Below are 57671 nucleotides of genomic sequence, written 5' to 3'. Positions count from 1 at the left end.
GTATTGAGAACAATGATTCATTCATGTTTCACGAAGCCTGAAATAAACAAATGTTATGATTAAGACATATTGAGACTTGCGTTTTCAAATTGCAATAGGTTAACGTTTAGCATAGTTAATTAGGAATCATACACATGGACGCTCAGAAATATCTGCCGATAAAAAGGCATACGACATTATTAACTCGACTCCCCGAGACTCGTTTCGCTTCTCAACTCGCTAAATCCAAAGCTAATTGGATTGTGTTTGGTGAGTACCTATCTCCACAATCTTTCGATGACATCGACTTTTTCACTGGCACTTACAACACCATCCTCGATACGTGGAAAGTTGGGCATTATGAAGTGGCTTTGATGTCAGGCAACCTAACACCAGCACATGAAGAAATCCTCCAAGCGCTAAAGTTTGATTATGCTTGCCTTAGCGAGGTCCCAGACTTATCTAAGCCAGGTTTGATCGTGATGGATATGGATTCCACAGCGATTCAAATTGAATGTATCGATGAGATTGCCAAATTGGCTGGAGTGGGAGAGTTAGTCTCTGAAATCACCGAACGAGCAATGCAAGGTGAGCTCGACTTTGAACAGAGCTTACGCCAAAGAGTAGGAGCACTGAAAGGTGCGGATGAGTCGATATTAGAGCAAGTGCGTCAGTCATTGCCATTCATGCCAGATCTGGTCGGGCTGGTGAATACTCTGAATAAGCTTGGCTGGAAAACAGCGATTGCATCAGGCGGTTTTACTTACTTCTCTGACTACCTGAAAGATACCTTGGATCTAGACCATGCTCAGTCGAATACTCTAGAAATCGTTAAGGGTAAATTGACGGGGGAAGTGTTGGGTGACGTGGTTTCGGCGCAAACCAAAGCCGATATCTTGGTAGAGTTGGCTGAAGAGTACGAATTGGAACTGCACAATACCGTAGCTGTGGGCGATGGTGCCAATGACTTGGTGATGATGGGCTCTGCAGGTTTAGGCATTGCCTACCACGCGAAACCAAAAGTAGAGCAGCAAGCTCAAACCGCTGTTCGTTACGCAGGTTTAGGCGGTGTGCTTTGTATCTTGTCGGGTGTGTTAGCTAAGCAGCAAAAAATCAGCTGGCAGGCAAAACCTTAAGGCTTGATTTGGAAGTTGTATTTGCCGGAAGTTATAGTCGAGATCAGATACAAAAAAAGCAGGCGATGAGCCTGCTTTTTCTATTTTCCAATCCAGTAAATGGAGACTAACCTAACGAGTAAGCTCTAATCGAATCAACACTTCATCTGTGATGTCTTCAATCTCACCATAGCCGATAAAAGCGGTGATCTCGTTCTCTAGTTTCTTAGCTTGATGCATGCTGATGCGTGAAAGCTCTTCTAAATCCGATTGGAATAAACTTGTTAGCGGATTAAAGATAGGTGCCGTGGTGACTCGCAATACATACACATCACCCAAGTGCTGCGCCTTCTTGATGAATAAGATGCGCTCTTTTGCTGAGGTGAAATCTTTCACCAACTTGGTATGCACCGATTGGATCTTGTCACCAAACTTTACTGCAGCAATATACACGTCATGGTGTTTAGGCTCTGCGCCTTCGATTCTTTTGAGTGGCTCAGCCAGTAGCGAGCTCGTGTGGCCTTTAAAGATCGGCTCTAGAGAGAACTTTTGGTTGTGTCCAAGTTTAGCTAGCAACGTTAGGTGCTTATTCAATGGGAAGTTCACGCCTATGATCTTACAGCGCAATGTTGAGCTTGGCTTATCAATGAAGATAGGGTTACTGACCATCTTGCTAAGCAATATATTGTGTAACGATTCGAGCAACGAATTGGTTGGCAGTATCTCTTTCTTTTTAATCAGCTTGCTTTGGTTCTGATCGATAAGCCCATTTAGGAAAGCGATAGTACGCATCGTCTTCGCGTTCTCGGCAATAACCAGCTGCACGTTGCGGCCATTCGGGCTCACTCGGATCACATGGTAAGGCACGGTGCTCAACGGCAGGTTCTTGTCATAGAGCTGCAGTTCATTGAAGTTCACCAATACCGGATCATTAATCTTGAGGACCATTGGGTGTTCAAGGTTAATGCTCAGTCCACGCTTCGAGATATCTAAAGTGTGTCCGCTTGCCGCAGCGCCATCTTGTGACGTAAGTTGTAACGGTGATTTAAATTGGTATCTCGGTTCTTTACGGCGAGTCTGAGAATCAAAGTAGATACTTTGAATATTCCCAACCACAGTGCGTGGGTGACGAAAGCGGTTCAGTTCACTGCTTGGAATACGTGGCTTTTCACTTAACAGATAATCAGCCGCACTTTCGTGATCGCCAATTTCTTGCAAGATACCGCAATGCGTCAGTTGCGCTGAGCTTTGAGCCAGAGTATCCGAGTGTTTGGCTAACGCTTGTTGCTCGGTGTCTGAAAGTTCGAAAACTGAGAACTTGAACGCCTTCCAACTTTTACGTTTACCGCCAATGTGCCAAAACAGTTGTCTTTGTTCGCGAGAGGCTTCAGGTAGCATCATTGAATAGAACAAGGTCTTGTTTTGGTGTTCATGGGTAAAAGAGTAGATAACGTTACTGGTTCCCTTCACTCCTGGTTTCGCCAGCAGGTTCATACGTTGCTCGTTGAACAGGGTGCCCAGCGCTTGTTGATTTCGCTCGTCGTGCCAGTATTGCCACAACGGATGGTTGTTATCCGTCAGTAGGGCAAGCTTTAGTTCACTGCCGCTGAAGAACAGCGGAAGGTTACAAGTATGCTTTAGATAGGTGTGTTCGATTCCTCGCGTACGAGTTCGAATGATCCTATCTTGGTTCTCATGGCTGGTTTTCTTACTGATGCTATTTAAAGACTCATCGAGTAAGCGAGCCACAACATTGTTGTCGCTTACCTTGATGGTTCTTAGAAATTTGACCGCGTTGTTCTCATAAGACTCGTCGATACCCAAAACACGAAATTCAACCGCTTGGTTAACATCGTTTTCTTGGGACTTTTCGATAAGCTCTGAGAATTTAACGCTGATGATCTCACCGAGGTTGTATCGAAAGGCGCTTGGCACCTTGAACTTTGCGCCCGACGGAGAAATATCAACCGTTACACCATGTAGGCTTTGCCCTTTCGATGTGGTGATCTCAACCTGTGAGCTAATCTTGAGTCTGTTCTCTTGACGCTTTAAGTCGTAACCCAGATTAATCGCTTCAGCTTCGTACGGGCTATTGGCGCTAGTAATGTCGTGGTTACCTTGAGAAGATGTTTTAACAACGCTCATTGGTTGAGTTCGCGGAGTCATTACTAACTCCCATGCGCCTTCTGTGTAACCTTTAAACTTTTTAGTGCCACGTTGATACGCGTTTAAAGCGATGTCATCGAGCCAGTGTTTACGGCCGTCTAACGTGAACTGACGACATTCATTATCAATGCGCCCACGTAAATCAATGCTCTTTGTACACGGAGCCATGATACGATTCAGTTCCATTTTAACCAGCAGTTTTAGAGACGGAGATTCGCCTTCTGTCATTTGAGAAAGAAGGAATTCGAAATCTTCGGCGTGGTAGGCCGGGATAAGACGTTCTGCTACAGATAGAATTTCAGATTGCTGCATACTTTTCTTGTTAGAATGGACGGTGCATTTATGTTATCGACTAGTTTAAATCGATCTTTAAGTATAAGTGGTATGACTGCAACGTTTATTTTCACCCGTACGGTCAAATAAGTCACAAATTGACAACATCATTGTGTAACTGAGTAAATTATTGAGGTTTTATGGCTAAGGCAAAACGAGCTTATGTGTGTAATGACTGTGGTGCTGACTTTCCACGTTGGCAAGGACAGTGCAATGCATGTGGTGCTTGGAACACGATTACAGAAGTTAGATTAGCTGCTTCACCTCAGGTCGCACGTAATGAACGATTGAGTGGTTATGCGGGTGGTGCAACTGAATCTTCAGTTCAAACGCTGTCAGAAATTGATCTGCAAGAAGTGCCACGTTTTAGCAGTGGTTTTAAAGAGCTCGACCGAGTACTCGGTGGTGGTGTCGTACCGGGCGCTGCGATCCTGATTGGTGGTAACCCGGGTGCAGGTAAATCAACGCTGTTATTACAGACCATGTGTCAGCTTTCTTCTCAATTACCGACTCTCTATGTCACAGGGGAAGAGTCCCTACAGCAGGTCGCTATGCGTGCGTCTCGACTTGGATTGCCAAAAGAGCACCTAAAGATGCTCTCAGAAACGAACGTGGATAAGATCTGTCAGGTTGCCGAAAAAGAACAACCTAAGATCATGGTTATCGACTCGATCCAAGTTATGCACGTTGCGGATGTTCAATCTTCTCCAGGCAGTGTTGCACAGGTTCGTGAATCGGCAACCGCATTAACGCGCTACGCAAAACAGAATAACGTTGCTGTGTTCTTAGTTGGACACGTAACTAAAGACGGTACCTTAGCGGGGCCAAAAGTACTTGAGCACATTATTGACTGTTCCGTTCTATTAGATGGCGGAACCGATAGCCGTTTTAGAACGCTGCGCAGCCATAAAAACCGTTTTGGTGCAGTTAATGAACTGGGTGTGTTTGCGATGACAGGACAAGGGCTAAAAGAAGTCAGCAACCCATCTGCTATCTTCTTGTCTCGTGGTGAAGAGGAAACGTCTGGCAGTTCTGTCATGGTGGTGTGGGAAGGTACGCGTCCACTTCTTGTCGAAATCCAAGCGCTGGTGGATTATTCACAGCTGGCAAATCCGCGTCGTGTCGCTGTCGGCCTAGAGCAAAACAGGCTTTCACTGTTATTAGCGGTGCTGCATAAACACGGCGGCTTACAAATGGCTGACCAAGATGTGTTTGTGAATGTCGTCGGTGGTGTTAAAGTAACCGAAACCAGTGCTGATCTTGCGTTGGTGATGGCTCTACTTTCTAGTTTCAGAGACCGCGCATTGCCAAAAGATGTGGTGGTGTTTGGAGAAGTAGGCCTAGCGGGTGAGATTCGACCTGTACCGAGCGGACAAGAGCGTTTAAATGAAGCATTTAAACACGGCTTTAAGAAAGCGATCGTACCGGCAGCAAACATGCCTAAAGGTGGCATTCCTGGAATGCAGCTCCACGGTGTAAAAAAATTATCGGAAGCAATTAATGCTTTTGATGAGTTGTAATTGAACTCACTTCAGCTACTCTATACAGCAGCAATTCAGCCTAACCTTAACGCCGATTAGGCTTTGGGTTAGCACTATAATTAACAATCATTTAGATTGTTACTACTGAGTGCCTTTTTCTATATGTTAGAAAAAGGCAAAGTTTTTTAGTCCCAAATGCATGCAAAGCTATCAGTCTTCACAGATTGTGATATACTCTGCGCGCATTTTATATCCTATTAACAGAGTAAGACAATGGCAGATTTATCGAAATACAGAAACATTGGTATTTTCGCGCACGTTGATGCGGGTAAAACAACTACCACTGAGCGTATCCTTAAGCTAACTGGTCAAATCCACAAGACTGGTGAAGTACATGATGGCGAATCAACGACTGACTTCATGGAACAGGAAGCTGAGCGCGGTATTACTATCCAATCAGCAGCTGTAAGCTGTTTTTGGAACGATCACCGTCTAAACGTTATCGATACTCCTGGACACGTTGACTTCACAGTTGAAGTATACCGTTCTCTTAAAGTTCTTGATGGCGGTATCGGTGTATTCTGTGGTTCTGGTGGTGTTGAACCTCAATCAGAAACCAACTGGCGCTACGCTAACGAATCAGAAGTATCTCGTCTGATCTTCGTTAACAAACTAGACCGTATGGGTGCAGATTTCTACAACGTTGTTGACCAAGTTAAAAACGTTCTAGGTGCTACTCCTCTAGTTATGGTTCTACCAATTGGTCGTGAAGACGAATTCGTTGGTGTTGTAGACCTACTAAGCCGTAAAGCATACGTTTGGGATGACACTGGTCTTCCTGAAAACTACGAAATCACAGATGTTCCTGCGGACATGGTTGATGACGTTGAGCAATACCGTGAAGAGCTAATCGAAACTGCTGTAGAGCAAGACGATGACCTAATGGAAGCTTACATGGAAGGTGAAGAGCCTTCTATCGAAGACATCAAGCGTTGTATCCGTAAAGGTACTCGTGATATCGCATTCTTCCCTACGTTCTGTGGTTCTGCGTTCAAGAACAAAGGTATGCAACTTATCCTTGATGCTGTAGTAGATTACCTACCAGCACCAACTGAAGTTGATCCTCAACCTCTAATGGATGAGAACGGCGAAGAAACTGGCGAACACGCTATCGTTTCTACAGATGAAACTTTCAAAGCGCTTGCATTCAAAATCATGGATGACCGCTTCGGTGCTCTAACTTTCGTTCGTATTTACTCTGGTAAACTGAACAAAGGTGACACGATTCTTAACTCATTCACTGGCAAGACAGAACGTGTTGGCCGTATGGTTGAGATGCAAGCTGATGACCGTAACGAACTAACTAGCGCACAAGCTGGTGACATCATTGCGATCGTTGGTATGAAGAACGTGCAAACTGGTCACACTCTATGTGATCCTAAGCACCAAGTAACGCTTGAGCCAATGGTATTCCCAACTCCAGTAATCTCAATCGCTGTATCTCCAAAAGATAAAGGCGGTTCTGAGAAAATGGGTATCGCGATCGGTAAAATGGTTGCAGAAGATCCATCTTTCCAAGTTGAGACTGACGAAGAGACTGGCGAAACTATCCTGAAAGGTATGGGTGAGCTTCACCTAGACATCAAGGTAGATATCCTTAAGCGTACATACGGCGTTGACCTAACTGTAGGTGCTCCTCAAGTTGCTTACCGTGAAACTATCACTCAAGCAATTGAAGATAGCTACACACACAAGAAGCAATCTGGTGGTTCTGGTCAATTCGGTAAGATCGATTACCGTATCAAACCAGGCGAAGCAGGTTCTGGCTTCAAGTTCAACTCTGTAGTTGTGGGCGGTAACGTTCCTAAAGAATTCTGGCCTGCAGTTGAGAAAGGCTTCGCATCTATGATGGAAAACGGCGTACTAGCTGGCTTCCCAACTCTAGACGTTGAAGTTGAACTGTTCGATGGTGGCTTCCACGCAGTCGATTCATCTGCTATCGCATTTGAAATCGCAGCGAAAGGTGCATTCCGTCAATCTATGCCTAAAGCTGGCGCGCAACTTCTTGAGCCTATCATGAACGTTGACGTGTTCACTCCAGACGATCACGTTGGTGATGTTATCGGTGACCTTAACCGTCGTCGTGGCATGATCAAAGATCAACAAGCTGGCGTTACTGGTGTTCGTATTAAAGCTGACGTACCTCTTTCTGAGATGTTCGGCTACATCGGTCACCTACGTACTATCACTTCTGGTCGTGGCCAATTCTCTATGGAATTCGCACAATACGCACCATGTCCAACTAACGTTGCTGACGAAGTGATTGCAAAAGTTAAAGCAGAAAAAGAAGCTGGTAAGTAATTAGCCTTTTTCTCAATTAGCTAAAAAAGCCCCGCAAGTGAAAGCTTGCGGGGCTTTTTATTGCTTGTAATATACTGCGAGATGCGAGATGCGAGATGCGAGATGCGAGATGCGAGATGCGAGATGCGAGATGCGAGAAATAGGAGATTGATGTGGCCCCTAAAAAGTAGACACAGGGGTTGTCCCGTATTTAATCAACACGGGACTGATGAAGCAGAGAGACTAACGCTTTAAGTCGATGTAAATCTGCTCTACCTTGGTACGAGCCCAATCTGTTTTACGCAAAAATTTTAAGCTCGATTTAATGCTCGGGTCTTTTTTAAAGCAGTTGATGTTCACCATGTAACTCAACTCTTCCCAGCCGTAATGTTCAACCAATTCAGTCAGTAGCTTCTGTAGAGTGATACCATGAAGTGGGTTGTTTTCTTGTGTCATGAGGATGTTCTCGCCATTTATTTGAGCTAAGTATACCAGTTTCGCTTTATGAATTATCAGACCATTTCAGCTTGTAGTCAGTATCGATAATAGAAAGTTCTTCCCGCCCTCTACTCCCAAACAGCCGAACCTGACTTTGCATCCATGCTTCAAAACGTTTTATCTTATCGCGACGAAAATAACCAGCAGGTGCGCATAAAAAGTAATTGTACCTAGGCTTTAACGCTATGTTTCCGATTCGCACCAATTTCTTTTCTTGTAGATAGCGGTATACCAAGCTGTGCTTAACGAGTGCGACACCTTGAACGGATAGCGCACCTTCTAAAACAAAATGTGAGCCATCAAATTGTAATGATGTGCGGCCAGCTTTAACTCCTGCTACTTGCAACCAGAGTTTCCAATCCATATCTGGCCATCGGTCTTCAATTAGCTCTGCTTTGTGTAGATCGTCGATGTCATAAATACCATGCTTCTCTTGGTAGATAGGGTGACAGACAGGGTAAACCACTTCGTCCATTAACCAACGTGACTCAATGTTTGGATAATTACCATGACCATATCGAACGCAGACATCGACATTAGAATCTTCAAACGTCACCAGCTTGTTGGTCGGTTCTATTAACATCGATAAATCTGGATGACGGTCGCGGAAGCGCCAATTCTAGGTACTAACCAATGTTGTGCAAAAGAGGGCACGGTCGAAATCGACAATTGAGTAGGGTTTGGGTCTTGGTTAATTCGCCTCACACCATCTTGAATATGAGCAAAGCCTTTCTTAGCATGCAGGTACAGTACTTCGCCTTCATGGGTTAATACTACTTTTCTGTGTTGGCGAATAAACAGGTCTGCGCCTAACCATTCTTCAAGTTGGCGAATTTGTTGGCTGACTGCTGCAGCCGTGACAAATAGCTTTTCTGCTGCAAGCTTAAAACTGCCTGTTTCAGCCGCAGTATAAAAATAGTATATCCCTTGGAAAGGTGGGGTGCGCTCTCTCACATTAGTTTTCCTTAACTGAATGCCAGTATCTATCGTTTGTCGATGTTGCTCTATTGGTCGATTATTGACCATAACAAAGCGAAAGATCAACAGGAGAAAGGCTATGAATACGATCACAGCAACCGCAAATACCAACCATTCATTTTTGTCATCATTATCAATTAAGAAATTCTATTCTAAATTAGGCATGTACTTTCAAAATCGTAGAACCAGAAAGCAGCTGTCTGAGCTACCAGAGTATTTGTTGAGAGATGTCGGGATTACACAGGAACAAGTTGATAAGGAACTGAAGAAATCGTTTTGGGAGTGAGTGGGAGTGTTAGGGGAGGGACTGGCTAATCTAAGGTTGAGCGTACTTTGCTGCCAAAAAAAGGAGCCGTAATGGCTCCCTCTCGATTTTGATTACTCTTCCCAAACTACCAATTTATCTTTCGGCCAGTTATGACCGACTTCGTGGTACTTCTGCTCAAGGATATGTCGTTTGATCTTAAGAGTAGGAGTTAACACGCCATTCTCAATACTCCACGGTTCCTTAATCATCAATACACCTTTGATCTTCTCATGTGAGGCGAGTTGTTCGTTCATTTTTTCGATAACACGCTTGGTGGTTTTCTCATAACGGGCTCGATCAAAATTAGGGAAGTCGTGTGGAACGACAAGCAAAATAGGACCAGGTAAGCCTAAACCGATCAAACACATCATTTCTACGCGGCTGTACTCAAAGAGTTTATTTTCGATAGGCACAGGAGCAACGAACTTACCTTTAGCGGTTTTAAAGGTATCTTTTTTACGTCCGCGAATCGTTAGGTAGCCTTCGCTGTCGATATCACCTATATCACCGGTATGCAGCCAACCTTCTGAGTTAAAAGACTCTTGGGTTGCAATGTCATTCTTGTAGTAACCAGAGAATAGGCCTTTGCCTCGAACTAAGATCTCTTCGTCTTCTGCAATCTTAAGTTCGATTCCTGGGCCTGCATTGCCAACCGTACCAATTTTATCGGCTCTGAATGGATAGTTGAGCGTGCTATAGGCGAAAGACTCTGTCATGCCCCATGCCTCGGTAATGTGCAAGCCAACACTCTCATACCATGCCAGTAGAGCGGGTGATACCGGAGCTGAACCACATCCAAGAACACGAGCTTGATCTAATCCTAAACCGTCAGCCAGCTTCTTCTTAATGATGTTGTTGATAAACGGAATCTTAAGTAAGAAGTTCAGTTTCTTCTGCGGCAATTTGTCTTGGATTCGCTGCTGGAACAGCGTCCATAAACGAGGAACTGAAATAAACAGAGTAGGACGATGCATTTTCACATCATCAATAAACGTGTCTAAAGACTCAGGGAAAGCCGTGACCACGCCACCCATGACTGAAGAACCAAAGATGTAAACGCGTTCTGTAATATGAGCAAGTGGTAGGTAAGAAAACAGGCGATCGCCGGGTTGGATACCAATATGGTCGATCAGTCTTTGAACTGACCATGTAAAGGCGCCGTATGTAAGCATTGCCCCTTTTGGTAATCCAGAGGTGCCTGATGTATACACTAATGACATTAGCTTGTCGTCGTGATGTTGAGGACGTTTGGTGGATGGTTCATGCGTATCGATCAGCTGTTCAAATGTGTGTTGGCATTTGGCTGCCGTATCGTATGGTAGAGAGATGCTGATCAAGCTCGGATTGTCATCCAATACCTTTTGGGTAGCAGCAGGATCATCTAGCTTACCTGCAATCACTATTTTACTTTCACTGTGCTCAATACAGTAGTGGATGGTATCTGCACCAGCTGTTGGAAAAATTGGGACGCTGACAAAATCTCCTAACATCATGGCAAGGTCGCAGATGAACCACTCTGCACAGTTTTTCGATACGAGAGCGACTCGATCGCCCGGTTGGGCGCCGAGCCCTTCTAGTGCTGACGCCAGTTTCAGTGCTTTGTCGGCTACTTCTTTATAAGTAAATTCGACAAATTGGCGGTTAATAATCTGTTTCAAATAGACTTCGTTTGGGCGTTCTTCTGCCCATTTTAAAATCATGTCATTGGGTGTAGGGAGAGCTGTTGCTTGTTCTTGGCTAAACTCGTTAGGCTGAATCATTGTCTAACTCCATGTTTTTCGCTAAGTTATTTTTGTTAAAATCATGTTAAATGTACCATGATTTTTTCTTTTAGGGAGTAAAATTAGCGTTTTCTGTTATCTGTGCAGGCACGCCTGTAACTTGCCGGGGTTACACCTGTCCTTTTCTTAAAAATTCTCGAAAAATACGACACATCCTTGTATCCACATTGATAGGCAATTACAGCAATTTTTGACTCGGTATCCGCCTCAATCAACTTTTTAGCTAGTAGAACTCTTTTGTCACAAACAAAGTCTCTAAAGCTTACCCCAAAGTGTAGATGAAACTTTTTCGAAAAGTAGGTTGTTGAACAATGGCACTTCTCGGCGATCTCCGTTTCTCTGATTTCTTTGTTTATGTTATCCATAACATAGTTAACAACCTCAGAAGTAAACAATTTGGTAGGCAGTTGATTGTTGTTATTTATGTCTCTGTCGAGATCGAAGTGGGATTCGAAGATATGCTGTGTTTTACGCTTAAGTTCTTCGAATGTACTGGTCAGATGATTGCTGTTTGTTTCGATAATGAAAAATATATTCTTATGATTTCGAACGATATTAGGTAACTGGTCCGAGCAAATAATGACTATTCGCTTGTTCAAGTTTTCACAAATAGATAATGCCATTGTAAGTAGTTGAAGTTTATCCGGTCTATTCAAGATAAAAAATACCAGTCTGACATCTAAGTTACTGATTATAGATATATCTTGCTTATAATTTTCAATGGGGAAGTAGTGGTTTATTTTATTGATAATAACAGCGTTAAATTCACTGTCTTTATCTGATAATAAAGGTGTGACTACTTTCATATAAATACCAACTCTATTTCATATTCAACTTCGAGTTTAAAAATAGATAAATTAAGATGCGTAATAATTAGATTAGAAGTACCACAAAAAAGTGCAAGTAAATGGCAAGAAAATCCTAACCTAATATATCTCTCACCTCTAGATTTAGTTTACAGGTAAACAAAGCCTGATACGTAAATCAAGGAGAGGTTCTCATGGATAAGTTTTTGAATAATTGTAAAGAATTCATGAAAGATGAAGAAGGGTTGACTGTAATCGAGTATGTAATCGGTGCAGCTTTATTGGTATTAGGTTTAACAACCGTATTTTCTGGTTTAGGGACTACACTGGCAGCTAAACTCAATACAATCGTCAATGGTTTATGATCGAAAAGGAGTGAGACAGCAAAGAGGGCTGACTTCGGTTGCCTACATTATCGCTGCTGCGTTACTTGTCATTGCTATAGGATTGGTTTTTTCTGGGATGGCGACAGCCTTACTTAGCAAAATCCAGAGCATTTTTTCGAGTGTATGAATTGAATATATGATTAATGAGCCTTCAGTTTTTTGGGCGTTGCTAATTGCAGTTTCGGTATACGATGTTGAGAAACATCGTATACCAAACAAAATATTGATACTGTTTTTGTTTGTGTACTTTTTATCAATGTTTGACCGCAATTACACCTTTGATGTTTTTTTAATGTCCTTAGTTGGATTCGTGGTGTTTTTTTGTTTTGGATTACTCTTATATTTTTTAAGAGCTATGTCTGCAGGAGATGTGAAGCTATTAGGTATTGTAGGGATGTATCTTGGGTGGGGACAACTACTTGATGCATCGTACTTTATCTTACTTTCTGCTGGAGTGATCGGGACTTTCTACTTGCTATATAACTTTTCCAACTCGAACAGTCTTAGTATCAAAGGCTATTTTGAAAATAAGCTAATTGTGCTTGGTGGAGTAGCACCAGTATCAAATGAAAGTACTAGTTTGCACGCTAGGTATTCAAATAAGGTGACGATGCCTTTTGCACCCTCTGTTGTCATGGGATTAGCGATGTATAGCTACTTTACTTAAACCTGTTGTTGGTTAGCTTTGTGGAGAGGAATAATATATGGATATTATAGGGCGTACTGCTCCAACAACTTTGAAGCCTCAAATTTCAGCCCCGGCCGTTCCTACATCTATTGATATGTTGGGTGTTCCTGAAGTCGTTATTGAAAACCTCGTACTCAAGCATTTGTCTGCTTACCCTAAGTCGGATGTATTAGAACTCTCTAATTATATGTGTGTTGTCACCCATATTGTGGAAAGTGCTCTGGCCGTTTTAAGGAAGAAGTCGTTAATTGAGGTATTTCAGCCTACCTCAGATCTTTCTCTATCATCAGTATCCCATAGTCATGTCCGTTACTCCCTTTCTGAGAAAGGGCTGGAAGAAGCTGATCTTGCCTTTAAACGTGATGCTTATTTAGGCCCCGCACCTGTTTCACTTACCCAATATAGTGATGTTGTAAAGCAGCAAGACCTGAGAGCAGAGCTAGTGACTCGGCCACATGTCGAAGCAGCACTGGATGATGTATATGGTGTCGATAAAATGATTTCAGTGCTAGGGCCTGCAATCAATTCTGGACGTGCTTTGTTGTTATATGGGCACGCTGGTACTGGTAAAACATTTGTCGCGAGCCGTATTGTGAATGCTTTGCACACCTCTGTATTTATTCCTTATGCAGTCTATGCATTAGGTAACATTATCAAGGTGTTCTCGGCGCAACATCATAAACCGTTGGATAGTAACGGCAGCGATCAAAGCATTTCCCTCAAAGATCAGTACGACAAGCGTTGGCTTAATTGTGAAAGGCCAAATATCCAAGTTGGGGGTGAACTGACAATGGATATGCTTGAAGTTAATCATTCAGAAAATAGTCGAGTTTGGTTAGCACCAGTTCAAATGATGGCAAATAATGGGATTTTTGTCATTGATGATCTTGGTCGTCAGCCCATGCCGGTGGATGCGCTTCTTAACCGTTGGATTGTACCGATGGAGTACTCATTCGACTATTTGTCGCTGCCTAATGGTCAGCAGATAACGATGCCATTTGTATTAACCCTTGCCTTTTCTACCAATCTAAACCCCAAGAAAATAAGCGATCCTGCCTTTTTACGTCGTTTAGGTTACAAGATTGAATTCAAGCCACTTAATCAGCGAGATTATGAAGCTTTATGGATGAGCGTCGTTGCTGATAAAGAGGTCGAGCTTCAAGACGGATTTTTTGAGCGTTTGTCTCAAATGCACACGCTGCTTAAGGTGCCACTTTTCCCATGTTTACCGAAAGATCTCGTTGGTATAAGCAAAGATATTCTTTCGTTTGAGCAGCTACCACCTGTTATCACATTCGATATTCTTTCCATGGCATGGGAAGTTTATTTTACCTCTGATGGACACGAGGAAGAGAATAATGAATAAGAGTCAAGTTTTCCTACTGTTTTTACTGTCCGTAGTATTCGGCTTAGCGGCTGTATTTTTTGCTAAGCAGTGGATGGATGATCAAGTTCAGCCAACCGTTGAAGTTGAAACGGTCGAGCGTCACCCCGTTGTTGTCGCATCACAAGAAATTGAAGCCGGAACTATTATCGAGGAGCAGTTTTTAACCACCAGATTGATGGAAGTTGATTGGATTAATGAAAATAACTATTCGGATAAAGCAGAGCTGATTGGCAAGGTTGTTGCGAATACTGTCTATACGGGAGAGGTGCTTCACAAGTTACGATTTACTGTACCAGGAGAAGGGTCAACGCTTGCAGCTCTTATCCCTGAAAATAAACGTGCGGTAACGATACGTGTTGATGATGTTATTGGTGTGGCGGGTTTCTTATTACCGGGTAACAAGGTTGATATTCTCAATACCGTTTCTTACGGAAAAAATTCTGCAGCGACTCAAACAGTATTAAAAGACATTAAGGTTTTGGCTGTTGACCAAACGGCTAAAACGAAAGAAAACAGTCCGATTATTGTACGAGCGGTAACACTTGAGATGACGCCGAAAGAGGCAGAGAAACTTCTCACGGCTAAAAGCAAAGGCGATATTCAGCTGACTTTGAGAAACCCACATGAAGTTGAGAAAAAAGTGGTTCGTCGATATGTGCCTAGACCAAGTGTCACCATTATCAAAGGTACAGAAACATCTAATGTGCGCGTCAAGGATTGAGGTGAAATATGAGAATATTAATTGCGTGTGTTTTGAGCCTGATTTGTATTTCGACGGCCAGTGTTGCGGCGTTACAAACGGGAAAAACAGTCACGGTTCCACATCATAAATCTACGCATGTCGTGCTGTCGGGAAAAGCGGCGAAGGTTTCTCTTGGTGATCCTGAAGTTTTAGATATTGTAATTTTAAAATCAAATGAAGTGTTTTTAATTGGTAAAAAATTAGGTGCGACAAACCTAATGGCTTGGGATTCTCGAGGTCGGTTGATTGAGTCTATTAACATTGAGGTTACTCATGATCTTAATAGCCTTAAAGCTAAATTATATGAGTTCCTTCCTGATGAAACTATCGAAGTGCACAGTGCGCAGAACCGTCTATTATTGAGCGGTCAGGTCAGCAACCAACAACAAATGAATGTGGCGATGCGAATCGCAGAAACCTATTCGTCAGGGCAGGCTGCTGACGCATCAAAAGAAAGCGGAAGTGAACAAGCTGCAGCGACAGGTGTTATTAATTTAATGTCGATCGGAGGGGCTCAGCAGGTCATGTTAGAGGTGACGGTTGCTGAGGTTCAAAGAAGCTTGGTAAGAAAGTTTGATGCGAACTTCCATTTCTTCCAAACCAGTGGGTCTGACTTTTCTTGGGGGGCGTCTTCAGTCCCTGCCGGAGTGTTAGGTGCAACCCCAATTTTCAATATTCCTACCTCTACCGATTACGGCATTTTAGGTTCTTTCATTGATAGCAATACATTGTTTACTTTCGCATTGGACGTAGCAAAACAAAATGGTGTGGCAAAAGTCTTGGCTGAACCGAACTTAACCGCGCTAAGCGGTTCAAAGGCTGAGTTTTTAGCGGGGGGAGAATTTCCCATTCCGGTGCCTGACGAAGATGGTATTACCATTGAATATAAAGAATATGGTGTGGGTTTAAAGTTCATCCCAACGGTACTGAGTGACAAAAAAATCAACCTAAACTTAGCGGTTGATGTGAGTGAGATTGCCAATAGTAGCTCGTTAACGATTGATCCTGGTACCACCAATGCGACTTACTTTATCCCTCCAATTACCCGAAGAAGTGCATCGTCGACGCTTGAGTTAGCCGACGGTCAAACCATCGGTATTGCGGGGTTGTTGAGTGAGAATGTTAGGGACATTAGTAACAAGATGCCAGGCTTTGGCGATGTGCCGATTTTAGGTCAGCTTTTCAATAGCCAAGAGTATGTATCTGGTGAAACAGAGCTCGTTATTCTTGTTACTCCTCGACTCGCTAAACCTATTGACCGAACGAAAGTAACGTTACCAACTGATGCCTTTGTTGATCCTAATGATTTGGAATATTACTTGTTAGGCCGAAGCGCTTACATCGCTGAACCGTCTGAATCTGATTCAGAACAATCTCAAGCTTCACAGGATATATCACCGACCGATGGTGGTAGCGAAGGCTCATTTGGCCATGATTTATAAGGGGATAGATATGACTAAAATAATGATGATCTTTCTCGCAATGTTATTGGTTGGCTGTGCGAACGATGCTCGTTTAGGGCATTCGGTAGCACTAGTGAAAACAGAGCAAACGTATAACCCTAATGCGACCCAAGAGAATTTACTCGAAGTACCTGATGGTACAGGGGAGCGGATGCAGACTGGTTACGACAGATATGTTGGCAGAGGTGAAAATGATCTGTCCGGAAGTAGTAGCCAGATCTTAGAAGATTTTAACTAAATCTGGAGGTACTCATATGTTGTATCGAGTATCACAAAGCCCTAAAAAACAACAAGGCTTAGTTGCGGTGATGATTACTGCTGCTTTGCTGGTTTTTCTAGCTGTCTCAGCGCTAGCTATAGACATAAATCATATGGTCGTGAATAAAACGCGCTTACAAAATGCAGTCGACTCTGCAGCGTTGGCTGCCGCAACCATATTAGACAATAGTAAAGATAAAGACGCTGTAGACGCAGAAGTGGGTACGGCACTTAATGCCATGGCGGCTTCAACCGGGAACCAAGAAATTGATTTCTCTACCGCTTCTATAGGTATTGATTATTCCAATGATCCACAGGACTTTACTGGCAGCGCAACTTTTGGTGCAAATGATGATGTTTATGTGCGTGTTCGCGTAGATGCACTAGAAATGGACGAATTCTTTATTCAACTGTTTGGCCTTGAAAAAGTGGTATCGGCAAGTGCTGTCGCAGGACCGAGTTCAGGCCTAGCTTATAATAATGTTGTACCCATTGGAGTGTGTATTGGTGATGGTACTTCTGATAATGATGTTAATGAAGATGGTTATCATGACGAAACCGGTGAAGAGATAACCAATGTGTTCGGTTATGAAGTTGGAACCGTTCACGCCTTGAAGGTTGGAGACAGTAGCCTATCTGAAATGGGTAATGGTAATTATCACCTGCTGGACTTTGGTTCTGGTGGTAACACAATCAAAGAAGGCTTAGGTGGTAGTTATGATCAGCCAGTTAAAATTGGTGAAGATATAACAACCAAACCTGGCGGCACGGTTGGTCCAACAGGCGATGGCTTAAATACTCGTTTTGGTGATTATGGCGGTGGATTATCGGCATCTGATTACCCTTCAGATTATGTGACCACAGAACCTACCAATGAAATAACGATTGATGCCAATACCGGAGAGATCACTTTCGATGATAGCTACGATTACGCTCAATATAAGTTAGATACCAATGCCTGTATAGCAAGTGGCGGTGCTGGGTGCGCATCTAATGGTGTTGCTTGGCGTCGTATTTTACCTATACCTATGGTGGACTGCTCGGGTAAAAGTGGCGGCTCTACCGACTTTACAGTGAATAAAATTGGCTGCTTTTTCTTGTTGCAAAAAGCACCAACGAACAACTCAGGTACACCCGCCGTTTTTGGTGAGTTTATACATTCTTGCAGTGTTACTGGTGGCTCTAGTAGTAATCAGTCGACAACCGAAGGGGCTTACAGGATTGTTTTGTATAAGGATCCTGATAGCGGGGAGTCGTAATTATGACACTATCTAATAAACATCAACGTGGTTTTGCTGCTGTAGAGATGGTTATTGCTACCCCTGTGCTACTGTTTTTTTTGGGGTTGGTGATTGAGCTTGGCAATATTCTGATTCACTACAATGTTATCTCTAAATCTGTACAAAATGGCGCACGATATGCTGTTAGTGAGGTTTACGATACCAAAGGTGGCACTATTGCACCAACTTTGGAGATTCAAAATGTGGTGGTTTACGGTCAGAGCAGCGTGGGGACGGCAGTACTATCTACATTGACGACATCGGATGTAACAGTAACACCACCCTCTATTGACAGCTATGTGCGAGTCAGCGTGACATATGACTATGTGCCGTTGTTTCTGTCTATTCCTTTATCCGCCACAAGTTTTTCTATTCCGTTAAGTGTCACTTCGGTGATGAGGGTATTGTGATGAAAAGGCTTAAAAGACGAATCAAAGGGCTGGCCATTATTGAGTTCACTTTAGTCTCATCGTTAATTTTTCTACTGCTCTTTCTCATTTTAGCGTTGGGTGCCTATATATTTTCGCTGCAAATGGTCAGTGAGGCGACGAGGAAGGCCGCTAGATTAGCGACGGTATGCTACGTCCTTGATAGAGATAATATTGCGGGAATGGTGGTGAATGATATTCCTCTTGTTGGGTTTACTAATGCGAATTTAGAAGTGGCTTACTTAGACGCGAGCGGTAGTGAAATTACGTCTGGTTACGAGACTAATCCCGGATTTGGCACCATTAAATTTGTGCGTGCTAGGGCTACGGGTTATGGCATTCAGTTAATCAGTAACCTAAGCTTTCTAGGAAATAATGGATTTCTTGCAGCCCCTGCGTTTGAAACAATACTGCCAGCAGAAAGCTTAGGGGTGGTAAGGGCTGAAGCTGGCACAGACATCAAAAATCGGTGCCCATAAGCGGTTATTTAAAAGGAGATGAATATATGGGGGAAGCGATCAAAATAACGCCTAATGAAAACGATAAGGATATGACGCGTTTAAGAACGAATCTAAAGGTTTGGTTAGTCTACAGCACTGACGCCTTTCATTTGCATATGACTCAAGAGCTAAAAAAATGCCGAAATGTTCATGTGACGTCGTTTTCTCTTGCGGCAATGAGTGAGGAGTACTTAAAAAGTGCGGATGTTCCAGAGCTTATTTTCGTTGAAGCTCACGGGAATTGGGCGCAAAAAATGGTTGAGCTGCAAGGGTATGATTTGTCTTTAGAAGACAAGGACTTGTCTTTAGTTGTGCTCGGTGATGAAAGTGATAATGGGTCACTAAAAATCGCACTGCGTTTAGGAGCTTCAGATTTTTTGTCTCACAATGTGACCCTATCTGACCTACTGCCACTCTTGAAGAAAACGGCCTCTGAAAAGCTTGAGAACTCCAGTTACGGAGAGTTTATCTTGTTTTTGAACACCAAAGGAGGGATGGGTGCAACCACCTTAGCGTTAAATACTGCCATTGAGATGGCCACGCAACATCCTAACGAAGTACTTTTACTCGATATCGATCTTCAATTTGGCGTGATACCTGATTATTTGAACATAACCCCCACTTATAGTGTTTCGGATGCGATCAACAGTTCTAATGATTTGGATGAAATGTCTTTGGGGTCATTGGTAAATAAACACGAATCAGGTCTCCATGTTCTAAGCTTTAAGCATGAGAATAACGCAGATGATTTCGAACAGGCTCAGAAAATTGGCAGATTACTTCCAATTCTGCGTCGCTTTTACCCTTATGTGATCATTGATCTGTCTAGAGGCTTAGATCACGTGTTTGCATCAGCAATATCACCTGCGACGAAAGTACTTTTGGTTTTGCAACAGAGCTTAGTGTCAGTAAAAAACACAAGCCGACTAATTAAATCTCTGAAATTTGAGTACGGCTTACAAAGTGACTCAATAGAGGTCATTCTCAACCGTTATGAAAAGCGACATTCAATTAAGTTAAAAGATGTAGAGCAGGCGGTGGGTAATCATAATATACACCTTATGCCTAACGATTTTAAAGTTGCGCTGGAGAGTGCCAACTTGGGACAGCCCTTAGTTCAGTCGAGAAAGAAAAGCTCTATTACTCGCTCTATCATCGATTTGTCTCATGTTCTATCACCACCAGAACAAGAAGAGAAAGGGTGGCTGAAAAAGTTGTTTTCATAATGGGTTGATGAAAAGTAAACACGAGGGATTGTGATGTTCTTTAAACGAAAAAATGTAAATCCAGAGTTTGAAAAAAAAGTAGAACAGATTTCGCATGATTCAGAAGATGCCAATCCTGTTGACCGTTTATCCAATGTTGAGGCGTCTAGTCACTCTCGAAATACGGAAGCGAGCGTTGAAAAGGAGAAGGCGATTGATGAGGCTCGAAAGGTTTTAGAGCAGGAGCTCTCAATCAAACACTTCTTTCATAAGCAGCTGCTGGAGACCCTAGATTTAGGATTACTTTCTAGCTTGGAGAAAGAGCGCGCTAAGCTCGATTTACACGAAGCCATCGTACAGTTAATGGCTGAAGATGGTAGCCATGCATTGAGCGCGGAAGGGCGCAAGCGGGTTATCAAGCAGATAGAAGATGAGGTTTTTGGCCTTGGTCCGTTAGAGCCTTTATTAGCTGATCAAACCGTGTCAGATATATTGGTCAACGGCCCAAAAAGTGTTTACGTTGAGCGAAGAGGTAAACTCGAAAAAACGCCCTATACCTTTCTTGATGACCGCCATCTGAGAAACATTATCGACCGCATAGTAAGCCAAGTAGGGCGCCGCATAGATGAAGCGTCACCTATGGTAGATGCGCGCTTAGTTGATGGTTCACGTGTTAACGCAATTATCCCGCCTCTCGCACTTGATGGTCCTTCCGTTTCTATCCGTCGCTTTGCTGTTGACCGTTTGACTATGGATAACTTGATTGACTATGACTCAGTGTCTCCTCAGATGGCTAAGTTTGTCGAAGCTGCGGTTAAAGGTGAATTAAATATCTTAATCTCCGGAGGAACAGGGTCGGGGAAAACAACCACACTGAATATCTTTTCTGGCTTTATTCCTCGAGATCAACGAATTATTACCATAGAAGACTCGGCGGAATTACAACTTCAACAACCTCATGTCATTCGCTTAGAAACCCGCCCTGCCAACCTTGAAGGGAAAGGAGAAATCAGTCAGCGCGAATTGGTTAAAAATACCTTACGTATGCGACCTGATCGAATCGTGGTCGGGGAGGTACGTGGTAGCGAAGCCGTTGACATGCTAGCGGCGATGAACACGGGTCATGATGGTTCACTTGCCACCATTCACGCGAATACCCCTCGTGATGCCTTGAGTCGTGTCGAAAACATGTTCTCAATGGCTGGGTGGAACATATCAACCAAAAACTTACGAGCTCAAATAGCTTCGGCTATCCACCTTGTTGTTCAAATGGAACGCCAAGAAGATGGTAAGCGTCGCATGGTGAGTATCCAAGAGATCAACGGCATGGAAGGTGAGGTGATTACGATGTCTGAAATATTCCGTTTTCAGCGTAAAGGTATTGATGAAGATGGCAATATTATCGGTTATTTCACAGCAACGGGGGTTGTGCCTCAATACCATGACCAGTTAGTCAAACGTGGACTCGATCTGCCTTTCGAGCTCTTTAGTGAGACCAAAGGTTAAGGAGAGATTATGGACAATGTAAGCGTTTCATTAGGCCTATTGTTTATCGCAGTACTTTTTATTTCCCAAGCGTTGTTGTTACCTGCTGCAGGTAAGAAAGCGAAGCATAAAGAGCTGTCTCGTCGCTTGAAAGAGACGCAACGTAATATCGATGCAGAGAGTTTGTCATTACTCAAAGAGCACTATAACAAAGAACTCTCCCCGCTGGATCGTAAGCTCATCGTTATCTCTTTTTTCGCGGGCTTGAAAAAAATGTTGGAACTGGCAGGTATGAAAGTGGCATTAAGCCGATTCTTACTGATTATTTCTCTTTGCGCTGTATTACTCTCATTGATATCGATAATGACCAACCAAGTGTGGTTCATAAGTGTCGCGGCATTCATTTTCGTTTGGGTTATTGCTTACTTGTTTGTGCAAAACCGAGTGACTTACCGAATGGCTCGATTTGAAGAACAACTTCCTGAGGCGTTGGATATTATTCGACGTGCCTTACAAGCAGGGCAACCGCTCGTTCAATCATTTAATGAGGTTGGCGAAGAGCTTCCTGACCCAATAGGTACCGAATTTAAGAACACCTATAACTTACTTAATTATGGTTATGATTTACGTCTAGCGATTTTACAGATGACAGAGCGAGTACCCACTGTATCAATGTTGGCTTTTTCTAGTGCCGTAATGTTGCAAAAAGAGACTGGGGGTAATTTATCTGAGAACCTGCAAAAGGTATCAGAAGTACTTAGAGCGCGTTTTAAACTGGAAAGGAAGGTAAAAACACTCTCTGCTGAAAGTCGCTTATCAGCATGGATCTTAACATTATCCCCTTTTGGTTTGTTTTTCGCATTACGGGTGGCTAGTCCCGAATATATCGAGCCACTTTATAAAGACCCACGCGGTTTATCGATGGTCAGTGTCGGTATTATTCTTTTGGCCATTGGGGCCTTGTGGATTAAAAAGATCATCAGCATAGAGATTTAACTTATGGAACTACTCAATATTGAAGTCTGGAAGCAGATGTTAGAAGAGTTTGGGATCAGCTCTCAGGTGGTTATTTATGCGATGATTTTGCTCACTACTGTCTTATTTACATTGACTGTTGGGCTTCTGTTTTTAGGAGCTCGATCTCCTTTAGACAAGAAGCTAAGACAAATATCTGAAGAGGGAAGTGTTGGTGGCCGCAAACCCTATGATTTCTCAAATACGCTTGAATCATTAAGCCCTTTTATAAGTAAAGGTAACAAAAAGGATAATGAAACTTACTCAGAAAAGCTGATGCATGCTGGGTTCCATGAGAAGAGTTCATTATCAGTTTTCTATGCGTTGAAGGTTTTATCTAGCTTAATAGGTATCGTCGCTGCTTTTATGGTCTATTACATATCGTTGGGTGGAGACTACAATAACTTACTCATCATGACCTGTGTTTTTCTTGGAACGTTTACGCCAAATATTGTACTGAGTAAGTTACAAAAAGAGCGTCAGAAAAAAATTAGAAACGGTGTCCCTGATGCGCTTGATCTTCTTGTTGTGTGTACCGAGTCTGGGCTTGGTTTTAATGCTGCCCTTGGACGTGTCGCATCTGAGCTCTATGTCTCTCAGCCGGAGCTAGCGGATGAACTAGAGACTGTGTTTGCTAAAATCCAAGCGGGTGTCACCATGCCTGATGCGCTTAGGCAGCTTATCGAACGAACCGGTTTAGTCGAGTTGGAAGGTTTGGTTTCTTTGCTTTCTCATGCGTCGAGAATGGGGGGGAGTTTAGCGCAAACACTCCGTGATTATACAGAAGACTTTAGAGATAAACGTCAGCAAGCTGCTGAAGAAATTGCTGCAAAAATACCGACTAAGATGTTATTCCCTATGTTGATATTTATTTGGCCTTGCTTTTTCATTGTCGCACTTGGCCCAGGACTATTGATCGTAATGGACGCATTAACTGCGCCGGGAGCAAGTTTATGATGCTATACAATAAGTTTCTTCTACTACTGTTGCCTATTTTGTTACTTGGTTGTGCTTCTTCGGATGAGCCGACCAATCAATTTGATGCCGAATTGTATTCTGGTAAACCAATCGATTCTTTAACTAGTGATGATCCACCGCTAAATGAAAAAGAAGCAATTATGCGCGGTGACATTGCTCTGCGAGACAACAATATAGACTTGGCTTTATATGAATATATACGCTCTTTGTCCTTCCCTGAAAAAGAGTTTCACGATAAAACCTTGTTCACTATTGGCCAAATACATTCGTCTCGCGGTAACTATGCGTTGGCCGAGAAAGCTTACCTAGCAGCGCTAGATTTTAATCCTGCCCACACCGAAGTATTGGAGCAGTTAGGTGTTTTGTATACCAAGCAACGCCGTACCGATGAAGGTCGAAGCTATTTCTTTAAAGCGATTAATTCAGACCAGGTTCGTTTAAAAAGCAGCGAAACTATCCAAAATTACCAAGCGTTGAGTCAAAGTGAAGTGGCCAGTTTGAAGGTAGACAGCATGTCCCCAGCATTAGCTTATATGGGGATTGGTGTATTGGAAGATGTTGACGGAAAGCATCAGATCGCACAAGAGTACTTCAAAAAGTCACTGACGATAGATAAAAGCTCAGTCAAAGCTTTGTTGAATATGGGCTACTCCCACTACATGTATGGTAACTACAAGGAAGCGTATCAATACACGCGTTCAGCCTTAGAGTTAGAACCGAATAATGAAAAAGCTCAGAATAATCTAGCACTTATTTATTTAGCCTCTGGGGATATTAAAAAGGCAACCAACGTGTTCATGAGGCACATGGATGCCCCGGAAGCGTTGAATAATGTTGGCTACTTCCTAATCTTACAAGGAAAACCTGATCAGGCGGTTCCATATCTACAGCAAGCTATCGATAAAAAATCATCTTACTACAAAGTAGCAAATGAAAACTTAAACAGAGCACTAGCGGAAGTGAGAGAGATGGAACAGTAGTGAATTGATTTTGGCTTAATGAAAAGGATATTCATATTGCCTAAAAGTGAGAGTTTTAATAAAGACATCATAGCTATTTCTGTAATTTGGCTCGTATGTGCCATTTTTATATTTATTTATAAGTGGGAGAGCATTTCAATACTCAACCTGAATGACAATGACGATTATATGCGTTTTGTTCAGTTTCAGGAGTGGATGAGGAATGGTCATTGGTACCTAGAGCCAATGAGTAATTTTAATGCCGATGACGGTATTATTATTCATTGGTCTCGATTTCCGGATCTAATGCTCTCTTCAGTCGCTTTCCCATTGATATTTATGGTTGATGATAGCCTTGCTTATACTATCTCGATTTCTATTGTCCCTTTGCTTTATTTATTGTTCTTCGCATTATCGTGCTTTTACCTATGCGAACGTTTCTTAGGCGCTAAGTACCGCTTTATCAGCACTATGTTTGCTATTTTTTCTCCTGCGATAATACACTTCTTACCTGGTTCTATTGACCATCATAATATTCAACTTATTTTGGCAACGCTCTTCTTATCAGTAACACCGACTTCTATCAACAACCTAAGGCAATCATGGCGAGTGTATGCTCAGGCCGTTTTCGTGTCTCTATCTCTATGGACTGGGATGGATAATGTTTTGTTGTTTATGATTTTCTTAATTATTTATACTGTGTATTACTGTTTCGTTCGTGACGAGTGGTTTAGTTATGTCTCTAAGTTATACGTAACTTGTTCGATTTTTGGAGCTTGTGCTGTTTTATTAAATAGGCCTTATGATGAGTTCTTTGCTTTTAAATATGATGAAATCTCATTTATTATCATCATTCTTTTTTTTAGTGGTTGGGTGTTTGTCAATGCTTACAACATATTGAATAATAATAGAAAAAACTTAACTCAAAGATTTTTATTATTTGTTTTTCTTGGTTTGTTGTGTTTACTTCCGGTTGTTATTCTTTACCCCTCACTGACTAGTGCTTTGTTTATTGATTACCCACCGATACTAAAGCTGTATTGGCTTGATCAAGTTGCCGAAGCTAAATCTGTCGCAACATACATAGCAATGAATGGCTTTTTTTCAGTGGATAATTATTTGTTGCTATTAGTTCCCGCAATGTTGTATCCATTCTTTCGAAATAAAACCCCCCACTGTGCAATCTTGTATCTCATTTTTATGTTTAATTTAGCCCTTGCGATGTTTTGGCAGATTAGAGTGATGAGGTTGTGTTTTGTTTTGGCGGCACCTTTTCAAGCATATTTTGTAATTAAAGTGTCTGAATACGTTAGGTATTCACTACTGAAAGTGCTGATTATTTTCTCAGGTACTCCATTGGCGTTAGCGTTTGTCATTCTCGCTTTATCTCCAGCAGAGGAAGTGACTACCAAACTTGATAAGACCGATAAGTTACCAGTCATCTTTAAGGTACTGAAAGATAACGGTATCAACTCTCATACAATTCTTTCAGGAATAGAAACAGGTGCACCTGTATTGGCCAAAACGAACAACACTATAATCGCCGCGCCTTATCATAGAAATATTGTGGGTAACCAATTTTTAATCGAAGTGATGTTAGAAGAGGACATGCTTCTAGCAAGAAACAAAATAGTCGATAAAAAGGTTGATTATATATTGATCGGTAATGACCCTCATTTAACTCTCCTAAAGGACTCTGGCAGCGAGGACTCTTTAGTTAGGAGACTTCATGGGGATAATATTCCGGCTTGGTTAGACGTTACATATGATGGAATTGAGGATGGTTATCGAGTTTTTAAAGTAAGGAGTGAGCATGAATAAACAGAAAGTCGCAGTATTACTCCCATGTTATAACGAAGCCGGAGCCATTGGTGAAACGGTCACGTCTTTTCAACAAGCCTTACCTGATGCATCCATTTATGTTTATGACAATAATTCAACCGACAACACGGTCAACGAGGCGTTACAAGCAGGGGCGATTGTGCGACATGAGCCGCGCCAAGGTAAAGGGGAGGTTGTGAGGCGGATGTTTTCTGATATCGACGCCGATATCTATGTGATGGCTGATGGTGATGATACCTATGACGCCTCAATATGCCCCGAGCTGATCGACCAACTAAATAATGAAAAGCTCGATATGATCATTGGCAGTCGCGAGCGAACTTCAATGGCTTATCCCAAGGGACATATCCTTGGGAACAAGATGTTTTCATCTCTGATTAACTTAGCATTCAATGCGCAATTGAATGATGTGTTTTCTGGCTATCGAATTATGAGCCATAGATTTGTCAAAACCGCACCTATCTTCAGCGATGGTTTCCAGATAGAAACAGAACTTACCGTGCATGCGTTACACCATAATATGTCAATCAAAGAAGTCTCGACTCAATACCAATCTAGACCTGAAGGGACTACCAGCAAACTGAACACCTTGAGCGATGGTCTCAAGATTCTAAATTTTATCTTGTTCTTATTGAGAGATGTAAAGCCGATGTTTTTCTTTGGCTCTCTCTCGATATTGCTAGGTTTTATTTCATTGATCTTGGGTATCCCCGTCATTGTTGATTTTGTTGATACAGGATTGGTTGAGAGGCTACCTACAGCTGTTTTGTCTAGCTCAATAGCTTTGATCGCGGTGATGTCTTTTTTCTGCGGTTTGATACTCGATAACGTATCACGAGGTAGGCGAGAGATGAGAATACTCTCTATTTTAAGATTTAAGGACGATGAATGACTTAGCTGAGATATTTGGCTAAGAGATCAATCCTCGAGAGCATGAGCTTTGAGATGGAATTACCAATTATATAGCGGGTGATAGGTAGATTAAATTATGAAAGACGAAAGTAAGAAGCAAGCGGTTCGCTTACTTCTTACCTTAAACCTATTAGACCGCCAGTCCTGTCATTGCGCCAAAGACAATGAACAACCCTACTAACCCAACAATAGGTAACTTCACGGTTTTCAATAACCACACACCAACAATGATCAGAGCGAAATCTAAGCCACTACTCACTGCACTTGTGAAGATGGGTTGATATAGTGCTGCCAATAACAAACCTACAACCGACGCATTCACACCTGTAAGTGCACCAGCCACTAAAGGTTTGCTTGCAATCGCCTGCCAGTTCTTCAGTACACCCAGTAGCAATAAGAAGCCCGGTAAGAATACAGCAATCGTTGCGAGTAGGGCGCCGGTGATCGGTGCTGATGGCATCAACACATAACCTAGATAAGTGGCTAACGTAAACATCGGGCCAGGTACTGCTTGCGCCGCTGCATAACCTGTTAGGAAGGCATCTTGAGACAGTTGGTCGCCAATACCATTTTGTAGTAGTGGAAGTACCACGTGGCCGCCACCAAATACTAGGCTGCCTGCTTGATAGAACAGGCCAAACACTTCAATGCCTTGAGAGTAAGCACTGAATAGAGGCAAGCCAACCAGCAAAGCAACAAAAATCACGAGAGGCGTTACCGATATTTTTTGTGTTGAAGGTATCGTTTTAAGCTCTTGTGAGGTTAAGAACTTACTGCCAATGATCGCTGCAAATAGAAGCACTAAAACTTGAGGCCAGATGCCAGGAATCAGTAGCAGAACAATTGCGGTAATCACACATAAGGCGGTCGCGATCTTCGATTGGCAAAAGTTTTTGTACATGCCGAAAGTGGCATCAGCCACAACCACAACGGCGAGTAACTTAAGCCCGTGGATGACAGAGATGAACAGCGGAGCTTCCAACAATTGGTTACTCACTAACGCCAAAATCAGCATCAGAATGACAGATGGAGAAGTGAAGCCGACAAATGCAGCAATCGCACCTGTTAAGCCTCCTTTCTTGTAGCCAACCGCAAAGCCAACCTGACTTGAACCTGGGCCCGGAAGAAATTGGCTGAGGGCGACAATTTGCCCGTACTCTTCGTCGGACAACCAATTCAGTTTTTCAACAAAGGTTTTACGGAAGTAGCCAATGTGTGCTGCTGGTCCACCGAAGCTAATCCAGCCAAGCCAGAAAAAGGTTTTAAAAATTGAAAGCATGATCGATTCCAGATAAATGTTTAGCGTAATTTAGGTGGAGTTAAACTATGATTCAAATTAATTGTTTTAATTATAACTATGAATGAAATGGGTTGTTTGGCATGGCTGATTTTAATTGGAAAGGGATCGACCTTAACTTGTTGATTGCACTGCAGGCTTTGTATAAAACGAATAGCGTGAGTAAGGCTGCTGAGCGTTGTTATGTCAGCCAATCTGCGATGAGCCATAGCTTACAAAGGCTACGAAAGTTGTTTGATGACCCTTTGTTTGAGCGTGTAGGTAGCAAAATGGAGGCGACCGACCGAGCCATTGAACTATCAAGTACCGTGGATGCGCTACTGAATACCATCCAGTCTGAGGTGCTGTTGTCAAAATCGTTTGATGCAGAAACTTATAAAGGGACTTGGAAGATTGGTCTCACTGATTATGCCGAGCAGATGTTCGCTCCAATATTGTTTGACCTGATTAAGCAATCCTCTCCTTACTCCCAAGTAGCGTTGTTCAATGTAAACCGGAGTAACTACCAGCAAGTCTTTGAAGATGCCAAGCTTGATATGACGATAGGCAGCTTTGGTGAGGTATCAAAGCAGTATCGAACAAAGCATTTGTACACGGAGCAACATGTTTGTTTACTTGACCAATCGGTTCTATCTATTGAGGAACCTATGTCGCTAGAACAATTTGTTGCTGTCGAGCACGCACTCGTTTCCCCGGCAGGGGCTTTAAAGACGGGAGTGGATACTCGTTTAGCTGAACTCGGTTTAAGCCGGAAAGTCGCGATATCTTCCAGTAACTTTTTAACTGTTAAGCGGCTCATTCGTGGCAGAGAACTATTGTGTATTGTCCCCAAGCTCGTTGCGCGCAAGGATATGGATAGTGAAGAAACCTTACTAGCTGTGAAACCCCCGATTGATGTTCCAGATTTTGATATCCAGCTTGTTTATAGAAAGGCAAAGCATTTAGATGATAAAAATAAACGACTTAGAAAGTTGATTACTAATGCGATCTCATCTGTGATTTCTGAATAGTTTATTGTGTCGGTTAATCGTCAAATTTATATGAATTAATTTTAGAAAAATCCGGTTTATTATAAGAACCCGACTATACTTAATTTACGACTCAAAGCAGTCGTAAAGAATAGGCTTTTTGATTTACCTAAGTAAAAAAATTGGTTATATCCTCATGATATAGCTTAAAAATCTACCAGGCTAAACGGACTTAGTTGGTCTTAAAAGCGCTAGCTCCCCCTAGCGCTTTTTTCTTTTGGTCGAGATAAATTTAGACGTATCAACAACAACCTAAAAAGAGAATCGAGTCCATTTCTTCGCTCGCCAGCGATAGGCCATGATGATTCCACGGAACCACTCGTCCATCGCTATTGCCATCCAAGCCCCTAATACGCCATAACCCCAATGCACGCCAAGCAAGTAGCTCATGGCAACCCCAATGCCCCACATGCTGAGAATACCCATTTTGATCGGGAATTTAATGTCGCCAGCAGCCTTTAGACAAGAGATAAAGATCAGGTTAAATACTCGGCCAGCTTCAAGAATGATGGAACCTGCAATCAGCGCGGCAGTTAGCGCAACGATCTCTGGATCTTGCGTGAACAGATCGAGAATTTCGAAACGGAACACATAAACCATGCAGGTAATCGCAGTTGAGGCGATAAAACCAACCACAAAGTAGCGTTGCACGCGCTTGGTGATCTCGTCGATCCAACCCTTGCCAATGTAATAGCCTGTTTGGATTTGGCTGCCTTGACCAATCGCCAGTGCAAACGCAAAAGAGAGGCGAGCGATGTTTTGTGCGTAAGTAAACGCAGCCAGTGAAGAGGTGCCCATCTGCACTACAAAGAAGGTAATGCTGATCTGAGCCATGTTATAAGAGAGCACTTCTCCTGCGTTCATCGAGCCGATCTTAATGATTTTTTGATAGATGGCTTTCGGCACAGATTTAAACTGCTTCACTGGTAGATCTATCCCTTTGCTTCTGACCACACCAATTAAGATCAACATCCCGATCACTTGGCTGATTACAGTCGCGGTCGCAACCCCTTGCACGCCGTATACAGGCAAACCAAAAGGTTGATATAAGGCACAATAGTTGCCGAATACGTTGATGACGCCAGCAATCATGTTGATCACCATTGGTGACTTTGAATAGCCATGACTGCGCAGAATAGTAGTGAGAACCACACCAATGGTTACATTGAAGGTGAGAGCACCACTGATGAATAGGTATTCTTGTGCGTATTGCTCGACTTGAGGTTCGAGTTGATAGAGCGGGATAAAATATTCAGCAACAAGAACGGCAATCACACTCAGTAGCACACCGGCAATAATGGCCAGAATGATGCTCGCTACGCCTACATGAGCGCTCTCTTGAGTGCGGGAGGCACCGTTGTACTGTGCGATTAAAATACCCGTACCACTGCTGACCATAGTCGAGACAATGATCAGGAAAAAGGATATCTGAGAAATAACACCAACGGCAGACACGGCTTTGTCCGAGTATCCCGATAACATGAATACATCACTGGTGTTGAGTGCGGTTCTTAAAAGAACTTCGATAAAAATTGGCCAGGTGAGCGCAACGATTCCCATACGTTTGTTTAGGGTGGAATCAGCATTAGGCATTTAGGTTTTCTCAAAAAAGGGGTAGGCGACACTATAGTTTAGCGATTATTTAGTAAACGACTATCAAATTAATGTCCGGAAGACTAATAAGGACAAATAAAACTCGAATAAGTCTGCGTAAGCTAATACTTAAGTGTGAGTGATGAAATTTTTGAGCGGAGTTTCATAGCAACAGCACTCTTTGTTTTTTGTGAACAAAAGCTTGCCTGTGCTTGCGGAGTACAGTGAACAGAGTAAAAGGATCATGGTAGGTTAAATAGTCTAAATACTTGTTTGTTCGATTATTTGGCTTCAGATATAAAAAAGGCACTCAGCGAGATACTGAGTGCCAAAGTCTGAAATTTATGAGGTTATGTTTTCATTGAATTCCAGAAGACAGGTATAGGTTTTGATTTACTCTGCGTCAGTAAAGAAATCGTTGTAAAGCATGTATAAGTGAGCCGCACTCCAAGAGAAGTTTGGTGCGCCTTGTTGTTCACCATTTAGTGGGTTGTAGTTCTCACGGATAGGACCGTCTTGAACTAACCCATCTGCATGGTCAAAGAACGCGCCTGCCATTTCAATCGCATCATCACGGTAGCCGTAGCTGTCCATGCCTTTAAGGCCGAAGTAGAACTGGTCTACCCATACGCGTCCACGCCAGTAAATATCTGGGCCAAATGCTGGGCTAGAAAGCGCTGCCGTACCCAGCGGAACGTAGGTGTTGAACTCTGAGGTATCTTTCATCACAGAAACAACCGCATCAGCGTGATCTTGCGTTGCTGCGCCATTGAACAGTGGTGACCACCCTTCAGGGCCTTTACCACGTTCTACAATCGGTTTACCTGCACAGCCATTGGCTAGTGGTTTGTCTTCAATGCGAATGTCGTAGAAGAAGTTAGTGCCTTCGTCGAACATACAAGTGTTGATGTAGTTCGATAGGTGTTCTGCTTTTTCACGGAACTCTTTTGCTTCTGCGTCTTTACCTAGAATGTCAGCCATTTCTGCTAGGTACTTGTTATCGCTGTACATGTAGCTTGCTTGGTCGACAGATTCTTGCAGTAGCGAGTAGCCTAGCAGTGTGCCGTCTTCAGCGCGGTTTTGAGCGAACTCAACATCCCAATCGCTGCGCTTACCACCGTTTGCAACGTATGCGTCTAGCTGGTCTTTATCAATGAAGCCAAATGCGGCTGCATCGTCACGGCCTGATTCCCAAGATGCAGCCGTTTGTGCGGGGCTCTCGATGTAATCGTAGTTGCCTTCTGCTACCACTTTATCCAGTGCTGCTTGTCCTACGATTGTTTCGTGCTTATCGCCACGAACCACGGTGAAGTACATTTCACCTTCAGGTGTGTTGTGTGCTTTGTCGCGAGCAGCGCCATACTCTGGAACGCCATTGCCGTTGTTGTCACGGTTGCGTAGCCACCAGTCGTGGTATGCCACTAACTTTGGATACATCTCTTCTAGCCAAGCTTCATCGCTGGTGGTCTTATAAACTTCCATTACCGCCCATGCTGCTAGGCTCGGTTTGGTGTTACGCTCATTCCAGTTACCGCCGTCGCCGCCACGTTCTGGGCTTAGGTTGTAAGCGAGTAGATCTGGCACGTAGCCCTCATCCCAAGGGCGAACGGCATCGTCGGCTTGGATTTGGTAAGCGAACATTGCACGGATGTTATCTTTCGCTACGTCTGGGTTGAAGTGAGCCATTGCGTAGGCTTGTTTCCATGTGTCCCACGGCCAAGTTTGGTTGCCCGAGAACCAACGCGCCGTTACTGATGGTGTTACAGAGTCAAATTCCATCGCACCTGCAGCGCCGCGCCAGTTACCATTTAGGGTTTCCATCGCTTTTACTGCAACACGCTCTTGCTCAGGTGTCGCATTCGGGTTGGTTAAGCCCATCTCTAGGTAACCTTCCCAGCGCGCTTCAGATGCTGCTAAGAAATCGGTAGGGTTTGCCATGATCTTTTTGATTTCGGGCTGTTCTGCTTGCGCTTCTTCTGCCGTTAGAACATGTGAGTATGTGGTGTAGATAGTTGTCGATACTTCAATGTTTGCCGTTGAAGTAAACGTTAGGCCATCCACTTTAGTTTGCGTTGGAATCGATTTGTGAACTTGGTACTCAGACTCACCTGAAGTCAGCAGATCCCAAGTTGAACGCACTTTACCAAAGGTGACTTTCAGGCCATCGTCGGTTGCGACGATTTGACGGTCATACTCAGGGTAAGTTTCAGCGATTGTTTTGTCGGTTTGCGCCACGCCTTCTTTCGCGTGCGTCTTTTCTAGTAGTTCACCATCCCACACTAACTCAACCGGCGAGTCGGTAGTGATTTTGGTTTCTAACAGAGAAGTACGGTTTGAAGCAAAACGCATCGTCATCTCTACCGTTACATCGTCAGATTTTAGTGTCTGAACTAATGCGCCCGGTAGGCTGTAAGCTTCCATGGTGAATGCGACTTTTTTGCCATCTTTGAACACGCTTAGGCGGTCAAAGTTATCTGCCATGAAGTTAATGTATTCTTCAGTAAGCAGCGCTGTACCCGGGAAGCCGCCCATGCCTTCAGCCGTGTCTGGCAACAAGTGACCGTGCCATGCACCTAGGTCGAAGAAGGGGTTAAAACGTTGGTGGTCATCGAAGTCGTAGTCACGCATGTATTTTGGTGAACCAGTGCGGTCGATAACGTTCTTAAATTGGTTCGCTTGAAGCTCTTCAGAGCCTGTATTTGTAGCGCAACCAGTAACAACAAGTGCTGTACCGATAGCGAGAGCTGCGAATGATTTATTCAGTTTCATGATCAATTCCTGTTATTACCAGTAGAAGTATTGCATTGCGAACACCTGAGCGTCACCGATTTCAGTATCGCTGCCTACGCCAAAGCGGCTATCGAAAGCAGTCGCAAATGTGCCATTTCCGTATTCGTACCAAACGCCCGCGTTGATGTAAGAGGTGATTTCTTTGTCGCCGTTGTCACCATCAAAGTTTGCGTAGTTGTAGGCTGCCGAAAGGTAAACGCCCTGAGCCGCTTCGTACCAAGCACTGGTTTGAATACCGGATTCACTGCCAAATGATTCTTGGTTGCCTTTATCTGTGTCGTGCCAAATACGAGTCGCAAAGTTTTTGTATTCAGCACCCAATAGCAATAGTTCACCGCCATCGTTGTTACGAACTTCACCACCACCCATTAAAGTTAAGTCGTCAGTCAGATCGTATTGGAGGTAACCGTTGACCATGGCGTTCTTATCTTTCCATTGGTCTGCGAAGTTGTCGTATTTACCGAAATGAACCAGAGCATCGTCTTCAGAGAAGTCAGATTCTGGCGCGAAAGAAACGCTGTAGCGTAGCTTGCCTTCTAGGTTTTGGATCTTCACACCAACATGTACGTCACGCGTGTTTGAGATCGCGTAGCCGTACTCGACGGTAGGGTCACCCCACCATTGAACGTCATCCAATGAAGAGTCCATACGACCAACAATAAATTCTGTTTTAGCGTCGGTGCGGTAGCCAGCGTAAAAGCGGTTAAAACCACCTTCAAAGCCGCCCCAGCCGTGGCCAGTTGCCCAAGCATTGCCTTCGTCGTCAGCTTGTACTGTCCAGCCTTCCATGTAAGCAAGACCGAACCAATTACCGTGCTCGATAGCCAAGCCTGCTTCGATGTAAGTACCGTCTGAATAACGGCCTTTGTCGTCGCCTTCTAGTGCAACGTGACCACCAAGGCCAAGCTCACCATAGAAGTTAAATAGGGTTTCTGTTTTAGGGGGCTGAGTGTCGTTGTGGTTAGCGGCTGTTTCATCAGCGTGGGCATTAGCCGTTAGAGCAGCAAGGATACAGCTTGTAATAAGAGTCTTTTTAGTAAAACTACTTTTCATTTTAATCACTTCTGTGTCGGGGTTATAAATGAAGGTTCGTAAGCAGTTCTGACTTCTAATATGGGGTGCTCTTCAAGGCGTATTGGTCAGGTTACTTACGATCGCAAACCGATATTAATGATTATTTTTGTGTTTAAAATTAAATCGATCTAAAAGTGTGATCTATTTTTAGTAAATTTTTACTTTTAATTTATTTTGGTTTTTAGTTGAATTTGTAAGCTAATGCTTGGGGTGGGAGGTATTTGGAGTGTGAATAAAATTTTGAACAAATAAACAGGCTTGTAAATAAAAAGGCACTCACCAAATGGGAGTGCCTTAAGTTTTCGATCTGAGTGTAGGGTAAAACTAAGCGTTCGCCGGTTCAGGTTTTGCTTCTAGTTTTTTCTCTTCTGGAGATAAGCTTTTCTCGTATTGACCGTACTTCCACCATGCGTAGCCAAGGAAGATCACTATCCCGCCCACGTTGTAGAAGATGATGGTCATGATGTCTGCGCCTGTTGGGAAGGTAGAGGCGAAGAAACCAACGGTGAAGATAGCGATAAGAATCGACACAGCAGTAATACCGACCGTACGAGAACCCATGCGGAAATCACGTGGTAGGTGGTCCAGTTTCATGCGCAGGTGCAGGTAAGCAATCATGATGAACAGTGGCGGTAGCATAGAAGCTGCTGCAGTCATGTTGATGATGGTGCTCATCAAGTCTTGAACGGTGTCAGACGCCAACGTTGGGATGAACATCAGTGGAATTACGATGAAGAACTGAACCCAAGCCGCACGCTCTGGAACGCCTTGTTTGTTAAGTGCGACGGTTTTCTCGCCGAAGATGCCTTTAGGGATTTCAGAGAAGAAAATCTTAACTGGTGTCGCTGTCCACATCAGTAGAGAACCCAGCATAGCTGTGAATGAAACCACACCAACGAAACGGTTCATCAAGATTTCAGACAGTCCAAAGTGTCTTGCTAAACCTTCAAAAACTTGAACTGAGCCGCCAGTAAATTTAAGTTCTTCACGAGCAACAAATACGTTTGCTAACACAGATCCTACCGAGTAAAGCGCACCAATGAAGATACCCGCGATGATGATAACTTTAACAAAAGATTTGTGACCGCCTTTGATGTCGTTAACGTAAACGGCTACCGATTCTGCACCGCCTGCCGCCATGAAGATCCAAGTGATTACACCAAGGAACGCCCAGTTAAAACTTGGTGTCATGGCTTCGATGGTGATTGGGTCTGCTGGCTCGATACCGCCTACCAAAGCACCACCAGATAGCAAGATGTAAGACATCGTTAGTAGCAGCATCAGTGATGATGTTAGTGATGTGATAGGGCCCAGTAATTTCGCGCCGTTGTTAGAAATATGAGTCGCGACCGCAAACAAAATGGTACTTAGAATTGCGGTGGTCATTGGCGTGAATATGTATTCAAAACCTAAGAACGCATACGACGCATAAGCGATGATTCTAGGTAGCAGAGAGGTGAAGAAGAACAGGTTAACAAACCAGTATGTGTAAGCCGATATAAACGCCCAGCGACCGCCTAGCGAGCTTTTAACCCAAGAATAAACACCCGCTTCAGAGTCTTTATTCAGTGACACAAACTCTGCAACGATCAAACAAAATGGCACAAAGTAAAAGATGGTTGCTAGAAAGAACATCGGAGCTGAAGAAAGGCCGATCTCGATGTTGTTATTAATGATGTTATTGAAGCTGTATACCGCCGCGAAGGTCATAGACAGTAGGGCAAATTTGCCTATCGTACTGCGTTTATTTTCGGACATGATGTTCTCCGGTGAATCACGTTGATGATCGTTATAACTTGGTCCTAGAGAGGGAAGCTCTAGGCCGCACTTTTATTGTTATGTTGGTTTGGCAAACACCCGCTTTGTTTTGTCAGGGTTGGCTCATTGTTGTTTTTATAGATTTACGATCGGACTTCTTTGGGCTTTTTCTTGCTGGTATTTCAGTAAAGTTATTACCAAAACAAAGAGTTAAAGATTAAGAAGTCCATTGAAGAGATTGCTTGTTTCATAAGCGACGATTTATAAGGCTTGTAGGGGCTTTGTGTCGCTTTTTTTATATGAATTAGTTTGTCTCTTCAGCAAGAAGATTAAAGATTAAGCGGCGGGAAGTTAATCGAAATTGATCAAATATGTGACCTTGGGTAAATAAATTTAGTTAATGTTTTACCTTGGTTTTTATTCGAGTTTTATTACCTATTCATTGGTGTTTTTCGTGAAGTGAAATCTTGACAGAATGCCGTTTTTACTTTCTTGGTTTTTTTGTTTAATTGTCTGATTTAAAACAAAAAAAAGCGCCGTGATAGGCGCTTTTTAAGTTGGGGCTCATGCTGAGTGTTACGGCTGCTTAGCCGTTGCTAGCTTTGCGTCTTTACCTGCTTGCTTCTTTTCAAAGCGAGAGATCCACCACCAAGCGATAGCTGAGAACACTGCCGTCATGAATACGTTGACGAAGAAGGCTTGCATTAGGTCAACACCTGTTGGGAATGCCGATGCCGTCATGCTCACAACGAAGATACCAATAAGTACAGATACAACAGCCATGCCTTGAACGCGAGTACCCATGCGGAAATCACGTGGTGTGTCGTCATGCTTCAAACGGAATACAAAGTACGCCACCATGATGAAGATAGGCGGAAGCATTGCGGTACCAGCGGTTAGGTTGATTGCTGTGTTCATCATGTCTTGTACTGATTCAGAGCCGAAGCCGTTAACCACAAGCATCACGAATACAAACGCGAACTGCCACCAAGCTGCACGCACTGGCACACCGTGTTCGTTAAGCTCTGTTGTCTTCTCACCGTAAACACCTTTAGGGATTTCTGAGAAGTGAATTTTTACTGGAGCCGCTGTCCACATCATCATTGAGCCGAACATGGCAACGAATAGGATAATACCGACGAAGCGACCTGTGAGAGATTGCGAAATGTCGAAGTAGTTCGCCATACCAGTGAAGATTTCAACCATACCGCCAGCGTAGGTCAGTTCGTCACGAGCAACGAATACGTTTACCAATAGAGAGCCAACTGCGTACATAGCGCCGATTGCGATACCCGCACCAATGATGACCTTGATGAAAGATTTGTGACCGCCCTTAACATCATTTAGATAAGCGGCTGCGGTTTCTGCACCACCGGCTGCTTGGAAGATCCAACACATGATACCTAGTGTCGCCCAGTTGATGGTTGGTGTCATCGCTTCTAGTGTGATTGGTTCTACTGGTTCATGGTTACCGCCTAGCGCCATCAGTGCACCGATAACGTAGATTGCGAATAGAGCGAATACGCCGTATGCCACGATCTCTGCAATCTTACCTAACCAGCTCGCGCCTTTGGTTGAGATGTGTGTTGCTGCTGCAAACAGAGCAATCGAGATGGCCGATGTCACGACTGGCGAGAAGGCGTATTCATAGCCCAACATCGCGTAAGACGCATAAGCGATTACGTTTGGTAGCAGAGATACAAACCAGAAAAGGTTTACGAACCAGTATAGGAACGAACCTAGGTAGGCAGCTTTTGAGCCTAGCGGTTTTTTAAGCCAGTCGTACATGCCTGACTCAGAATTTTTATTTGCAGATACGAATTCAGCAATGATGAACACGAATGGAATGAAGTAAATAAGGGTAGCGAGCAAAAAGATAGGGGCTGAACTCAATCCCAATTCGATGTTGTTGTTTACGATGTTGCGAACGTTAAATACCGCTGCAAATGTCATGGAGAGTAGGGCAAATTTGCCTAACTTACCGCGTACAGATTCAGACATAGTGTCCTCCAGGGAATCACATAATTATAGTCGTTATTTCCCTATGCTTCTTTGTAGGGAAGAAGCACAGAGGTTTTGTTCAGTCTATTTGAGCCTTGAACGGCAAGGCTCAAACGCGCTGTGAGTTAATAGGGTTATAGCTTACTTATTAAGGAAGTAACCTTCTTCAATGGTCACTTTCAGCACCACCTTGCGAACTCGGTTATCACCGTGGAAGCGGTAAGCTTTGCTGTTATCAAAGATCGCCACTTTGCCCTCAGTTAACTCACGAGTTTCACCGTTACCCAGTAGGTGTTCACGGTCGGTTTCATCGCTGTAATCTTGGATTTGTTCTAGCTCTGATTTCGCTGCGAACTCGACAGTTTCACGACCTTCTAGGTAGTAGTGCACATCGAAATAACGACGGTTGCCGGTGAAGTTTTCTGTGTTACGAGCCACGCCGTCTTCAATCATGTAAGCCAGTGAGTCACCAATCGAATACATCACGCCATCTTTGATGTTGCCGATGTTTTCAATCGCTTCTACACAGCGTTGCCATTTACGACCGTCGCGGTAAACGACTTTAAATTGCTCTAGGTTGTCTAAAACGATCATCGCTTATGCCTCGTTCTGTTGTGGTTGAGTTGTTGGCGTATTCGCCGTGAAGAACTCATCACCAAAGTTGTGATTGATTAGGTGTTGTGCGTCGCAATCGCCTGCTTGGAATGGAACCAGAGTTAAGCCGTAGCGGAACTCATCCATGTACACGCGGTAAGAATCCAATACTTCGCTGCCCCAAGAGTTTGAACCTAGGCCCATCACTTGGTGGTCTAGATTTAGGGTGATGTAACCGCTCTTCTCTAGTTCAATCGTATGCTGTGCTTGATGCAGGTTTTGGTTGGTGTAGAACCATGCGCTGAAGTTGATTTCTTGCTGTGGTTTCACCGCAATACCATTGCCAGCACGGCTTGAAAGCGCAGCCCAACGAACGTGTTGGCGGTTGCCGTTGTTTTGTGGGAACGGGTAGTTCTCGAACATGTCAGCCACGGTTGATTGGTAAACATCAATCATGTTGGCTTGCTTGCTGTCCTGGTAGTTCTCTTCAGGGCCGCGGCCGTAGTATTGAACTTGGTCGAAGTCGCCGTTGATACCCATATCGAAACCAATCACTGGAATCACGTGAGGGTAATCACCGTAACGCTCGCCGCTCAGTTCAACGTTTAGCTGACCTTCAGCACTGATCTGGTAGCGATATTCACAGCGCATGCCGAAATCGAATACCGGTGGAGCAATGATGCTGGTGGTCGTGATCTCTACCTTGCCGTTTACCTGTTCAACGTTCACGCATTCAAGGTCAATGCTACGGAAATGTTCCTGCATGATCTGCAGGTGTGCAGGTTCCCAGTAACCATCGTGCTCTTGCTTATGGTTATCGATCATTGGCTTGAAGAAGTTCAGCTTAGGCTCAGACTTAATCAGCTCCTCGCCATTCACTAACCATGACGTCAGCTTGCCGTTCACTTTTGAGAAATTCAGAGCAAAGTTGTGGCCTTTGATTAGGTAAGCTAAGCGAGACTCTTCAACATTCAGTGCCGTCGCATTGTTGTTAGTGAAGGCTTCAAGTTGTGCTGTGTTCTCTTTCACTTGGAACTGGTAAACCGCGATGTCGTGGTTCGCCTCGCTGTATGAAGTACGAGAATCTTTGCGCACCGTAAAGTTGACAAACACTTCGCGCTCATCAAGCTGTGGCAAGTTAAGCGTTAGTTCACGGCTAGAGTTCTCAGCCAGTTCTTCAACCTTGATGTGTTGTACGGCAATGGTTTCACCCTCAGCGCGGATTTCCGCAGTGATGGTGTAGTCATCGATATTTGAGAACCAAAGCTTGTTGTCTACTGTGAAGGTGCCCGTTTGTGCATCGAAATCGCGAAGCTTCACAGGGGCAATCACTTGCTTGTACTCTTTCAAGCCTGGGCCTGGCGTTTGATCCGGGTAGATCAAACCGTCCATGCAGAAGTTGTAGTTGTTCGGGTAGTCACCGTAGTCACCGCCGTATTTGTAGAACTCTGTGCCTGCTTCATCACGCGCTAGAATGCCGTGGTCACACCATTCCCAAACATAGTGACCTTGAATCGCATCGTGCTTGTAGAACACGTTTTGGTACTCGGTTAAACCGCCCGGGCCGTTACCCATCGCGTGTGCGTATTCACAGATGATGCGTGGCTTTTCGTGTGGGAATTCACCGAAGGCATTCATCAATTGAGCGCGTGAGTACATGGTTGAAATGATGTCGACCACTTCAGCGTCACGGTCTTCTTCGTAGTGAACCAAACGCGTGTCATCAATTGCTTTTGCTGCATCGTACATAGAACGGATGTTGCAGCCGTAACCAGACTCGTTACCCAGTGACCACATGATGATAGAAGGGTGGTTCTTTTGAGCGTGAATATGACGCTCGATACGCTCAACAAACACAGCTTCCCATGCTGCATCGTTAGTGATGCGGCTTAAGTCGCCAACGTTAGCAAAACCGTGTGTTTCAACATCGGTTTCGCCCATCACGAACAGACCGTAGATATCACACAGTTCGTAGAAACGTGGGTCGTTCGGGTAGTGCGCTGTACGTACTGAGTTGATGTTGTGTTGCTTCATCAACACTAAGTCTTTTTCTACGCGATCCATGCCAACAGCACGACCTTTTAGGTGGTCGTTGTCGTGGCGGTTCACACCATGCAGCATCACGTATTTGTTGTTGATGTAGAACAGACCATCACGAACTTTAATGTCACGGAAACCAACGCGTTGTGGGATTACTTCTAACACTTTTCCGTCAGCGTCTTTCAACGTCAGCAGCAGTTGGTAAAGGTACGGGTTTTCAGCATTCCATTGAACTGGGTTCACCACATCGATAGAGAATTGAGTATTCGCATTGCCATCGACATTTAAGTTATCTAGTGAGCCTTGCGAGATAACTTGGCTGCCATCAAGCAATGCGTACTCAAGGGTTGCGTTTGCCGCTGCTGCTAGGTTTTCTAGTTCCACTTTGCACGACAGGGTAGCGCTTTGGTAAGCGTCGTCAAAATCAGTGCGAACGGTAACATCTTGAATGTGCAGGTGTTCTTTACCTACGAGGTAAACGTCACGGAAGATACCGCCCGTCCACCACATGTCTTGGTCTTCAATGTAGGTTGAATCGGCCCACTGCATCACACGAATAGAAAGTAGGTTGTTGCCTGCTGTTACCTGGCTAGAGATATCGAACTCAGCGGTTAGGCGGCTGCCTTTGCTGAAACCTACATATTCGCCGTTTACGTACACTTCGAAGTAAGTTTCAACGCCATCAAATTTGATGATGGTTTGTTTTTCGTCCCAGCTTTCGCCAAGGAAGAAAGAGCGTTGGTATGCGCCGGTTGGGTTGTCTGATGGTACGAAAGGCACATCAATTGGGAATGGGAAACCTTCATCTGTGTATTGAAGATCGCCGTGGCCTTCCATTTGCCACATGTTTGGAACCGTGATGTTGCCCCAGTCGCTCATCTCTTGAGAGTAAAACTCTTCAGGAACTAATAGCGGGTTGGTGAAATAGCTGAAATTCCATTGGCCACTCAATAGTTGGAAGTGGCTGCTCAGTTCACGCTGAAACGTTTTTGCATTTTTTTCTGATGCGTATGAGAAGAAGTATGCACGCGGTGCCATACGGTTCTCATGTAAGTTCAGGAAGTTTTCCCAGTTGTTCACGTTGCCTCTCTCTCGGTCTAAATGCAGTTTGCTGACCGACGTTCTTATGCGTAATTGGGTCGTAGTGAATACGAGTATTTTTGGACTGAGGTAATTATTAGTAAAAGTTTTACTAAATGAAATTGTTGAAAACGTTTTACTTTAACTTCATCACGTTTTTTATGGTCTTTTTACGGTGCTGTGTGATCCACTTAAAAGAATGCCATTGGCTGTTTTATACAACAGGTTAAAGAGGGGGATATGTGTCGATTGGTGTATGTGATAGGCACAAAAAAGGCCACCTTCAACAAAGGCAGCCTTTATTTATCTACTTGATCTATTTAACTATTTTGTTGTATCACGCAGCTTAAGTTTGCTTGGTACATAGACGCGTAATGGGATAGTTCGGCCGTCGCGTACTTTCTCAATCAGCAGGTTAACGCCTTGAATTCCCATCAGTTCAGAGTGAATACGAACAGTTGATAAAGATGGGAAGGTAAATTTAGCTGTTGGGATGTCGTTTACACTGATCAGTGCAATATCTTCAGGAATGTTTAATCCGTGCTCATGAACTGCTCGTAAAACGCCAATTGCGATGGAATCTGACGCAATAAACATCGCTTTAGGGTAGTCGCCCGTCGCGAGCATCTGTTTTGCAAGCTTGTAACCTGAAGAGCTAGAGAAGTCACCGCGGTAGATGTCTTGCTCACTGACAACGTTCTTGAGGCTGCCATATTCTGCGAAGGCCACTTCACGAATATCTGGGGTGTTGACGTCATCTTGGCCACCAATAAAGCCGATGCGCTCATAACCTTGGTTGATAAAGAAGTTGGTGATCTCTTTGCTGATCAAAGCCAGGTCGATATCGACAGAGTCATAAGGTTCTGAGTGATCGGTAAAATCGACATAACAAATATTATCGCTCAGTTTTTTAGCTTGCTCGATAACCTCTGGTGTCATTCGTCCGACCAACAAAACACCTGTTATCGGCGCTGAGTTTATCTGTATTTTACTTTCATAACAGTTGGTTAGCTTAACCTCCATCTTTTCGCATTGGGTTTCAATTCCATGGCGAATCGATAGGTAGTAAGGGTCGTTAACTTCAGCTTCTTGCTTGTAGTTATACAGTGCTAGGAAGTGATGGTTTTGTTTTTTACTGCTAACAGTTTTTCGTGAGCTGCTGGTTTTGTATTCCAACTTCTCTGCAATTTCAAAGATACGCCTTTTGGTCTCTTCCTTGACGCTTAATGTTGGATCTTCATTGAGAACCCTTGAAACTGTAGCCAATGATACATTCGCTTCAGTCGCGATATCTTTTAACGTTGCCATACTCACTTCCTGTTATTGGAACATTGCGCTGCTTTGAAATTGGTATTTAGTAAAAAAGCAATGCACCTCTTTATTCTACAGACCTATTGTAATCAAACTGGAAGTCATTGCATTAACTTTTAGTAAAATAAATGCTCAACTCATCTGTGATGTCTCAAATCTAACTATCTATAATTATCTTATTAAAATTCAATGAATTAGAAGTTAATGGCTATACGTTATCTCTATGCCATGTTCTGTACCAATGATGAAAGTTAGTGTAAACGTTTACACTTCGTGGTTTTGATCACAGAATTATAGTCAAAATGGCTGCTACTATTTCTGGCATACGGTGCTACTGAGCTGAATGTCAGTTCGAGTTAGCCCACGAATGACGACAAAGAGAGGTTGATTGTGAAAGTACTGGTTACGGGCGGCATGGGTTACATCGGAAGTCATACATGCATTCAAATGATACAGGCAGGTATGGAGCCAATCATTGTTGATAACCTTTGCAACAGCAAAGAGCTAGTGCTGGAACGAATTGAATCGTTAACTGGCAAGCGACCAACGTTTTATCTTGGCGACATTCGTGACCAATCTTTTCTAGATAACGTGTTTTCAGAAAACGATATCCAAGCCGTGATTCATTTTGCTGGTCTGAAAGCGGTAGGCGAATCAGTCGCTAAGCCTTTGGAGTATTACGATAACAACGTCAATGGTTCATTGGTGTTAGCTCGAAGCATGAAGAAAGCGGGCGTGAAAAGCATCGTATTTAGTTCTTCGGCTACCGTTTACGGCGATCCAGAAGTGGTGCCGATTACTGAAACTTCACCAACTGGCGCGACAACCAACCCTTATGGTCGTAGTAAATATATGGTCGAAGAGTGCTTAAGCGATCTGTTCAACGCGGAGAACGATTGGAGCGTTACTTTACTGCGCTACTTCAACCCAGTAGGCGCACATCCATCGGGCACTATGGGTGAAGACCCACAAGGTATCCCAAATAATTTAATGCCGTTTATCGCTCAAGTAGCTGTAGGTCGCCGTGAAAAACTGGCTGTTTTTGGAAACGATTACCCAACAGTCGATGGCACAGGCGTTCGTGACTATATTCATGTAATGGATTTAGCGGACGGCCATGTCGCAGCACTAAAAGTGGTTGGTGAGAAAGCGGGCTTACACATTTACAACCTAGGTACGGGCAAAGGCTCAAGTGTACTCGAGATGGTTGAAGCCTTCGCACAAGCATCAGGCAAACCGGTTCCTTATGAACTTTGCCCACGCCGCGCAGGTGACATTGCCGAATGTTGGGCAAGTACTGAAAAAGCAGAGCGCGAGCTTGGCTGGAAGGCGACGCGTAGCGTGATGGAGATGACAGCGGATACATGGAATTGGCAGTCGAATAACCCGAACGGCTACTAGCCTGTGTAATTGAAGCTGCTTAGCTGCATCTCTAATTTCTTTGGGGAAGGCAGAGATAAGAGATGAGAACAGAGAGATTCCAGATATCTCGTACCTCGATTCTGGAATGACGAATTTTAAAACTACGATTTCTGAACGTCATTCCCTACAGCGAGGAACGAGCGTGATAGGGAATCTCCTTGTAGAAGAATTATTCATCTTGGTGAATTGACCAAGACACAAAATTTGAGAGCAATCTAAACATGTCAAAAGTTGAATTTAACCCAGTAGATCACCCGCATCGTCGTTATAACCCATTAACAGGTCAGTGGATCTTAGTATCACCGCACCGCGCAAAGCGTCCTTGGAGTGGCCAAGATGAAAAGCCATCGACCGAGCAACTTCCTGAGTACGAGAAAGAGTGTTTCTTGTGCCCAACCAATACGCGTATCTCGGGCGATGAAAACCCAAATTACGACGGCACTTATGTATTCAGTAATGATTTCGCGGCCTTGATGCCTGATTCGCCTGACGCTCCAGAGTCTGATAACCCTCTATTCAAGACTCAAGGTGTACGTGGGTTGAGCCGCGTGATCTGTTTCTCTCCGGACCACAGCAAAACGCTGCCAGAGTTACCAGTAAACAAGATTCGCGGTGTGATTGATACATGGAATGAACAGATTGAAGAGCTAGGTAAAGACTACCTATGGGTTCAAGCGTTTGAAAACAAAGGCGAGACCATGGGCTGCTCTCAGCCTCATCCACACGGTCAAATTTGGGCGAACAGCTTTCTGCCAAACGAGATTGAACGTAAAGAAAAGCTTCTAAAAGAATACTTTGAGCAACAAGGTTCAAACCTATTAGTGGATTACGTTGAAGCTGAAATGAAAGACGGCTCACGCACTGTCGTTGAAACCGAACATTGGATTGCTGTGGTTCCTTACTGGGCTGCGTGGCCATTCGAAACCATGTTGCTGCCAAAAACACACATTCGCCGCATGAGTGAACTGACTGACGAACAACGTGATGACTTGGCACTTGCGATTAAGAAGCTAACGAGTCGCTACGACAACCTATTCCAATGTTCATTCCCATACTCGATGGGCTGGCACTATGCGCCATTCTTTGAAGAAGGTACGGATATCGATCATTGGCAGTTGCATGCCTTGTTCTACCCGCCACTGTTACGCAGTGCTTCGGTTCGTAAGTTCATGGTTGGCTATGAAATGCTGGCAGAATCTCAGCGTGATTTAACCGCAGAACAAGCAGCGCAACGTCTTCGTGATTTGAGTGACGTTCACTATAAAGAGCAGTAATACGTTGCTTCGTAGATAACGAGCGAGATCCCTGATATCTCGTCCCTCGATTCTGGAATGACGGCAGGTGAGAAGCTTGGTTGCTTCGTTACTTAGGAGTCGATGTTGTCATTCCCTATTGTGAGAGATGAACGAGATAGGGAAATCTAAAAGAATTAAAGTGGTGCCGTGAAGGGGCCATAACCAATTGAACAAAGAGTTTAACCAGAGAGTTTACTTATGTCTGACCTAATCCAAAACGTGAAAGCATCTTTTGAGCAAGTCCTTGGCTACCAAGCGACTCATATTATCCAAGCACCAGGTCGTGTGAACCTGATCGGTGAACACACCGACTACAACGATGGTTTTGTTCTACCGTGTGCCATTAACTACCAGACGGTAGTCGCAGCGGCTAAACGTGACGACAACATCGTGCGCGTAGTGTCGGTGGACTACGGCAATGCTGTGGATGAATTCGACCTAACTCAAGAGATCACATTTCAACAAGACAAGATGTGGGCTAATTACATTCGTGGTGTGGTGAAGTGCTTAAAAGGTCGCGGTTTTGAATTTACAGGTGCAGATATCTCTGTAACGGGCAACGTGCCTCAAGGTGCTGGCTTAAGTTCTTCTGCGGCACTGGAAGTGGTGATTGGTCAAACATTCAAGGTGCTTTACAACCTAGAGATCAGCCAAGCCGAAGTGGCGCTTAATGGTCAGCAAGCTGAAAACGAATTTGTGGGCTGTAACTGCGGCATTATGGATCAAATGATCTCGGCTGAAGGCCTAGCGAACCATGCGATGCTTTTGGATTGCCGTAGCCTAGAAACTCAAGCGGTTTCAATGCCAGAAGACATGGCGGTGGTGATCATCAATTCAAACAAGAAACGTGGCTTGGTCGACAGTGAATACAACACGCGTCGTGAACAATGTGAAGAAGCGGCGCGCATCTTTGGTGTTCCGGCACTTCGTGATGTGACCATTGAACAGTTCAAAGCGAAAGAATCTAAGTTGGACGAGATGGTTGCTAAGCGTGCTCGTCACGTGATTACTGAAAATGACCGTACCGTTGAAGCGGCTCAAGCTCTGCGTACTCACGACATGAAGCGTATGGGTGAACTGATGGCTGAATCGCATGCATCAATGCGTGATGACTTTGAAATCACAGTCAAAGAGATTGATACGCTGGTTGATATGGTCAAAGAAGTGATCGGTGAGCAAGGCGGTGTGCGTATGACGGGCGGTGGTTTCGGTGGTTGTATTGTGGCTTTGGTTCCACCTGCATTGGTTGATGAAATTAAAACAACTGTGGAGCAGAAATATCAAGCGGCGACGGGTCTAAAAGAATCTATTTATGTGTGCCAAGCGAAAGACGGCGCCGGCTTAATTGAAGTAATCTAACAGCTTCGAGACTTAATATAGAGCTTACCAACTAAAAAGATCATGGTAGGCCAAATACTAAAGCCTTTACCTCAAACGTAGAGGCTTTTTACTGGCAGTAGAAGGAATTTAGAATGACACAAGCGCAGAACCTGCATCAATCCATGACAGAAACTGCAGCCTATGATGGCCAACCTGCTCAGCTTGTCACGCTGTCGAATGTACACGGCATGGAAGTGACATTCATGGATATTGGCGCAACGTGGTTGAGCTGTATCTTGCCAGTAAAAGGAAATAGAAGAGAAGTGCTATTGGGTGTTAACTCAATGGATAATTTCGAGAAGCAAGCCAGCTATATGGGCACAACCGTTGGCCGTTATGCTAACCGCATTGCCAATGGTCGCTTTAAAATTGATGGTCAGAACTACAAGCTGGAAACCAACCAAGCGGGCAATACCTTGCATGGTGGTCCGAACGGTTTTGATAAACGTCGTTGGAATATTACCGAGAAAACTGAAACGTCAGTGGTGTTTACTCTTGAGTCTGCTGATGGCGACCAAGGATTTCCGGGGAATTTGAATGTGTCGGTGCGTTATGACATCACCGAAGACAATCGAGTTTCCATTAATTACTCTGCAACCACCGATAAGCCAACCGTGGTTAATCTAACGAATCATGCTTACTTTAATCTACTTGGCGCAGAAGCCGGACACGATTGCTTGTCACACATTGTCAGCATCAACGCCAATCAATTCTTACCGACCAATTCGGTAGGTATCCCGTTAGGCAACCTTAAATCGGTGAAATCGACCAGCTTCGACTTCAATCAGCCTATGATGATCTCAGAGCGTTTGTTGGGTGATGAACAGCAGAAAGCAGCAAAGGGTTACGATCACTCTTTTTTATTGGCTGACGGCTGCAAGCGCACTCAATGTGCCGCTACCGTAACCTCACCAGATGCGCTCGTCACACTAAAAGTATTTTCAACCAAACCTGCGATGCAGCTATACACCGGAAACTGGCTTGGTGGCACACCAAACCGAAGTGGTGGTAGCTATGAAGACTACGCTGGTTTGGCGCTAGAAACCCAGTTCTTACCTGACTCTCCTAACCACCCAGAGTGGAAGCAGGACAGTTGTATTCTCAAGCCTGAACAAGAATATAACTACAGTACCTGTTACCAGTTTGAATTTTCGGGGGATTCTTCAAACTAGTACGCTCTAGCTCAAAACGGTTACGCCAATGTCTTTTGCTTGTGAATAGGACGATGTGAATTATCGCGTTGTTCTTGGGGGATGAGCAAAAGTGGCGCTCAACAAGAGTGCGGTTTATTAAGCGCGATTGTTGAGTATCCGAGTAAGGTAGGAAAGCCCTAACAGAAGCGATTCTGTTAGGGCTTTTTTTTGTTTATTGCTTGGTGAGTAGACTAGAGCTTAGACTTTCTCTACCGAATTACGGCGTACCAAAGTCGGAGAGAACATCATTGGCTCAGTTGAGGTGTTTTCACCTTTGGCTAGGTGCAACGCGAGTCGTGTCGCTTTCTCTGCCATCATCTGAATTGGGTAGCGAATGGTGGTTAGCTTTGGATGAACATAGCGGGCAATCAAGCCATCATCGAAGCCGATGATCGACATTTCGTCCGGCGCTTGAATACCGTTTTCATCAAGGACAGATAAAGCACCTGCTGCCATGTAATCGTTGTATGCCACAATACCGGTGATTGGCAGTGATTTAGTCAAAAGGTTAGTCATGGCGTATTCGCCACCGTCACTGGTGGGTGCTGAGTATTCAATATAGCTGTCAGAGAGCGCAATTTTGTAATCAGAGAGTGCCGCTAAGTAACCTTGGATACGTTCATCGGCATCTTCAATGCTATGCGATGAAGCGATACAGGCAATATTCTGATGACCATGGCGGATCAGATATTCAGTCGCAAGATACGCGCCTTTTTTGTTGTCCAAGAAAATACAACGGTTGGCAATCTCTGCAATATAACGGTTGATCAGCACTAAGCCTTTGACTTCTTTTGCATAGGCAATCAGTTCTTCGTCTGTCAGGCCTTTTGAGTGGATCACCAAAGCATCGCAACGGCTGTTAATCAGTAACTCAATCGCTTGTCTCTCTTCTTCACGATCGTGTGAGCCATTACCGACAAGGATATGTTTTCCGTTCTCACGAGCGACATTATCGACAGCCTTAACTAGCGTGCCAAAAAAGGGATCGGAGATGTCACCGACCAATACACCAACAGTGTTGGTGCTTTGGCTTACCAGAGCGCGAGCATTGGCATTCGGGCGATAGCCGAGTTTAGACATCGCTTTAGTTACAGACTCTACCGAGCTTGCACTCGCCTTGGGAGACTTGTTGATCACTCGAGATACGGTTGCAACAGAAACACCAGCTTCCTTTGCTACATCTTTAATTGTTGCCATTTTTAACCTCTATACATTGCTGCATCTATTTAACACCGACAATGATAGTAAGGCAACGAAACTCTCATTTTACTTCCAGTAATGAGATCTTTACCGCTTGTAATTATTAGGCTTAATGCTAGTGTAAACATTTACATTTTACTTAATTTTAGTAAATGATTTGATGGGTGAAAATAAATCAATATAGGAAGTGAGAAATGGATACTGTCTCTTATGGTGACTTTGCTAAGTTAGAAATGCGTGTCGGTAAGATCATCGAGGTTGTGCGTCATGAAAATGCGGACAAGCTTTACATCGTGCAAGTGGATGTGGGTGACAAAACGCTACAAACGGTGACCAGTTTAGTACCTTATTACACAGAAGAAGAGTTAATGGGCAAGCAGGTTGTTGTTTTGTGCAATCTAGCGAAGGCGAAGATGAGAGGCCACACTTCTGAGTGCATGTTGTTATGTGCCGAAACGGAAGATGAATCTGAAAGTGTATTACTGACACCTGAACGTGCGATGCCAGCAGGTATTCGTGTCGTTTAAGCTCTCTTTAGGTTGGTGATCTAATGTGTTCACCAACCTAAATTAACTCGCTATGTATATTCATTAACAAGGTACATAAGCTAGCTTCGTACAGTCAGTATCAAGCCATCAATTACACTGTGGTGGTGATCGGAAACCCCAGCAAGATTGCCGTATTTAGGCTGGTGGCGATCATTTTCTAATGGGTGATGCCAACCTTGTGTGTGTTTAACAAAGTGCGCCGCAAAGCTTTCAGACACCTCTAAACATCCTGCCAATACCGTGTCGACATAGGTTTGAACGATAGGGCTGTTTTCGCAAGGAGCCTCAATCTCGTCTTTGATGTAAACCCAGATCGATTGATCCTGTTTGAACTCATTTTGGCTTTCTATCTGAGAGGCCTTTAATTCGATTCGATGATAACCTCGCTCACGGCGATCAAACTCAGCCAGTGCAATATCATCCACCTCAAGCAACACACCATTCACCTGTCCCTTGCCGAGATTGACGATCAAAGGTGATAAAACATAACTGTCATCGATCTTGCTCCAATGGCGAATTAAGCCATGAACAATCGCAGGGACCGCTTGCCCAGTCTGACCGGTAAGCTGGCGTGAAGATGAGTTGATTAAGCTACCATAACCAAAAATATACATCGCATTCCTTGTCTGAGTTGTTCCATTTAAGTCTAGTCTTACTATATGTGTCGTTTCATCAAAAGTCAGCCGTTTTTATTTTTATACACTTGCGAGTTAAATTGACTCTTTTAATTGTATTTAATTGACTCGTTTTTGACTTGAAAAAGTGCGTTGATTGTTGTTTTTAAAAGGTTTCTCTGTTTGGCGCGTTTCGTGCATTGTTGAAAGTAATATGGCAGTAGAAATTACTGCATCACGAATTTGACTATTAAATAGCAATTCCCAGAAGCCACACTTGGCTTGTTATCTGAAATGAGGAACGAGTTTGTTAAATATCACAGATAAAAGTGTAGAAGATGCAATTCCTGCTTATCTTCGTTTGGGGTTTAGACCTTTCTTCTTTTTAGGCAGTCTCTATGCTGTGATCGCGATTGTGGCTTGGGTCATCATGTTCCAAAACGGTCAGCCAGAAATGCTAAAAGTACCGGCGCTTTGGTGGCACGTACACGAAATGCTGTTTGGTTTCTCAATGGCGATAGTGGTCGGTTTTGTGTTAACGGCTGTACAAACGTGGACGGGTGTCAACGGAACCAAGCACTATCGGTTAGCTGCCCTTGTTGGCTTATGGATCGCACCTCGCATTCTGTTTTGGACACCTGCTCCGTTATGGTTGATCTCGTCGGTTGAGGCGTTGTTCTTAATCTTCGCCGCCTACGAAATTGGTTTTCGTGTCGTGAAGTCGAAAGGCTGGAAGAATCTGTTCTTTGTACCACTGTTTATTTTGGCTATCGTGGCGAACTTTGCTAGTTACGCGACCATTAAGGGGATGCCTCCATTTCCTTCATCAGCGGTATGGCAAGCGATGTTGTGGTGGTTTACGTTGTTGCTGTCTGTAATGGGTGGGCGAGTTATTCCATTCTTCACGGCGCGTCGTTTTGATTTTGAAAAAGCTCAACCCTTAGTTTGGTTGGAATGGCTAGCGAATCTACCTTTGGTTGGTTTATTTGTGTTGAGTTTCTTCCCATTGACCTTTGCTCAAGTCGGCAATGAGTTGATGGTATTTGCAGGTGTAACCCAATTGGTACGCTTTATCCGCTGGAAGCCTTGGACAACTTTGTCTGAGCCTTTGGTGTGGTCGCTGCATGCGGCTTACCTATGTATCCCTCTAAGCTTGCTGCTACGTGGTCTGTTAGACAACCCGTTCGCGAGCCACAATATGCTGCACTTGTTTGCGATTGGTGGTCTGAGTGGGTTAATTCTTGCGATGATTACACGCGTGACGATGGGGCACACCGGTCGTGCTATCTATAAAGGGCCAAGTATGGCTTTGGCGTTCTCGGCTATTTTTATCGCGGCGCTAGTACGTAGTCTAGGTGTGACCTTTTTCCCGGCGTACTTATTTGAGATGGTCAACATCAGTGCGGGTTTATGGACGTTAGCATTTGGGCTATTTATCTGGAAGTTCGGCATGATGCTATTAACACCAAGAGTGGATGGTCACCCGGGCTAAGCTAATTGGTTATCTACCCATGCTGAAAGGGAAGCTCTGAGCTTCCCTTTTTGATCTTCATAACTCATTAAGTATTTGCAACAAGGTATTGGCGTACCTGTGTAATGAGATCTTCTTTGGCGTGAGGCGAGATGAAACTGGCTTCGATGGCATTAATACTGAATTGCGCTAATTCGTTTTTCGTCACTGGGTGAGCATTGGCGACGGCGAGGAAGTTATCATTCATATAGCCGCCGAAGTAAGCGGGATCATCGGAATTGATGGTGACGCACAGCCCTTTTCTCAACAGCTCGACGATGTTGTGCTCTTGCATGGTGTCGAAGACCTTGAGCTTAGTATTCGAGAGTGGGCAGACCGTCAGCGGTGTGCGTTTGGCTATTAGCTGCTCCATCAGCTCTTCATCTTCTATACAGCGAACGCCATGATCAATTCGGGTAATGCTTAGCAAGCTCAGAGCGTCAATAATATTTTGCGCAGGGCCTTCTTCTCCGGCGTGCGCGACGGTTAGAAAACCTTGATTGATGGCTTCTTGGAAGACATGTTTAAACTTCTCTGGCGGGTTGCCTTGTTCTGATGAATCTAGCCCAACCGCAATGATTTTGTCTTTGTAAGGTAAGACCTGTTTGAGTGTCTCGAACGCGCTGCCTTCATCGAGATGACGCAGAAAACACATGATAAGTTGGCTGCTGATCCCGAGTTCCTGTGTGGCTTGCTCTAGTGCTTGGGTAATGCCGCCTACAATCGTGTCAAAGGAGATGCCACGTTCAGTGTGGGTTTGAGGGTCGAAGAATATCTCAGTGTGAACCACATTATCTTGCTGGCACTTCAACAGATAAGCCCACGTCAGATCGTAGAAGTCTTGCTCATGAATCAGTACGTTAGCACCTTGATAGTAGATATCGAGAAAGGATTGAAGATTGTGGAACTGGTACGCCTCTCGTATTTGGTCAGGGGTCTCAAAGGGAATCGACACGTTATTACGCTTGGCGAGCTCGAACATTAGCTCTGGTTCTAATGTACCTTCTATGTGTAAGTGCAGCTCAACCTTCGGTAAATGTTTGATGAAGCTATCCATAGCAACTCCTTAGCTATTTTAATTATGGGCGGAGTAGGTGAGGCAGTAGAGTCTATAAACCTGAGCAAGCAGGTATCTCTTTCATTTATCTCTGTTTGAGCATAGTTCATTTCATTGTTGTCGATAAAACAGGGCAGAAATTGATGATGAATTGGAAGTTATGAACTAACAGAAATCAAGCGCAAACGATTTTCAGCATTGGAGTGTGATCCGCTGCAAATATTTGCAGCAATATTCATTGATTTGTGCTCTAATACCGCGCTTACCAAGGGATGGTGTTAAAAGATGCTCACTTAGATGGAGTTATCAAAGTTGACCGATCCCTTAATGATCTCCCTTAGGAAAAAATAGAACATGTCTAAGAACAAAAAATTTGATATCCGCCTTACAGAAAAACGCAACGGTTGGTGTGCAGAGATTACTCGTCAAGTAACGTCTCGCAGCACTACAGTATCTAAGCGTGAGTCTGGTTTCGAAACTGAAGCTCTAGCACAAGAGTGGGCAGAGAAAGAGCTAGCATCTTTCATCGCTAACCAAGCTGAACGTAACGAGCGTAAATCAGAGCAGCGTAAAGAGCGTGACGAACTACGTCACACTAAAGAGCTTAAAGCTGAGCAAGCACGTGAAGCGCGCGCTAAAGCTCGTGCAGAAGAGCAAGAAGACGCTGAGTAATTCAGTGCATGATTAATTTATAGATCCCTTAATTTTAAGATAAGGGATTTGTAAAAAAAGCCCCGATATAACTTTTCTCTTTCTAGTTAAAAGTATATTGGGGCTTTTTAGTTTGTGGAGTTCTGTTTTATTGTGTTTAAGAGCACGGTTTGGCTTCTCGCTTTTAACGTCGAGCTCTTAAACTTTTAAGCATTGCCTGATTAGTTATTCAGCGCAGTTAGCCAATCGTCTTCTGCTACTTCTTCAATGTAGCTTTCTACTGATTGTCCTACTTCTTCATCGTCTTGCTTAAAGTAAGCAATATGGAACACAGCATCACCTTCGTTTACCAAAGGTAGAGTTTGTTGACCAATCACGATACCGCCTTTGGTTGTGATCACTTGGCCCTCTTGGTGACCTAATGGAGAACTGATGTAAGCAAGGGTTTGTCCTGCTTCAACTTGTTCGCCAAGTCTTACCATGTTACGCAAAATACCGTCTGATTCCGCGCGGATCCAGCTGGTGGATTTACTCAACACAGGCTCTGGCAACTTTTTGCGGTTAGGGCGCAGCATGCCGATTTCTTTCATCACTTGATGCACACCAAGATAACCCGCACGAATCGCTAGATGATCAAAACGCAGCGCTTCACCACCTTCGTAAGTTAATACAGGAATCCCCAGTTTTTCTGCTTCGCTACGCAGTGAACCGTCACGCAGTGGTGAATCGATGATCACTGGTGTTGCGAATGCTTTCGCGATGCGCATTGTTTCTGGATTTGATAGGTTTGCACGAATCTGAGGCAGGTTGGTGCGGTGAATCGCGCCCGTGTGTAGATCCAAGATGTAATCACAGTGCTTTGCCACGTTCTCGAAGAAAGTGTAAGCGATACGTGATGTTAGCGATCCTTTCTCACTACCTGGGAAGCAACGGTTTAGGTCGCGACGGTCTGGTAGGTAACGAGACTTATGGATAAAGCCGAACACGTTAACGATAGGCACGACAATCAAGGTTCCTTTCAGTTTCTTTGGATCGATAGCATTCGTCAGTTGTCGAGCAATCTCAACACCGTTTAGCTCATCGCCGTGGATCGCCGCATTTACCATCAGTGTTGGGCCTGCTTGGCGACCGTGAATAATTTCAATCGGGATCGAAAGTGGAGAGTGCGTGTAAAGCTGAGCAGCTTGCAGTTCAATCTCCATTCGTTGTCCTGGCTGAACAGTATTACCAAGTAATTCGAATGGTTGATTAGGTTTTAGTCTTGCCATTTAGGTTGTTCTCAACATGGTGATAATTCGTTAACACGGAATGTATCAATCGTTGATTTTTAGTACGAATCAATTGCTTTACGGTGACGACAAAAGTTTTTTATGAAGGGGCTTATGAATTGGTTTCAGTTTTTTATTTGGTTAATTGAAGGGTGTTTCAAATTGTGAATTTTCTGACAATACATTGATTTAGCGCTGATATTTGTCATTTGGTTCGTTGGTATTATCCACCGCCATTTTTTGGCGGCCAAATTAAAATATCGAGATCAAAATGAAAAAAACAATTTCAAAAGTTGTAGCACTAGCAGTGGTATCTGTTGCTTTGTCTGGCTGTGTTGGTAGCAACGCAGTAACGGGTTACCTAATGAAGTTCAACCTTAAAGCGGTTGATAACCGTTACGCACGTGGCGGTTTGAACTTACTGTTGGCACCTGCGTACGGTCTAACGGTTGCAGCGGATTACCTAGTATTCAACTCACTAGAGTTCTGGACAGGTAGCAACCCACTAACGGGTGCTCCGCACATCTTTGATACTAAGGTTGATACTTACCTTGATATTAACCATCAACTAGATCCGTCTCTAACAGAAGCACCGGTAGGCCCAATCACTAATGTAAATATGATCGAAAAAGGTCAGATGCAGCAGATTGATGAAAATACAATCCAAATGGATATCACTTACCAATCTGGTGAGCGAGCGACACTAATCGGTGTTCGTGATGGTGAGATGGTAACGTACTTCATCGATGGCGAAGTGGTTGCACAAACTTCAATTGATGAGCTAGAGAACTACGCAGCTTCACGCGCTTAAATTTTTTGCTTATTACAAAAATTAGATACAAAAACAGGTACTCAATGAGTACCTGTTTTATTTTGTGTCTATAAACGGTGTTTACTGAAAAGTGCTATTTAATGAAGAGCCCTATTTATTAGAAACACCATTTATTGAACAAACATAGCTTATCGAATTATGCTTTTTCTGGGATTGCTTCAAGCAGTGCAACCATTTGGTTCCAGAATAGCTCAACGGTGTCGATCTTCACTTTCTCATCAGGAGAGTGCGGGAACTTGATCGTTGGGCCGAAAGAAACCATATCCATATTCGGGTAAGGTTCTTTGAATAGACCACACTCAAGACCAGCATGGATAACCATGATGTTTGGCTTGTGACCGTAGATACCTTCGTACATGTCGCGGAAGATGTGCATGATTTCTGAATCTGCGTCTGGCTTCCAACCTGGGTAAGCGCCAGAAAACTCGATGCTCGCGCCTGCTAGTTCAGCAACAGAATTCAGCATGCTTTCAACTTGGCTACGGCCAGAATCGATCAAAGAGCGAATCAGGCAAAGTACAGTGATTGAGTTCTCTTCTGTTGTGATAACACCAACGTTTAGAGATGTTTCAACAACACCTTCAATCTCGTCGCTCATACGAATCACGCCGTTTGGCGCAGCGTTTAGTGCAGCGATAAAGCGAGCTTGGTCAGCTGCTGCAAGAGCGCCCATTTCAACCGAAGCTTCTTCGTTGAAAGTAACAATGCTGTCTTCTACTTTACCTAGCTCAGTTGAAAGAAGCTCTGTGTAGTCGTTGTATAGAGAAGCCAGTTTCTCTTGGTTTGCAGCAGGTACTGCAACCGTTACGAAACCTTCACGAGGG

At 43.9% G+C, this 57671-nt stretch carries 48 protein-coding genes and 1 pseudogene (2 of these 49 running past the window's edge); 29 read left to right on the top strand and 20 right to left on the bottom strand.

The window, feature by feature from the left end:
* Positions 1-25 carry the 5' portion of a YtjB family periplasmic protein gene (locus tag OC193_RS12545; RefSeq protein WP_076655999.1) on the bottom strand. Its footprint begins 587 nt before the window's first position, so the window shows 25 of its 612 coding nt (coding positions 1-25); it begins with the start codon at positions 23-25; the stop codon falls past the left edge of the window.
* A 109-nt stretch (positions 26-134) separates the two neighbouring features.
* On the opposite strand from OC193_RS12545, the gene serB reads away from it, so the two are divergent.
* Entirely contained in the window at positions 135-1115 is a 981-nt protein-coding gene (serB, locus tag OC193_RS12540; protein WP_048658143.1) for a phosphoserine phosphatase, read from the top strand.
* Positions 1116-1226: 111 nt separating this feature from the next.
* Here serB and OC193_RS12535 read toward each other — a convergent pair whose 3' ends face one another.
* Entirely contained in the window at positions 1227-3572 is a 2346-nt protein-coding gene (locus tag OC193_RS12535) for a PilZ domain-containing protein (protein ID WP_048658142.1), read from the bottom strand.
* Between the two features lie 161 nt (positions 3573-3733).
* Between OC193_RS12535 and radA the strand changes: the two genes are divergently transcribed.
* A complete protein-coding gene (radA, locus tag OC193_RS12530) occupies positions 3734-5113 on the top strand; it encodes a DNA repair protein RadA (RefSeq protein ID WP_048664536.1) in 1380 nt (459 codons plus the stop codon).
* Positions 5114-5347: 234 nt separating this feature from the next.
* The gene (gene fusA, locus OC193_RS12525) at positions 5348-7435 is read left to right on the top strand and encodes an elongation factor G (protein ID WP_019819832.1); all 2088 of its coding nucleotides are present in this window, start codon (positions 5348-5350) and stop codon (positions 7433-7435) included.
* 222 nt (positions 7436-7657) lie between these two features.
* On the opposite strand, the gene OC193_RS12520 is transcribed toward fusA, so the two are convergent.
* Positions 7658-7870 (bottom strand): VF530 family protein, encoded by a 213-nt coding sequence (locus OC193_RS12520; protein ID WP_017106559.1) that lies wholly within the window; start codon positions 7868-7870, stop codon positions 7658-7660.
* A gap of 46 nt (positions 7871-7916) precedes the next feature.
* A pseudogene (locus OC193_RS12515) lies at positions 7917-8866 on the bottom strand (LysR substrate-binding domain-containing protein).
* Between the two features lie 103 nt (positions 8867-8969).
* Between OC193_RS12515 and OC193_RS12510 the strand changes: the two are divergent.
* Positions 8970-9176, top strand: a complete 207-nt coding sequence (locus tag OC193_RS12510) for a DUF1127 domain-containing protein (RefSeq protein WP_048658140.1) — start codon at positions 8970-8972, stop codon at positions 9174-9176.
* Positions 9177-9268: 92 nt separating this feature from the next.
* Here the strand turns inward: OC193_RS12510 and OC193_RS12505 are convergent, their stop codons facing one another.
* Both OC193_RS12505 and OC193_RS12500 read right to left on the bottom strand, forming a co-directional pair.
* A complete protein-coding gene (locus tag OC193_RS12505; protein WP_048664537.1) occupies positions 9269-10957 on the bottom strand; it encodes an AMP-binding protein in 1689 nt (562 codons plus the stop codon).
* A gap of 83 nt (positions 10958-11040) precedes the next feature.
* Positions 11041-11784: a helix-turn-helix domain-containing protein gene (locus tag OC193_RS12500; protein ID WP_048664538.1), complete on the bottom strand. Its 744-nt coding sequence runs from the start codon at positions 11782-11784 to the stop codon at positions 11041-11043.
* A 194-nt stretch (positions 11785-11978) separates the two neighbouring features.
* Between OC193_RS12500 and OC193_RS12495 the strand changes: the two genes are divergently transcribed.
* The 16 genes from OC193_RS12495 (at position 11979) to OC193_RS12420 (ending at position 27291) form a co-directional block, all read left to right on the top strand.
* Entirely contained in the window at positions 11979-12149 is a 171-nt protein-coding gene (locus OC193_RS12495; protein ID WP_004734461.1) for a Flp family type IVb pilin, read from the top strand.
* A 157-nt stretch (positions 12150-12306) separates the two neighbouring features.
* Complete coding sequence (locus tag OC193_RS12490; protein ID WP_048658136.1) at positions 12307-12837, top strand: A24 family peptidase; 531 nt, start codon at positions 12307-12309, stop codon at positions 12835-12837.
* A 37-nt stretch (positions 12838-12874) separates the two neighbouring features.
* Complete coding sequence (locus OC193_RS12485) at positions 12875-14224, top strand: ATPase AAA (RefSeq protein ID WP_048658135.1); 1350 nt, start codon at positions 12875-12877, stop codon at positions 14222-14224.
* Positions 14217-14966 carry a Flp pilus assembly protein CpaB gene (gene cpaB / locus OC193_RS12480; protein WP_048664539.1) on the top strand — a complete coding sequence of 250 codons (750 nt, stop codon included), beginning with the start codon at positions 14217-14219 and terminating at the stop codon, positions 14964-14966. Before OC193_RS12485 ends, cpaB begins: the two co-directional genes overlap by 8 nt.
* An 8-nt stretch (positions 14967-14974) precedes the next feature.
* Positions 14975-16429 carry a type II and III secretion system protein family protein gene (locus OC193_RS12475; protein WP_048605622.1) on the top strand — a complete coding sequence of 485 codons (1455 nt, stop codon included), beginning with the start codon at positions 14975-14977 and terminating at the stop codon, positions 16427-16429.
* Entirely contained in the window at positions 16392-16688 is a 297-nt protein-coding gene (locus OC193_RS12470) for a hypothetical protein (RefSeq protein ID WP_170960817.1), read from the top strand. The genes OC193_RS12475 and OC193_RS12470 overlap by 38 nt, the downstream gene beginning before the upstream one ends.
* 16 nt (positions 16689-16704) lie before the next feature.
* The gene (locus OC193_RS12465; RefSeq protein ID WP_048658133.1) at positions 16705-17967 is read left to right on the top strand and encodes a pilus assembly protein TadG-related protein; all 1263 of its coding nucleotides are present in this window, start codon (positions 16705-16707) and stop codon (positions 17965-17967) included.
* A gap of 2 nt (positions 17968-17969) precedes the next feature.
* Complete coding sequence (locus OC193_RS12460) at positions 17970-18398, top strand: TadE/TadG family type IV pilus assembly protein (protein ID WP_019824856.1); 429 nt, start codon at positions 17970-17972, stop codon at positions 18396-18398.
* Complete coding sequence (locus OC193_RS12455; protein WP_048658132.1) at positions 18398-18895, top strand: TadE/TadG family type IV pilus assembly protein; 498 nt, start codon at positions 18398-18400, stop codon at positions 18893-18895. The genes OC193_RS12460 and OC193_RS12455 overlap by 1 nt, the downstream gene beginning before the upstream one ends.
* A 26-nt stretch (positions 18896-18921) precedes the next feature.
* A complete protein-coding gene (locus tag OC193_RS12450) occupies positions 18922-20142 on the top strand; it encodes an AAA family ATPase (RefSeq protein ID WP_048658131.1) in 1221 nt (406 codons plus the stop codon).
* Between the two features lie 33 nt (positions 20143-20175).
* A complete protein-coding gene (locus OC193_RS12445) occupies positions 20176-21627 on the top strand; it encodes a CpaF family protein (RefSeq protein ID WP_048664540.1) in 1452 nt (483 codons plus the stop codon).
* A gap of 9 nt (positions 21628-21636) precedes the next feature.
* Complete coding sequence (locus tag OC193_RS12440) at positions 21637-22602, top strand: type II secretion system F family protein (protein ID WP_019824860.1); 966 nt, start codon at positions 21637-21639, stop codon at positions 22600-22602.
* A gap of 3 nt (positions 22603-22605) precedes the next feature.
* Positions 22606-23577: a type II secretion system F family protein gene (locus OC193_RS12435; protein ID WP_048664541.1), complete on the top strand. Its 972-nt coding sequence runs from the start codon at positions 22606-22608 to the stop codon at positions 23575-23577.
* Positions 23574-24578, top strand: a complete 1005-nt coding sequence (locus tag OC193_RS12430; RefSeq protein WP_019824863.1) for a tetratricopeptide repeat protein — start codon at positions 23574-23576, stop codon at positions 24576-24578. Before OC193_RS12435 ends, OC193_RS12430 begins: the two co-directional genes overlap by 4 nt.
* A gap of 18 nt (positions 24579-24596) precedes the next feature.
* Positions 24597-26378: a hypothetical protein gene (locus tag OC193_RS12425; protein WP_048664542.1), complete on the top strand. Its 1782-nt coding sequence runs from the start codon at positions 24597-24599 to the stop codon at positions 26376-26378.
* Positions 26371-27291, top strand: coding sequence for a glycosyltransferase family 2 protein (locus OC193_RS12420; protein WP_048658128.1), 921 nt, complete (start codon positions 26371-26373; stop codon positions 27289-27291). Before OC193_RS12425 ends, OC193_RS12420 begins: the two co-directional genes overlap by 8 nt.
* Before the next feature lie 150 nt (positions 27292-27441).
* On the opposite strand, the gene chrA is transcribed toward OC193_RS12420, so the two are convergent.
* Positions 27442-28590, bottom strand: a complete 1149-nt coding sequence (gene chrA, locus OC193_RS12415; protein WP_048658127.1) for a chromate efflux transporter — start codon at positions 28588-28590, stop codon at positions 27442-27444.
* A gap of 101 nt (positions 28591-28691) precedes the next feature.
* Here chrA and OC193_RS12410 point away from each other — a divergent pair, with 101 nt between their 5' ends.
* Positions 28692-29618: a LysR family transcriptional regulator gene (locus OC193_RS12410; RefSeq protein ID WP_048664543.1), complete on the top strand. Its 927-nt coding sequence runs from the start codon at positions 28692-28694 to the stop codon at positions 29616-29618.
* 270 nt (positions 29619-29888) lie between these two features.
* On the opposite strand, the gene OC193_RS12405 is transcribed toward OC193_RS12410, so the two are convergent.
* The 8 genes from OC193_RS12405 to ebgR all read right to left on the bottom strand — a co-directional run bounded on the left by OC193_RS12405 (position 29889) and on the right by ebgR (position 43874).
* Entirely contained in the window at positions 29889-31229 is a 1341-nt protein-coding gene (locus OC193_RS12405; protein WP_019824874.1) for an MATE family efflux transporter, read from the bottom strand.
* A gap of 393 nt (positions 31230-31622) precedes the next feature.
* Entirely contained in the window at positions 31623-33998 is a 2376-nt protein-coding gene (ygjK, locus tag OC193_RS12400; RefSeq protein ID WP_048664544.1) for an alpha-glucosidase, read from the bottom strand.
* 15 nt (positions 33999-34013) lie between these two features.
* Positions 34014-35072, bottom strand: coding sequence for a protein YgjJ (gene ygjJ / locus OC193_RS12395; RefSeq protein WP_048664545.1), 1059 nt, complete (start codon positions 35070-35072; stop codon positions 34014-34016).
* 345 nt (positions 35073-35417) lie between these two features.
* The gene (locus OC193_RS12390; protein ID WP_048658122.1) at positions 35418-36851 is read right to left on the bottom strand and encodes an amino acid permease; all 1434 of its coding nucleotides are present in this window, start codon (positions 36849-36851) and stop codon (positions 35418-35420) included.
* Between the two features lie 576 nt (positions 36852-37427).
* On the bottom strand, positions 37428-38852 hold the full coding sequence (locus tag OC193_RS12385) for an amino acid permease (protein WP_048664546.1): 1425 nt from the start codon (positions 38850-38852) through the stop codon (positions 37428-37430).
* 141 nt (positions 38853-38993) lie between these two features.
* Complete coding sequence (locus OC193_RS12380) at positions 38994-39446, bottom strand: beta-galactosidase subunit beta (protein WP_048664547.1); 453 nt, start codon at positions 39444-39446, stop codon at positions 38994-38996.
* A 3-nt stretch (positions 39447-39449) separates the two neighbouring features.
* Complete coding sequence (gene ebgA / locus OC193_RS12375) at positions 39450-42566, bottom strand: beta-galactosidase subunit alpha (protein WP_048664548.1); 3117 nt, start codon at positions 42564-42566, stop codon at positions 39450-39452.
* 324 nt (positions 42567-42890) lie between these two features.
* Positions 42891-43874, bottom strand: coding sequence for a transcriptional regulator EbgR (gene ebgR / locus OC193_RS12370; RefSeq protein WP_048658119.1), 984 nt, complete (start codon positions 43872-43874; stop codon positions 42891-42893).
* A gap of 393 nt (positions 43875-44267) precedes the next feature.
* Here ebgR and galE point away from each other — a divergent pair, with 393 nt between their 5' ends.
* The 4 genes from galE to galM all read left to right on the top strand — a co-directional run bounded on the left by galE (position 44268) and on the right by galM (position 49146).
* Positions 44268-45278, top strand: a complete 1011-nt coding sequence (gene galE, locus OC193_RS12365; protein ID WP_048658118.1) for a UDP-glucose 4-epimerase GalE — start codon at positions 44268-44270, stop codon at positions 45276-45278.
* Between the two features lie 242 nt (positions 45279-45520).
* Positions 45521-46573 carry a UDP-glucose--hexose-1-phosphate uridylyltransferase gene (locus tag OC193_RS12360; RefSeq protein ID WP_048664549.1) on the top strand — a complete coding sequence of 351 codons (1053 nt, stop codon included), beginning with the start codon at positions 45521-45523 and terminating at the stop codon, positions 46571-46573.
* A gap of 219 nt (positions 46574-46792) precedes the next feature.
* Positions 46793-47953, top strand: a complete 1161-nt coding sequence (gene galK / locus OC193_RS12355; RefSeq protein ID WP_048664550.1) for a galactokinase — start codon at positions 46793-46795, stop codon at positions 47951-47953.
* A 113-nt stretch (positions 47954-48066) separates the two neighbouring features.
* The gene (gene galM / locus OC193_RS12350) at positions 48067-49146 is read left to right on the top strand and encodes a galactose-1-epimerase (protein WP_048658115.1); all 1080 of its coding nucleotides are present in this window, start codon (positions 48067-48069) and stop codon (positions 49144-49146) included.
* 219 nt (positions 49147-49365) lie between these two features.
* Here galM and OC193_RS12345 read toward each other — a convergent pair whose 3' ends face one another.
* Positions 49366-50364: a substrate-binding domain-containing protein gene (locus tag OC193_RS12345; RefSeq protein ID WP_048658114.1), complete on the bottom strand. Its 999-nt coding sequence runs from the start codon at positions 50362-50364 to the stop codon at positions 49366-49368.
* Between the two features lie 197 nt (positions 50365-50561).
* Between OC193_RS12345 and OC193_RS12340 the strand changes: the two genes are divergently transcribed.
* Positions 50562-50894, top strand: coding sequence for a tRNA-binding protein (locus OC193_RS12340; RefSeq protein WP_017060796.1), 333 nt, complete (start codon positions 50562-50564; stop codon positions 50892-50894).
* 80 nt (positions 50895-50974) lie between these two features.
* On the opposite strand, the gene OC193_RS12335 is transcribed toward OC193_RS12340, so the two are convergent.
* Positions 50975-51529 (bottom strand): gamma-glutamylcyclotransferase family protein, encoded by a 555-nt coding sequence (locus OC193_RS12335; RefSeq protein ID WP_048658113.1) that lies wholly within the window; start codon positions 51527-51529, stop codon positions 50975-50977.
* A 307-nt stretch (positions 51530-51836) separates the two neighbouring features.
* On the opposite strand from OC193_RS12335, the gene OC193_RS12330 reads away from it, so the two are divergent.
* Positions 51837-53021: an NnrS family protein gene (locus OC193_RS12330; protein WP_017063328.1), complete on the top strand. Its 1185-nt coding sequence runs from the start codon at positions 51837-51839 to the stop codon at positions 53019-53021.
* A 67-nt stretch (positions 53022-53088) separates the two neighbouring features.
* Here the strand turns inward: OC193_RS12330 and OC193_RS12325 are convergent, their stop codons facing one another.
* On the bottom strand, positions 53089-54096 hold the full coding sequence (locus OC193_RS12325; protein WP_048658112.1) for an adenosine deaminase: 1008 nt from the start codon (positions 54094-54096) through the stop codon (positions 53089-53091).
* Positions 54097-54450: 354 nt separating this feature from the next.
* On the opposite strand from OC193_RS12325, the gene OC193_RS12320 reads away from it, so the two are divergent.
* Positions 54451-54768, top strand: a complete 318-nt coding sequence (locus OC193_RS12320) for a DUF3622 domain-containing protein (RefSeq protein ID WP_017056240.1) — start codon at positions 54451-54453, stop codon at positions 54766-54768.
* Between the two features lie 200 nt (positions 54769-54968).
* Here the strand turns inward: OC193_RS12320 and OC193_RS12315 are convergent, their stop codons facing one another.
* Positions 54969-56015: a succinylglutamate desuccinylase/aspartoacylase family protein gene (locus tag OC193_RS12315; protein WP_048664551.1), complete on the bottom strand. Its 1047-nt coding sequence runs from the start codon at positions 56013-56015 to the stop codon at positions 54969-54971.
* A gap of 271 nt (positions 56016-56286) precedes the next feature.
* On the opposite strand from OC193_RS12315, the gene OC193_RS12310 reads away from it, so the two are divergent.
* Positions 56287-56826 carry a DUF3332 family protein gene (locus tag OC193_RS12310; protein WP_048664552.1) on the top strand — a complete coding sequence of 180 codons (540 nt, stop codon included), beginning with the start codon at positions 56287-56289 and terminating at the stop codon, positions 56824-56826.
* Positions 56827-56983: 157 nt separating this feature from the next.
* Here the strand turns inward: OC193_RS12310 and OC193_RS12305 are convergent, their stop codons facing one another.
* A protein-coding gene (locus tag OC193_RS12305) for an aminoacyl-histidine dipeptidase (protein WP_048658109.1) crosses the window boundary here: on the bottom strand, positions 56984-57671 show its 3' end. 785 nt of this gene lie beyond the right edge of the window; 688 of the gene's 1473 nt are visible here — the last part of the coding sequence; its start codon lies off the right edge, out of view; the stop codon is at positions 56984-56986.

Source organism: Vibrio crassostreae (genome assembly GCF_024347415.1).
GTDB classification, from domain to species: Bacteria; Pseudomonadota; Gammaproteobacteria; order Enterobacterales; family Vibrionaceae; genus Vibrio; species Vibrio crassostreae.
The sequence above is the reverse complement of the archived record's forward strand: the minus strand, read 5'-3'. Positions and strand labels throughout refer to the sequence as shown.

Excerpts from the sequence above, each read along its gene's own strand:
- serB (WP_048658143.1), top strand. The coding sequence starts at position 135 with ATGGACGCTCAGAAATATCTGCCGATAAAAAGGCATACGACATTATTA.
- OC193_RS12535 (WP_048658142.1), bottom strand. The coding sequence starts at position 3,572 with ATGCAGCAATCTGAAATTCTATCTGTAGCAGAACGTCTTATCCCGGCC.
- radA (WP_048664536.1), top strand. The coding sequence starts at position 3,734 with ATGGCTAAGGCAAAACGAGCTTATGTGTGTAATGACTGTGGTGCTGAC.
- fusA (WP_019819832.1), top strand. The coding sequence starts at position 5,348 with ATGGCAGATTTATCGAAATACAGAAACATTGGTATTTTCGCGCACGTT.
- OC193_RS12520 (WP_017106559.1), bottom strand. The coding sequence starts at position 7,870 with ATGACACAAGAAAACAACCCACTTCATGGTATCACTCTACAGAAGCTA.
- OC193_RS12510 (WP_048658140.1), top strand. The coding sequence starts at position 8,970 with ATGAATACGATCACAGCAACCGCAAATACCAACCATTCATTTTTGTCA.
- OC193_RS12505 (WP_048664537.1), bottom strand. The coding sequence starts at position 10,957 with ATGATTCAGCCTAACGAGTTTAGCCAAGAACAAGCAACAGCTCTCCCT.
- OC193_RS12500 (WP_048664538.1), bottom strand. The coding sequence starts at position 11,784 with ATGAAAGTAGTCACACCTTTATTATCAGATAAAGACAGTGAATTTAAC.
- OC193_RS12495 (WP_004734461.1), top strand. The coding sequence starts at position 11,979 with ATGGATAAGTTTTTGAATAATTGTAAAGAATTCATGAAAGATGAAGAA.
- OC193_RS12490 (WP_048658136.1), top strand. The coding sequence starts at position 12,307 with ATGATTAATGAGCCTTCAGTTTTTTGGGCGTTGCTAATTGCAGTTTCG.
- OC193_RS12485 (WP_048658135.1), top strand. The coding sequence starts at position 12,875 with ATGGATATTATAGGGCGTACTGCTCCAACAACTTTGAAGCCTCAAATT.
- cpaB (WP_048664539.1), top strand. The coding sequence starts at position 14,217 with ATGAATAAGAGTCAAGTTTTCCTACTGTTTTTACTGTCCGTAGTATTC.
- OC193_RS12475 (WP_048605622.1), top strand. The coding sequence starts at position 14,975 with ATGAGAATATTAATTGCGTGTGTTTTGAGCCTGATTTGTATTTCGACG.
- OC193_RS12470 (WP_170960817.1), top strand. The coding sequence starts at position 16,392 with ATGGTGGTAGCGAAGGCTCATTTGGCCATGATTTATAAGGGGATAGAT.
- OC193_RS12465 (WP_048658133.1), top strand. The coding sequence starts at position 16,705 with ATGTTGTATCGAGTATCACAAAGCCCTAAAAAACAACAAGGCTTAGTT.
- OC193_RS12460 (WP_019824856.1), top strand. The coding sequence starts at position 17,970 with ATGACACTATCTAATAAACATCAACGTGGTTTTGCTGCTGTAGAGATG.
- OC193_RS12455 (WP_048658132.1), top strand. The coding sequence starts at position 18,398 with ATGAAAAGGCTTAAAAGACGAATCAAAGGGCTGGCCATTATTGAGTTC.
- OC193_RS12450 (WP_048658131.1), top strand. The coding sequence starts at position 18,922 with ATGGGGGAAGCGATCAAAATAACGCCTAATGAAAACGATAAGGATATG.
- OC193_RS12445 (WP_048664540.1), top strand. The coding sequence starts at position 20,176 with ATGTTCTTTAAACGAAAAAATGTAAATCCAGAGTTTGAAAAAAAAGTA.
- OC193_RS12440 (WP_019824860.1), top strand. The coding sequence starts at position 21,637 with ATGGACAATGTAAGCGTTTCATTAGGCCTATTGTTTATCGCAGTACTT.
- OC193_RS12435 (WP_048664541.1), top strand. The coding sequence starts at position 22,606 with ATGGAACTACTCAATATTGAAGTCTGGAAGCAGATGTTAGAAGAGTTT.
- OC193_RS12430 (WP_019824863.1), top strand. The coding sequence starts at position 23,574 with ATGATGCTATACAATAAGTTTCTTCTACTACTGTTGCCTATTTTGTTA.
- OC193_RS12425 (WP_048664542.1), top strand. The coding sequence starts at position 24,597 with ATGAAAAGGATATTCATATTGCCTAAAAGTGAGAGTTTTAATAAAGAC.
- OC193_RS12420 (WP_048658128.1), top strand. The coding sequence starts at position 26,371 with ATGAATAAACAGAAAGTCGCAGTATTACTCCCATGTTATAACGAAGCC.
- chrA (WP_048658127.1), bottom strand. The coding sequence starts at position 28,590 with ATGCTTTCAATTTTTAAAACCTTTTTCTGGCTTGGCTGGATTAGCTTC.
- OC193_RS12410 (WP_048664543.1), top strand. The coding sequence starts at position 28,692 with ATGGCTGATTTTAATTGGAAAGGGATCGACCTTAACTTGTTGATTGCA.
- OC193_RS12405 (WP_019824874.1), bottom strand. The coding sequence starts at position 31,229 with ATGCCTAATGCTGATTCCACCCTAAACAAACGTATGGGAATCGTTGCG.
- ygjK (WP_048664544.1), bottom strand. The coding sequence starts at position 33,998 with ATGAAACTGAATAAATCATTCGCAGCTCTCGCTATCGGTACAGCACTT.
- ygjJ (WP_048664545.1), bottom strand. The coding sequence starts at position 35,072 with ATGAAAAGTAGTTTTACTAAAAAGACTCTTATTACAAGCTGTATCCTT.
- OC193_RS12390 (WP_048658122.1), bottom strand. The coding sequence starts at position 36,851 with ATGTCCGAAAATAAACGCAGTACGATAGGCAAATTTGCCCTACTGTCT.
- OC193_RS12385 (WP_048664546.1), bottom strand. The coding sequence starts at position 38,852 with ATGTCTGAATCTGTACGCGGTAAGTTAGGCAAATTTGCCCTACTCTCC.
- OC193_RS12380 (WP_048664547.1), bottom strand. The coding sequence starts at position 39,446 with ATGATCGTTTTAGACAACCTAGAGCAATTTAAAGTCGTTTACCGCGAC.
- ebgR (WP_048658119.1), bottom strand. The coding sequence starts at position 43,874 with ATGGCAACGTTAAAAGATATCGCGACTGAAGCGAATGTATCATTGGCT.
- OC193_RS12360 (WP_048664549.1), top strand. The coding sequence starts at position 45,521 with ATGTCAAAAGTTGAATTTAACCCAGTAGATCACCCGCATCGTCGTTAT.
- galK (WP_048664550.1), top strand. The coding sequence starts at position 46,793 with ATGTCTGACCTAATCCAAAACGTGAAAGCATCTTTTGAGCAAGTCCTT.
- galM (WP_048658115.1), top strand. The coding sequence starts at position 48,067 with ATGACACAAGCGCAGAACCTGCATCAATCCATGACAGAAACTGCAGCC.
- OC193_RS12345 (WP_048658114.1), bottom strand. The coding sequence starts at position 50,364 with ATGGCAACAATTAAAGATGTAGCAAAGGAAGCTGGTGTTTCTGTTGCA.
- OC193_RS12340 (WP_017060796.1), top strand. The coding sequence starts at position 50,562 with ATGGATACTGTCTCTTATGGTGACTTTGCTAAGTTAGAAATGCGTGTC.
- OC193_RS12335 (WP_048658113.1), bottom strand. The coding sequence starts at position 51,529 with ATGTATATTTTTGGTTATGGTAGCTTAATCAACTCATCTTCACGCCAG.
- OC193_RS12325 (WP_048658112.1), bottom strand. The coding sequence starts at position 54,096 with ATGGATAGCTTCATCAAACATTTACCGAAGGTTGAGCTGCACTTACAC.
- OC193_RS12320 (WP_017056240.1), top strand. The coding sequence starts at position 54,451 with ATGTCTAAGAACAAAAAATTTGATATCCGCCTTACAGAAAAACGCAAC.
- OC193_RS12315 (WP_048664551.1), bottom strand. The coding sequence starts at position 56,015 with ATGGCAAGACTAAAACCTAATCAACCATTCGAATTACTTGGTAATACT.
- OC193_RS12310 (WP_048664552.1), top strand. The coding sequence starts at position 56,287 with ATGAAAAAAACAATTTCAAAAGTTGTAGCACTAGCAGTGGTATCTGTT.